Source organism: Amycolatopsis sp. NPDC049253 (genome assembly GCF_040678995.1).
Taxonomy (GTDB): Bacteria; Actinomycetota; Actinomycetes; order Mycobacteriales; family Pseudonocardiaceae; genus Amycolatopsis.
The window spans coordinates 1-55,294 of the sequence record NZ_JBFAQX010000029.1; the positions used below are offsets into that span (position 1 = coordinate 1).

General features: G+C 69.7%; 56 protein-coding genes and 6 pseudogenes (1 of these 62 cut by a window edge). 41 read left to right on the top strand and 21 right to left on the bottom strand.

The genetic code is table 11. The features are described from left to right. Positions 1-155 precede the first annotated feature (155 nt). Positions 156-263, top strand: a pseudogene (locus tag AB0K15_RS38805) (WS/DGAT domain-containing protein); the annotation flags it as partial. On the opposite strand, the gene AB0K15_RS38810 reads toward AB0K15_RS38805, so the two are convergent. The 3 genes and pseudogenes from AB0K15_RS38810 to AB0K15_RS38820 form a co-directional block, all read right to left on the bottom strand. Next, positions 251-1,693 carry a wax ester/triacylglycerol synthase family O-acyltransferase gene (locus AB0K15_RS38810; RefSeq protein WP_364062621.1) on the bottom strand — a complete coding sequence of 481 codons (1,443 nt, stop codon included), beginning with the start codon at positions 1,691-1,693 and terminating at the stop codon, positions 251-253. The pseudogene AB0K15_RS38805 and the gene AB0K15_RS38810 overlap by 13 nt on opposite strands. A gap of 34 nt (positions 1,694-1,727) precedes the next feature. Further along, positions 1,728-2,093: pseudogene (locus tag AB0K15_RS38815) on the bottom strand (NAD(P)H nitroreductase); the annotation flags it as partial. A 102-nt stretch (positions 2,094-2,195) separates the two neighbouring features. Then, the gene (locus tag AB0K15_RS38820) at positions 2,196-2,495 is read right to left on the bottom strand and encodes a hypothetical protein (RefSeq protein ID WP_364062624.1); all 300 of its coding nucleotides are present in this window, start codon (positions 2,493-2,495) and stop codon (positions 2,196-2,198) included. 764 nt (positions 2,496-3,259) lie between these two features. Here AB0K15_RS38820 and AB0K15_RS38825 point away from each other — a divergent pair. The 3 genes and pseudogenes from AB0K15_RS38825 to AB0K15_RS38835 form a co-directional block, all read left to right on the top strand. After that, positions 3,260-3,373, top strand: a pseudogene (locus tag AB0K15_RS38825) (universal stress protein); the annotation flags it as partial. 341 nt (positions 3,374-3,714) lie between these two features. Further along, positions 3,715-3,960 carry a hypothetical protein gene (locus AB0K15_RS38830; protein WP_364062880.1) on the top strand — a complete coding sequence of 82 codons (246 nt, stop codon included), beginning with the start codon at positions 3,715-3,717 and terminating at the stop codon, positions 3,958-3,960. 96 nt (positions 3,961-4,056) lie between these two features. Beyond that, complete coding sequence (locus AB0K15_RS38835) at positions 4,057-4,935, top strand: universal stress protein (protein WP_364062627.1); 879 nt, start codon at positions 4,057-4,059, stop codon at positions 4,933-4,935. A 402-nt stretch (positions 4,936-5,337) separates the two neighbouring features. Here the strand turns inward: AB0K15_RS38835 and AB0K15_RS38840 are convergent, their stop codons facing one another. Further along, on the bottom strand, positions 5,338-5,793 hold the full coding sequence (locus AB0K15_RS38840) for a DUF2267 domain-containing protein (protein WP_364062630.1): 456 nt from the start codon (positions 5,791-5,793) through the stop codon (positions 5,338-5,340). Between the two features lie 70 nt (positions 5,794-5,863). Beyond that, positions 5,864-6,454, bottom strand: a complete 591-nt coding sequence (locus tag AB0K15_RS38845; RefSeq protein ID WP_364062633.1) for a hypothetical protein — start codon at positions 6,452-6,454, stop codon at positions 5,864-5,866. A 359-nt stretch (positions 6,455-6,813) separates the two neighbouring features. Here AB0K15_RS38845 and AB0K15_RS38850 point away from each other — a divergent pair, with 359 nt between their 5' ends. The 12 genes and pseudogenes from AB0K15_RS38850 (at position 6,814) to AB0K15_RS38905 (ending at position 15,689) form a co-directional block, all read left to right on the top strand. Then, entirely contained in the window at positions 6,814-7,317 is a 504-nt protein-coding gene (locus AB0K15_RS38850; protein ID WP_364062636.1) for a universal stress protein, read from the top strand. Further along, positions 7,314-7,784, top strand: coding sequence for an ATP-binding cassette domain-containing protein (locus AB0K15_RS38855; RefSeq protein WP_364062639.1), 471 nt, complete (start codon positions 7,314-7,316; stop codon positions 7,782-7,784). The genes AB0K15_RS38850 and AB0K15_RS38855 overlap by 4 nt, the downstream gene beginning before the upstream one ends. A gap of 48 nt (positions 7,785-7,832) precedes the next feature. Continuing rightward, on the top strand, positions 7,833-8,663 hold the full coding sequence (locus AB0K15_RS38860; protein ID WP_364062642.1) for a slipin family protein: 831 nt from the start codon (positions 7,833-7,835) through the stop codon (positions 8,661-8,663). 28 nt (positions 8,664-8,691) lie between these two features. Further along, complete coding sequence (locus AB0K15_RS38865; RefSeq protein WP_364062644.1) at positions 8,692-9,585, top strand: fructose-bisphosphate aldolase; 894 nt, start codon at positions 8,692-8,694, stop codon at positions 9,583-9,585. A gap of 210 nt (positions 9,586-9,795) precedes the next feature. Beyond that, positions 9,796-10,161 carry a cation-transporting P-type ATPase gene (locus AB0K15_RS38870; protein ID WP_364062647.1) on the top strand — a complete coding sequence of 122 codons (366 nt, stop codon included), beginning with the start codon at positions 9,796-9,798 and terminating at the stop codon, positions 10,159-10,161. Between the two features lie 46 nt (positions 10,162-10,207). Then, positions 10,208-10,988, top strand: a pseudogene (locus AB0K15_RS38875) (transposase family protein). A gap of 78 nt (positions 10,989-11,066) precedes the next feature. After that, positions 11,067-12,233, top strand: coding sequence for an HAD-IC family P-type ATPase (locus tag AB0K15_RS38880; RefSeq protein WP_364062650.1), 1,167 nt, complete (start codon positions 11,067-11,069; stop codon positions 12,231-12,233). Beyond that, the gene (locus AB0K15_RS38885) at positions 12,164-13,120 is read left to right on the top strand and encodes an HAD-IC family P-type ATPase (protein WP_364062653.1); all 957 of its coding nucleotides are present in this window, start codon (positions 12,164-12,166) and stop codon (positions 13,118-13,120) included. The genes AB0K15_RS38880 and AB0K15_RS38885 overlap by 70 nt, the downstream gene beginning before the upstream one ends. Beyond that, a complete protein-coding gene (locus AB0K15_RS38890) occupies positions 13,099-13,236 on the top strand; it encodes a cation transporting ATPase C-terminal domain-containing protein (protein WP_364062656.1) in 138 nt (45 codons plus the stop codon). The genes AB0K15_RS38885 and AB0K15_RS38890 overlap by 22 nt, the downstream gene beginning before the upstream one ends. A gap of 114 nt (positions 13,237-13,350) precedes the next feature. After that, positions 13,351-13,782, top strand: a complete 432-nt coding sequence (locus AB0K15_RS38895) for a DUF2267 domain-containing protein (RefSeq protein WP_364062659.1) — start codon at positions 13,351-13,353, stop codon at positions 13,780-13,782. 453 nt (positions 13,783-14,235) lie between these two features. Continuing rightward, positions 14,236-14,697 carry a DUF6292 family protein gene (locus tag AB0K15_RS38900; RefSeq protein WP_364062662.1) on the top strand — a complete coding sequence of 154 codons (462 nt, stop codon included), beginning with the start codon at positions 14,236-14,238 and terminating at the stop codon, positions 14,695-14,697. Further along, positions 14,694-15,689, top strand: coding sequence for a nitroreductase (locus tag AB0K15_RS38905; protein ID WP_364062665.1), 996 nt, complete (start codon positions 14,694-14,696; stop codon positions 15,687-15,689). Before AB0K15_RS38900 ends, AB0K15_RS38905 begins: the two co-directional genes overlap by 4 nt. Positions 15,690-15,700: 11 nt before the next feature. Here the strand turns inward: AB0K15_RS38905 and AB0K15_RS38910 are convergent, their stop codons facing one another. The 6 genes from AB0K15_RS38910 to acsA all read right to left on the bottom strand — a co-directional run bounded on the left by AB0K15_RS38910 (position 15,701) and on the right by acsA (position 21,901). Beyond that, positions 15,701-16,276: a LiaF domain-containing protein gene (locus AB0K15_RS38910; protein ID WP_364062668.1), complete on the bottom strand. Its 576-nt coding sequence runs from the start codon at positions 16,274-16,276 to the stop codon at positions 15,701-15,703. 356 nt (positions 16,277-16,632) lie between these two features. Next, positions 16,633-16,890, bottom strand: coding sequence for an acyl carrier protein (locus AB0K15_RS38915; RefSeq protein ID WP_220241571.1), 258 nt, complete (start codon positions 16,888-16,890; stop codon positions 16,633-16,635). After that, positions 16,887-18,182, bottom strand: coding sequence for a dihydrolipoamide acetyltransferase family protein (locus AB0K15_RS38920; RefSeq protein ID WP_364062671.1), 1,296 nt, complete (start codon positions 18,180-18,182; stop codon positions 16,887-16,889). The genes AB0K15_RS38915 and AB0K15_RS38920 overlap by 4 nt, the downstream gene beginning before the upstream one ends. Position 18,183: 1 nt before the next feature. Further along, the gene (locus tag AB0K15_RS38925; protein ID WP_364062674.1) at positions 18,184-19,152 is read right to left on the bottom strand and encodes an alpha-ketoacid dehydrogenase subunit beta; all 969 of its coding nucleotides are present in this window, start codon (positions 19,150-19,152) and stop codon (positions 18,184-18,186) included. Then, complete coding sequence (pdhA, locus tag AB0K15_RS38930; protein ID WP_364062677.1) at positions 19,149-20,138, bottom strand: pyruvate dehydrogenase (acetyl-transferring) E1 component subunit alpha; 990 nt, start codon at positions 20,136-20,138, stop codon at positions 19,149-19,151. The genes AB0K15_RS38925 and pdhA overlap by 4 nt, the downstream gene beginning before the upstream one ends. Then, complete coding sequence (acsA, locus tag AB0K15_RS38935) at positions 20,135-21,901, bottom strand: acetate--CoA ligase (RefSeq protein WP_364062680.1); 1,767 nt, start codon at positions 21,899-21,901, stop codon at positions 20,135-20,137. The genes pdhA and acsA overlap by 4 nt, the downstream gene beginning before the upstream one ends. 541 nt (positions 21,902-22,442) lie before the next feature. On the opposite strand from acsA, the gene AB0K15_RS38940 reads away from it, so the two are divergent. The 8 genes from AB0K15_RS38940 (at position 22,443) to AB0K15_RS38975 (ending at position 29,355) form a co-directional block, all read left to right on the top strand. Beyond that, positions 22,443-23,282 (top strand): universal stress protein, encoded by an 840-nt coding sequence (locus AB0K15_RS38940; protein ID WP_364062683.1) that lies wholly within the window; start codon positions 22,443-22,445, stop codon positions 23,280-23,282. A gap of 17 nt (positions 23,283-23,299) precedes the next feature. After that, positions 23,300-23,902 (top strand): CBS domain-containing protein, encoded by a 603-nt coding sequence (locus AB0K15_RS38945; RefSeq protein ID WP_364062686.1) that lies wholly within the window; start codon positions 23,300-23,302, stop codon positions 23,900-23,902. A gap of 3 nt (positions 23,903-23,905) precedes the next feature. Next, entirely contained in the window at positions 23,906-24,184 is a 279-nt protein-coding gene (locus AB0K15_RS38950; RefSeq protein ID WP_364062689.1) for a DUF1918 domain-containing protein, read from the top strand. Beyond that, entirely contained in the window at positions 24,171-24,422 is a 252-nt protein-coding gene (locus AB0K15_RS38955) for a universal stress protein (protein WP_364062692.1), read from the top strand. The genes AB0K15_RS38950 and AB0K15_RS38955 overlap by 14 nt, the downstream gene beginning before the upstream one ends. Beyond that, positions 24,326-25,060 carry a universal stress protein gene (locus tag AB0K15_RS38960; protein ID WP_364062695.1) on the top strand — a complete coding sequence of 245 codons (735 nt, stop codon included), beginning with the start codon at positions 24,326-24,328 and terminating at the stop codon, positions 25,058-25,060. Before AB0K15_RS38955 ends, AB0K15_RS38960 begins: the two co-directional genes overlap by 97 nt. A 424-nt stretch (positions 25,061-25,484) precedes the next feature. Further along, positions 25,485-26,099, top strand: a complete 615-nt coding sequence (locus AB0K15_RS38965; protein WP_364062865.1) for a CBS domain-containing protein — start codon at positions 25,485-25,487, stop codon at positions 26,097-26,099. After that, the gene (locus AB0K15_RS38970) at positions 26,096-26,998 is read left to right on the top strand and encodes a universal stress protein (protein ID WP_364062698.1); all 903 of its coding nucleotides are present in this window, start codon (positions 26,096-26,098) and stop codon (positions 26,996-26,998) included. Before AB0K15_RS38965 ends, AB0K15_RS38970 begins: the two co-directional genes overlap by 4 nt. Continuing rightward, positions 26,995-29,355, top strand: a complete 2,361-nt coding sequence (locus AB0K15_RS38975; RefSeq protein ID WP_364062701.1) for a phosphoketolase family protein — start codon at positions 26,995-26,997, stop codon at positions 29,353-29,355. Before AB0K15_RS38970 ends, AB0K15_RS38975 begins: the two co-directional genes overlap by 4 nt. Before the next feature lie 84 nt (positions 29,356-29,439). On the opposite strand, the gene AB0K15_RS38980 is transcribed toward AB0K15_RS38975, so the two are convergent. Then, entirely contained in the window at positions 29,440-29,895 is a 456-nt protein-coding gene (locus AB0K15_RS38980) for a hypothetical protein (RefSeq protein WP_364062883.1), read from the bottom strand. On the opposite strand from AB0K15_RS38980, the gene AB0K15_RS38985 reads away from it, so the two are divergent. Further along, complete coding sequence (locus AB0K15_RS38985; RefSeq protein WP_364062868.1) at positions 29,791-31,272, top strand: GAF domain-containing protein; 1,482 nt, start codon at positions 29,791-29,793, stop codon at positions 31,270-31,272. The genes AB0K15_RS38980 and AB0K15_RS38985 overlap by 105 nt on opposite strands. A 118-nt stretch (positions 31,273-31,390) precedes the next feature. Then, positions 31,391-32,029, top strand: a complete 639-nt coding sequence (locus tag AB0K15_RS38990) for a response regulator transcription factor (RefSeq protein WP_364062704.1) — start codon at positions 31,391-31,393, stop codon at positions 32,027-32,029. 3 nt (positions 32,030-32,032) lie between these two features. Here the strand turns inward: AB0K15_RS38990 and AB0K15_RS38995 are convergent, their stop codons facing one another. Beyond that, positions 32,033-33,019, bottom strand: coding sequence for a hypothetical protein (locus AB0K15_RS38995; protein WP_364062707.1), 987 nt, complete (start codon positions 33,017-33,019; stop codon positions 32,033-32,035). Between the two features lie 133 nt (positions 33,020-33,152). On the opposite strand from AB0K15_RS38995, the gene AB0K15_RS39000 reads away from it, so the two are divergent. Continuing rightward, positions 33,153-34,874 carry a GAF domain-containing sensor histidine kinase gene (locus AB0K15_RS39000; RefSeq protein WP_364062709.1) on the top strand — a complete coding sequence of 574 codons (1,722 nt, stop codon included), beginning with the start codon at positions 33,153-33,155 and terminating at the stop codon, positions 34,872-34,874. Between the two features lies 1 nt (position 34,875). Here AB0K15_RS39000 and AB0K15_RS39005 read toward each other — a convergent pair whose 3' ends face one another. Then, on the bottom strand, positions 34,876-35,355 hold the full coding sequence (locus AB0K15_RS39005) for a universal stress protein (RefSeq protein ID WP_364062712.1): 480 nt from the start codon (positions 35,353-35,355) through the stop codon (positions 34,876-34,878). A 164-nt stretch (positions 35,356-35,519) separates the two neighbouring features. On the opposite strand from AB0K15_RS39005, the gene AB0K15_RS39010 reads away from it, so the two are divergent. Beyond that, the gene (locus AB0K15_RS39010) at positions 35,520-36,545 is read left to right on the top strand and encodes a nitroreductase family protein (protein ID WP_364062715.1); all 1,026 of its coding nucleotides are present in this window, start codon (positions 35,520-35,522) and stop codon (positions 36,543-36,545) included. Between the two features lie 134 nt (positions 36,546-36,679). Further along, positions 36,680-37,624, top strand: coding sequence for a hypothetical protein (locus AB0K15_RS39015; protein ID WP_364062718.1), 945 nt, complete (start codon positions 36,680-36,682; stop codon positions 37,622-37,624). Here the strand turns inward: AB0K15_RS39015 and AB0K15_RS39020 are convergent. Then, entirely contained in the window at positions 37,538-37,957 is a 420-nt protein-coding gene (locus AB0K15_RS39020; protein ID WP_364062721.1) for a CBS domain-containing protein, read from the bottom strand. The two genes, AB0K15_RS39015 and AB0K15_RS39020, sit on opposite strands and share 87 nt — an antisense overlap. 202 nt (positions 37,958-38,159) lie before the next feature. Between AB0K15_RS39020 and AB0K15_RS39025 the strand changes: the two genes are divergently transcribed. Next, positions 38,160-38,759, top strand: coding sequence for a hypothetical protein (locus AB0K15_RS39025; RefSeq protein WP_364062724.1), 600 nt, complete (start codon positions 38,160-38,162; stop codon positions 38,757-38,759). Between the two features lie 24 nt (positions 38,760-38,783). On the opposite strand, the gene AB0K15_RS39030 is transcribed toward AB0K15_RS39025, so the two are convergent. Beyond that, on the bottom strand, positions 38,784-39,710 hold the full coding sequence (locus AB0K15_RS39030) for a galactose-1-phosphate uridylyltransferase (RefSeq protein ID WP_364062727.1): 927 nt from the start codon (positions 39,708-39,710) through the stop codon (positions 38,784-38,786). Then, complete coding sequence (locus tag AB0K15_RS39035) at positions 39,707-41,158, bottom strand: glycosyltransferase (protein WP_364062871.1); 1,452 nt, start codon at positions 41,156-41,158, stop codon at positions 39,707-39,709. The genes AB0K15_RS39030 and AB0K15_RS39035 overlap by 4 nt, the downstream gene beginning before the upstream one ends. Positions 41,159-41,317: 159 nt before the next feature. Between AB0K15_RS39035 and AB0K15_RS39040 the strand changes: the two genes are divergently transcribed. Further along, the gene (locus tag AB0K15_RS39040; RefSeq protein ID WP_364062730.1) at positions 41,318-42,664 is read left to right on the top strand and encodes a nicotinate phosphoribosyltransferase; all 1,347 of its coding nucleotides are present in this window, start codon (positions 41,318-41,320) and stop codon (positions 42,662-42,664) included. Positions 42,665-43,058: 394 nt separating this feature from the next. Here AB0K15_RS39040 and AB0K15_RS39045 read toward each other — a convergent pair whose 3' ends face one another. Further along, positions 43,059-43,925, bottom strand: a complete 867-nt coding sequence (locus AB0K15_RS39045; RefSeq protein WP_364062733.1) for a universal stress protein — start codon at positions 43,923-43,925, stop codon at positions 43,059-43,061. A 70-nt stretch (positions 43,926-43,995) separates the two neighbouring features. Continuing rightward, the gene (locus AB0K15_RS39050) at positions 43,996-44,322 is read right to left on the bottom strand and encodes a hypothetical protein (protein WP_364062736.1); all 327 of its coding nucleotides are present in this window, start codon (positions 44,320-44,322) and stop codon (positions 43,996-43,998) included. 129 nt (positions 44,323-44,451) lie between these two features. On the opposite strand from AB0K15_RS39050, the gene AB0K15_RS39055 reads away from it, so the two are divergent. Together AB0K15_RS39055 and AB0K15_RS39060 are read left to right on the top strand one after the other, a co-directional pair. After that, positions 44,452-45,468: a zinc-binding alcohol dehydrogenase family protein gene (locus AB0K15_RS39055; RefSeq protein WP_364062739.1), complete on the top strand. Its 1,017-nt coding sequence runs from the start codon at positions 44,452-44,454 to the stop codon at positions 45,466-45,468. An 11-nt stretch (positions 45,469-45,479) separates the two neighbouring features. Beyond that, the gene (locus tag AB0K15_RS39060) at positions 45,480-47,774 is read left to right on the top strand and encodes a heavy metal translocating P-type ATPase (RefSeq protein WP_364062742.1); all 2,295 of its coding nucleotides are present in this window, start codon (positions 45,480-45,482) and stop codon (positions 47,772-47,774) included. A gap of 4 nt (positions 47,775-47,778) precedes the next feature. Here the strand turns inward: AB0K15_RS39060 and AB0K15_RS39065 are convergent, their stop codons facing one another. After that, positions 47,779-49,092: a site-2 protease family protein gene (locus AB0K15_RS39065; protein WP_364062745.1), complete on the bottom strand. Its 1,314-nt coding sequence runs from the start codon at positions 49,090-49,092 to the stop codon at positions 47,779-47,781. Between AB0K15_RS39065 and AB0K15_RS39070 the strand changes: the two genes are divergently transcribed. Further along, positions 49,091-49,261, top strand: coding sequence for a hypothetical protein (locus AB0K15_RS39070; RefSeq protein WP_364062748.1), 171 nt, complete (start codon positions 49,091-49,093; stop codon positions 49,259-49,261). The genes AB0K15_RS39065 and AB0K15_RS39070 overlap by 2 nt on opposite strands. 58 nt (positions 49,262-49,319) lie before the next feature. Here AB0K15_RS39070 and AB0K15_RS39075 read toward each other — a convergent pair whose 3' ends face one another. Further along, complete coding sequence (locus AB0K15_RS39075) at positions 49,320-49,946, bottom strand: hypothetical protein (protein WP_364062751.1); 627 nt, start codon at positions 49,944-49,946, stop codon at positions 49,320-49,322. Between the two features lie 176 nt (positions 49,947-50,122). Between AB0K15_RS39075 and AB0K15_RS39080 the strand changes: the two are divergent. The 7 genes and pseudogenes from AB0K15_RS39080 to AB0K15_RS39110 form a co-directional block, all read left to right on the top strand. Next, positions 50,123-50,317: pseudogene (locus AB0K15_RS39080) on the top strand (flavodoxin domain-containing protein); the annotation flags it as partial. 83 nt (positions 50,318-50,400) lie between these two features. Then, positions 50,401-50,655 (top strand): hypothetical protein, encoded by a 255-nt coding sequence (locus AB0K15_RS39085; protein WP_364062886.1) that lies wholly within the window; start codon positions 50,401-50,403, stop codon positions 50,653-50,655. Between the two features lie 38 nt (positions 50,656-50,693). Then, a pseudogene (locus AB0K15_RS39090) lies at positions 50,694-51,306 on the top strand (DUF4389 domain-containing protein); the annotation flags it as partial. A gap of 134 nt (positions 51,307-51,440) precedes the next feature. Beyond that, complete coding sequence (locus tag AB0K15_RS39095) at positions 51,441-51,848, top strand: Hsp20/alpha crystallin family protein (protein WP_364062754.1); 408 nt, start codon at positions 51,441-51,443, stop codon at positions 51,846-51,848. A 61-nt stretch (positions 51,849-51,909) separates the two neighbouring features. Then, entirely contained in the window at positions 51,910-53,079 is a 1,170-nt protein-coding gene (locus tag AB0K15_RS39100) for a GNAT family N-acetyltransferase (RefSeq protein WP_364062757.1), read from the top strand. Beyond that, positions 53,000-55,243, top strand: a complete 2,244-nt coding sequence (ppsA, locus tag AB0K15_RS39105; RefSeq protein ID WP_364062760.1) for a phosphoenolpyruvate synthase — start codon at positions 53,000-53,002, stop codon at positions 55,241-55,243. The genes AB0K15_RS39100 and ppsA overlap by 80 nt, the downstream gene beginning before the upstream one ends. Positions 55,244-55,278: 35 nt before the next feature. After that, positions 55,279-55,294: the beginning of a universal stress protein gene (locus AB0K15_RS39110; protein ID WP_364062763.1), read on the top strand. 491 nt of this gene lie beyond the right edge of the window; only the first 16 of its 507 coding nucleotides appear in the window; the start codon lies at positions 55,279-55,281; its stop codon lies beyond the right edge, outside the window.

Consider the following 55,294-nt stretch of genomic DNA (forward strand, 5'->3'; position numbering starts at 1 on the left):
CGCACCGAACGCCGAGCCGATGTCCACCAAGCCATCATGAGTCTGGCCTGCTCAGTCATCTGCCTACGCAAACTCATTCCGAACTGATCTCTAAGCGCGTTCCTGTCCGCCAAGGCGGTGGGCGTGCTCGCCAACGTGCCCGGCCCCGCGGGGCGATGGCGCTGGCAGGGGTACCGGTCGAGGGGATCGTGAGCTGGGCGCCGGGCGGCGACCGCCACGCGATCACGGTGTGCGAGTTCACCTACGCCGGTCAGGTCCGCTTCGGCTTCGGCATGGACCGGCGCGTGCTGCCGGATCCGCGGGATCTCGTGGCGGCCCTCGGTGCCGAGACCGCGGCGGTCTTGAGCGCATCCAGCTCTGCCACGACCGCGTCGGCGAGGAACCGCGGATCCGGCACGGTCGCGCGGTCGACCGTGACGCCGAAGAAGACGCAGCCCCGGTAGGTCAGCATCGCGACCCCGGTGCGCAGGCGCAGGGCGATCGGCACGTACGGGTAGAGCTCGAGCACTTCGCGGCTGGTGACGGTGAGTTCACCGGGCGGAGCGGGCACGTTCGTGGTCACCGTGACGATGTTGTGCTGGGGAAGCCGGGCGGCGCCGCGAATCGCCCACGCCGATGCGGCGAACGGGCCCAGCGCCGCCGATGTGGTCACGAACTCGCCCGCGGTGGCCTCGCGGCTGTCCTTCAGCGCGGCGACCCTGCGGTGCACCCGGATCAGCCGCTGGACGGGATCGGGCAGGTCGACGGGCAGCAGCGGCAGCAGCAGCGACACCCGGTTGTCCACCTCGGACTCGTGCCCGGCTCGTACCGCGACGGGCACGAGGCTGCGGACGCTGTCGGCGGCGGGTTCCTCACCGCTGCGGACGAGCAGCTCCCGCAAGGCGCCGCTGACCGCGGCGAGCAGGACGTCGTTGACGGTGACCTCGAACGCCTTCGCGGTGGTGACCACGTCGTCCAGCGCGGCGCGTGTGAACGCGTAACCGCGCCGCCGGCCGAGCGGCCCGCTCAGCGAAGTGGGGGCGACGGGCATCAGTGCCGTGCTGAGCGCGGCGAACCCCCGAGCGACGTCGGTAGCGCGGCGGGCGAGCGCGCGTGGGTGCAGCGCGCTGCGGGCCAGATGGCCCAGTCCGCTGAACGGGCTGGTCACAAGGTCGCCGAGCGCGGACGCGAGCAGCCGCAGCGAACCGGGGTCCGGCGCGGGTTCGGCGTCCTCGGCCGATGGGGGCGCCGAGCCGAATAGCACCCGCTGCAAGCCGACGGCGGCGACACCGTCGGCGAGGCTGTGGTGGACCTTGGACAGCACGGCCCACCGGCCACCGGTGAGCCCTTCGATCACCCAGAACCGCCACAGCGGACCGTCGCGGTCGAACCGTTCGTCCATGAGCAGCGCAACGAGCTCGCCCAGGGCGGCCTCGTCATGGGGTGCCGGCACGGACAACCGGCCGATGTGGTCCTCGGGGCGGAAGGCTTCGTCGTCGACCCACACCGGAGGCCCGAGGTCGAACGGCACCCGACGGATCTTCTGGTGGCACCGCGGGACGCCGGGCAGCCGGGAGATGATCGCCGCGGCGAACTCGTCCCGCGCCGGGGCGGGGCCGGCCAGGATCGCCAGCGACGCGATCGCGAGAGTCGCGTGCGGGTCCTCGTCCTCGATCTCCAGGAACGCCGCGTCGAGGGGACTGAGCCGCTCCATGGCGACCTCCTCGGTGATCTTCGGCCGTGTCGGGGGGCGTCAGGACGTCTTCCAGGTCACGGCGCGGAGTGGCAGGCAGCGAGTCTGCGTTGGCGGGTGCCCAGCCGAGGCGCAGGACCATCTGCGGGAAGGTGTCGGACGAGACTCTCGCCTTGACGGTGTCCCGGACGTTAGGCAGCTCGAGCGGTTCGGCCAGCGGGCACGCGGCGAGCCCGAAGCGGGTCGCAGTGAGCGGGGCCGCGCTGGTCGCTTGCCCTGCGCGCAGGCGGGACATCCGGTCGTCGGACGCGGTACTCAGCACGAGGAGCACGGTCTCATCGTCCTCGCTGGCGGCGCCGGGCGGTTCGGCCAGTTCGGGTTCGGCGAAGGACCGAGCCGGGAGCGTCCCCGGCGTGCTGTCCTCCTCGTCGATGAAGATGTCCACGCGCCAGTGCTTCTCGTACATCACAGGCCTCCTTCCGGATCAGGTGCTCGGATACTTGGCGAGGATCTCGCGCAGCGTTCAGGCAACCACCGAGACGGCGGCCTTGCCGTTCGGCTCCGCCCCTGCGGGGCCGGCGGAGTCGAGGCAGCCGCCTCGCGGGTCGGGAACGAACCGAGCTCGCCGATGGTGCAGCGGCGCCGGGAACGCGACGGTGCTGTTGTGGTCGACGGCGATCTCGACCAAGGTTCTGGAGGTTCCGCAGCTGGGGGGAAGCGGGTGCGCCATCATGCGGAACTGAACACCTTTCTCGAACTGCTTGACGGTCCTGATCGACATACCCAGCAGGAACAGAACTACACCAGCGATACCGACGATCACCCGGGATTATTGTCGATTCCTTCCTTGGAAGCGCGGTTCGCCCGTCCAGCAGACCGGTTCTGCCTGGCACCAGGGAACGGCCGCTCGGCCCTGGCCACGAGGACCAAAGGCACTCGCGGTGGCCGCCGGGGCGCCACTGGAGGGACGGATTCAGCTGGGCGAGTCAGGCCAACTGCCTGCAATTTCGTACACAGCCCTCCGCGGCGACCTCGGTCAACCACCCGCATCGCAAACGAAAACAAGCCGAATCGCCGTCGGCGCACGATCCATCCATCGCGCGATCGACCTGGGGTTCACTCGTCGCGCATCGAGAGGACTCAAGCGAGCAAGACGCCGCTGTCATCGACGATGTGGCAATCAGGCAGAAGACCAGCTCAAGAACAAGAAAGCGGGCCGTTCGACCGATGTGTTCGGGGTGGCCGATCCGCTGCATCGGGAAATTCCGGAGCAAACGTTTCAACCTGCGCACTCATGCCATCGACGGCTACCAGTCAACGGCGACACCACAAGTCGAGCCCAACGGCCCGCCAGTGACGATCGACGTCGGGTCACTACGGCTGATCAGCTGTAGTGAGGTCAGGGCCGTCGTCATCGCTCTCGTCGTCCAAGACCGTGCCGGAATCCTCGCTGCCACCGCAGCGAAGCACTGCCAAAGGGTCGTATTCTCCCGGAACCGATTCCTTCTGGTACGCGACCGGCTCACCGTCGAGAGCGCCGAAACACTGCGCGATAGCAACGGCGCAGAGGAGGCTCCGATGGACCGCATGATCGCCGGATACGACGGCTCACCACACTCGGCGACAGCGCGGGCGTGGGCAGCCGAACAAGCCCGCCTGCGCCACGCGGAAATCCACGCACTCACCGTCGTCGAAGAAGACGCATTCCTGAGCCCCTTTTACAGCTGCCCGGGATCGCGGCGGTGGGCAGACGGGACACCCGGTGCGGGTCGGCACCTGCGGCCAGGCCGCCCGGTGGGTGCCAGGATCCGACCACCCGTGCGTCTCGGCGTTCCGGCGGAGTTCACTTCCGTGCCAGGGTTTCGCGGTCACTGGTTCGCCCTTGCGGATTCGAGGTACGCGGTGCGGCAGGCCTGCGAGCAGACCTTCACCGCGCTGCTGCATGAAAGCGATCGACGGGACAGCGGCGGTGTATCGGCGTCGACGATGAGGACTTCCGCCGGCGTGCCCTCGTCGCGGCGTCGGACGAGGTGTCCGGGCCGGTGCGGTGGTTTGTGCTCAACACCGAGCCCAACGTCGAGCTCGACCTCACTGCGGCCGATGCCCTCGACCAGCTGCGTGAGGAACTCACCCGCTGCGGCGTGTCCGAGCTCGCGCACGTCAAGCAGGACCTGCGCGACGACCTCGAAGCCGCGGGCCTGGTCGGGAAGGTGGGGGAGAAGCGAATTTTCCCGACGTTGCCGACGGCCGTGAGCGGTGACCGGGACTGGGTCGCCGCGCGGAGCTGACGTTGGTCCCCGGCTGCCAGGACAAACGGCTGCAGCAGAGCAGGTCCGAGCGGGCCTACGTTCGTGCTTCGTCGTCGTGGAACGGGAGGACACATCATGACCGCACCCGGAAAGTCACCCGTCGTCGTGGCCGTGGACGACTCGGAGGCCGCGACCGCGGCGGCGGTGTGGGCAGTCGGGGAAGCGGCGCGGCGGCACGCTCCGCTGGTCGTGCTCACCGCTTACGGGTTCGACGACACCTGGTTCGGCAGCACAGCAGACATGCCATCGGATTGGATAGCCGTCAAGCGCGCGGAGGCAGAAGCATTGCTGCGCCGGACGCGCGAGACGGTCGAAGCCTTCGTGCCCGGGCTCGACGTCTCGACCGAAGCGACAGACCGAGGCCGTGTGCCCGCCCTCCTCATCGCGTCGGAACGCGCGAGGATCCTTGTGGTCGGCGAACCGATCGGGCCGCTGCTCGGCCTGTTCAGCGGCTCGCCGGGTGTCGATCTGGCCGCAAAGGCTCACTGCCCGGTGGTCGCTGTCCGCGGCCAGGAAACTGTTTACGGCCAGGTCGTTGTCGGCGTCGACGGCAGCCCGCTCAGCGAAGCGGCGATCGGCTGGGCCTTCGAGGAGGCCTCGTTGCGCAAAACTGATCTCATCGCCCTCCACACCTGGCACGACGGCGACCTTTCCCACACCGGCTTCGGCAGCGGCATGTTGCAGCGCGAGAGGCTCGAGGAGACCGGCCACCGCCTGCTTGCCCAACGCCTCGCCGGCTGGCAGGAGAAGTACCCCGACGTCTACGTCGAACGCCAAGTTGACCACGACAAGCCCCGCCACCGGTTGCTCGCGTTGAGCCACAACGCCCAGCTGCTCGTCGTCGGCAGCCGTGGCCGCGGCGGCTTCGCCGGGCTGGTGCTCGGGTCGACGAGCCAGGCCTTGCTGCACCACGCCGACTGCCCGGTCATGGTGGTGCGCTCGGAAAAGGGCTGAGATGTGGAGGCACCCCAGAGCGGGCCGGTGCGGGCGCTGCCGTAACGACGTTTCCCCACTGCCTGCATCGAAACGCCAGCGCCAAGCCAGGATGACGAGGCGACCGGATACCCAGCGCGAATACGGCGAGCTCGCCGACGATCAAGTTTCAGGGCAGGGTGGCCACCAGAGCCAGGTGTCCGACGAGACGGCGATGTGAAGCCAGCGGAGCCAGCTGGTGGTCGGAGGCGGCCGGGGCCGGGGCTGGGGCAGGGCAGCGGGTTCGGCACTCGGCTCGACGAGCCAGGGCCTGATCTCCTACGCGCTCTGCCCGGTCGTCGTCGCGCGTGGAACGCCTGTCCGCTGACAGCGACGTTCGCAGCCGGGGCGGCATTTCGGCCGGCGAGTCTCGGAAGCGCGCGTTCAGCGGCGGCGAACAGACGTCGGCCGGGCCGGGGTCCCGAACTCGAGCTCGCCGCGGAGGGCCGCCGGCAGAAGCGTGAACACGTGCTCGAGCTGGCCTGGGGAGCAGAGTGAGTCCAGCGCCGCCGAAACCGCGCTTGCGGCCGCCGGGACGTCGTTCGGACTGATAGTCGCTCCTTCGGCGAACAAGACAGTGAACGTGGCGGCGTCGTAGCGCACGGGGACTCTGCTTGGTTTCCAGCCGTCGAAGAAGACGCCGCGCAGCAGCTCGGGCAGTTGGGCCGCGAAATGCGCGGCGCTCTGGACGGTGAGCCGGTCGCGGACCAGGTGCAACCACGTTCGCAGCACCCGGTAGACGTAGTCGTGGTCTTCGGTACCCAGCTGCTCGGCGATGGCAGTCAGCCAGCGGCGGGCTGTTTGATAGGCGGGTGCGAGCGGATCGGAGTGCGTCGTCATCGGTTTTCCTTTCGAGTCGGGAGTTCTGCGCATTCGTCACTGGGCGGCGGGTGCAAGAAGCGCCCGCGGGTCATTCGCCGGGGCGCACGAACCGGCTCGGGTCACCGGCGGCCCGCGCTCCACTGTCCAGCCATTTCGCGAACCCTGGCGGGTCGCGCCGCTCCAGTTCGTCCAGGTAGGCCTGCCGGGAGGAGATGACGATGTGCCGTCCGCGCTCGTCACCTGCGTGTTGCAGCTGCACGAAGCTCCGTCGCCACGCCAGGCAGAGCTCGTCGAGCGAGAGGGCGCTGACCGGCATCGGGCGGGGCGCACCTGTTTGCGACGCTGATGTCGTCTGTCGGCTCCGGCTGCCTCGCTGCGGCGCTCCGGAGACAGTTCGCCATCCGGACCAGGCTCCCGCGAACAGCAGAACAGCGGTCATCGTGAAAGCCGGTCCCGGACCGGCGATCACTGCGATCGTGGCGGCGAAGACACCCACGACCATCAGGCCCAGCGCCAACGCCATCGCTGCTCGCCGGGACGCGTGGTGGGGGCCGAACGCACGTTCCACCCACCGCACCTCGTCCGCGCACAGCCAGACGAGCGAGGCCAGTGCCAGTGCCATCGAGGCTACGGCGATGACCGCCGCGGCCGGCACCACCACAACACCGAGCGCGCACACCAGACTCGTGAAGCAGATCGTCGACCGCCACGCGACGCAAGCCAACACGGCACACCTCGGAAGTCTGTTGGTTCTCCTGGGATCGGGAAGGTGAAGCCGGTTCCGCGCGCGCAGTCCTGGGCGTACGCGAACCGTGCGTCTCCTCGCTGGTATTCCGCATGTTCACGCCCAGCTTGAGGTGGCCGGGGAATCCGCGGATAGGGTCCTATGTCTTTTGGCCCGGGCCTTACGTCAGTGTCGCGAGCGTGCACCGCGCCGGGTCCTTGGTCCTCGGCACCGGTGTCCACCGGCCGTTTCCCCGATCGGAGGGAACCGCTGTCCTGGAGTCGGCAGCTGCGTCTCGACGGAGGGTCACGGTAATGGCAGAAGCCAGGGATCGGCTGGTGGTGGGTCTCGACGGATCGGATGCCGCCGACGCCGCTCTGGCGTGGTGCCTTGAGTTCGCCGATCGCACCGGCGCCGACGTTCAAGCCGTGACGGCGTGGGTGTACGACCCGATGCTCGACGACGAGTCGGTGAACCGGAACGCGGCTGAGGCGGGGGAAGAACACCTGCGGCAACTCGAGGACTACGTGGCCTCGGCTTGCGCGGGCCGGCCAGGCGTGGAGGTGCGGTGCGTGGCTGCCGAGGGCGATCCCGCTGATGTGCTCGTGGAGTGCTCGCGTGACGCGCTGATGCTGGTGGTCGCCAGCCACGGCTGGGGAAAATGGCGCGGCCTGCTGGCCGGCTCCGTGAGCGGTTCCTGTCTACGGCACGCGCACTGTCCGGTGGTGGTGATCCCTCCGCTGGCGTGGTTGCCGGGCAGCGCGGTGGGGCGGCCGCTGGCCGGAACCGCTCACCAGGCCTCTGAGGACGGACGATGAGCGCCACTGCCGAGCGCCTCCTGGTCACCCGACGAGGAGAGCCGTTGCTGCGCCTGCGGGGCATCAGCAAGCGGGCCGGCGCCGGCCAGGCACCGGCGGGCGTCGATCTCGAGGTTCCAGCCGGGCAAGTCACCGGGCTCGTCGGGGACAACGGGGCGGGGAAGTCCGTGCTGATCAAATTGATCGCGGGGATCCACTCGCTGGACAGTGGCGAGTTCCGCTGGCAGGGACGACCGGTGCGTCGGCCGCGAACTCGAACGCCACGGCGTGTTGGCCGAAGACACGATGGAGCTTTCGGCGCGCAAGACGCTTGCCGAGCTCGGCGTGTCGACGGTGCCTTCGGTGCGCCAGCCCGTCGGACTGCTGTCCGGCGGGCAGCGCCAGGTAGTCGATTCATGGACGAGCCCGCGGCGGCCCGGCGCACCCGGCCGGCGACGTCGACAAGGCAACACACATCGAGCTCATGATCACAGGCCGGTCCTCCCGGATCGGGCCACGACGAACGGAGTAATGCCATGAACCTTTGGATCATCATTGCGATCGCCGTGGCGGTCCTGCTTCTGCTGGTCCTGTCGATCAGGATCGTCAAGCAGTACGAGAAGGGAGTGCAGTTCCGGCTCGGGCGGGTGATCGGTGTACGGGAGCCAGGACTGCGGCTCATCATCCCCGCGGTCGACGTGCTGCGCCGGGTGTCACTGCGGATCGTCACCATGCCGATTCAGTCGCAGGGCATCATCACTCGGGACAACGTGAGCGTGGACGTGTCGGCGGTCGCATACTTCCGCGTGGTCGACGCGGTGAAGTCGGTCGTGGCGATCGAGAACGTGCACGCGGCGATCAATCAGATCGCGCAGACGACCCTGCGGAAGGTGATCGGGCAGCACACGCTCGACGAAACCCTGTCGGAAACGGACGCGATCAACTCCGACATCCGGCGGATCCTCGACGACACCACCACGGAGTGGGGTGTCGACGTGACGCTGGTGGAGCTGAGGGACATCCAGCTGCCGGAAGCGATGAAGCGCGCGATGGCCAAGGAGGCCGAAGCCGAACGGGAGAAGCGCGGGAAGATCATCAACGCCGAGGGTGAGGCGCTGGCGGCGACGAAGCTCGGCGAGGCGTCGGACACGATGATGGCGCACCCGCTTTCGCTGCAGCTGCGCAACTTGCAGAGTTTGGTCGAGATCGCGGTCGATCACAACAGCACTGTCGTGTTCCCGGCGCCGTTGATGAGCACCATCGGCGAGCTCGGGTCGTTCCTCGCGCACGAGGCGGCCGCGGCCAAGCCGCCCATGCCGCAGGCTGCCGAACCGAATGGAAAGCCCACCGTCTCCGTGGGTCCGTGAACCCACCAGTCCGGAAAGGACATCCGTCATGACACCTCGTCCACCGCTGGCCGAGCTGGGGCTGAACACAGGCAAGAAAACTCGGCTGCACCGGATCCTGCACGAACACGGCCTGCGCAACGGGACCGCCTTCTTCCTGCCCTACGACCAGGGCCTCGAGCACGGGCCGCGGGACTTCTTCGCCAATCCCCGGGCGGGTGACCCGAAGTACATCCTGAAGCTGGCCGTCGAGGGCGGCTTCAACGGGATCGCCATCCAGATCGGGCTCGCCGAGAAGTTCTATTGGGACTACGCGGGCGAGCTCCCGCTGGTGCTGAAGCTCAACGGGAAGACCGAGATCCCATCGGATGCCGAGGCGCTGTCGCCGCTGCACGGCAGCGTCGAGGAAGCCGTGCGGCTCGGCGCTGACGCCGTCGGCTACACCCTCTACGTCGGCACGCCCGCACAGGAGCACGATTTCGCGCAGCTATGCCAGGTCCGCGCGGACGCCCACCGGCTCGGCATGCCGTTGATCGTGTGGGCCTACCCGCGCGGCGCGGCGATCGAGGCCAAAGGCGGGCGGGATTCCTTCTACGCCGTGGACTACGCCGCGCGGACGGCCGCCGAGCTCGGTGCCGACGTCGTGAAGGTGAACTTCCCGCACCCGGACAAGAATTCGCACGTGCCACGGGCCTACGACGCGGAGTTCACGAGCCAGCAGGCCATTGACGCCGTCGTGCGCTCGGCCGGCCGGACACTGCTGCTTGTCTCCGGCGGGTCCAGAGCGGGCGACGACGCGATGCTCGAGAAAGCGGGCCAGGCCATGGAAGCCGGGGCGACCGGCCTGATCTTCGGTCGCAACGTCTGGCAGCGCGAACACGACGAATCGCTGCGGTTTGTCTCCGCGCTGCGCGAAATCCTCGCCAAGTACCCCAGCGTCTGATCCGAAGCAGGCGGTTGGGCGGGAGAAGCATTGCTGGTGGGCATCTTCATCGGCGAGGACGGCACGCCCGGACCCGTGCGGGCCGCTCGGCCGCAACCGGCTCGCCGGGAGACGGCGACTCGAAAGCCGAGGAGGCGTGATGCGGACCAGGGTCTTGCGTGAACGGAACCAGCTCGTCGGTGCGACGGCAATCCACCGCGGCGACGCCTGATGGCCGCGCCGAGCACCGGGGCGCTCGACGCACCGCACGCGATCCCGTTGGAGGTGCTGGTCGAGAAGCTTCGGACCGACCTGGCAGCCGGGCTGGACGCTGGTGAGGCTGCCGCCCGGCTGGTCAGTCACGGGCCGAACCAGCTCGAGACGGCCCAGGGACCGGGACTCCTGAGGCGGGTGCTGGCTCAGCTTCGTGACCCGCTGATCTACGTGCTGATGGCCGCTGGCCTCGTCACACTGGCGTTCGGCGGCTACGTCGACGCCGCCGTCATCGATGGGATGTTCTTGCTCAACGCATTGATCGGGTATGTGCAGGAGTCTGGCGCTGTGCACGCGCTCGACGCGCTAAGGGATGTCTCGTAACCCGGTGTCGGGCTGGGTGGTCCGATAGTTGATCATGTTTGTTGTGGTGCAGGTGATCACAGCGTCGCGGCCGGAGTGGATCGCCCCGTTCACCGGGTTGGAGCCGGGTCAGTTCCGCAAACTGGTGCGGCTGGTCGCGAAGCGCGGCGGAGACGAGATCGCGGACGGCCGCCCTGGTCGGCAGTGGGCGTTGCCGCTGGCAGACCGGGTGCTGCTGGTCGCGACGTACTGGCGGACGAACCTGACGATGCGCCAGATCGGACCGCTGTTCGGGGTGTCGCATTCCGCAGCCCACCGGGTGGTCGACACCATCGGACCGTTGCTGGCGCTGGCCCCGGTCCGCAGGCGGCGGATCGACTCGGTCGCGATCGTGGACGGCACCCTGGTGCCCACGCGGGATCACCGGCTGGCGGCGCCGTCGAAGAACTACCGGTACTCGGGCGTTCGTGCAGGTCGCGATCGACGCGGACACCCGGTTGGTGATCGCCACCGGGGACGCGCATCCGGGTAACCGCAATGACTGCACCGTCTACCGCGACTCCGGCATCGAGTAGGAGTTGGCGGGGCGCCCGGTGATGGCCGACGGCGGCTACCAAGGCAACCCGGCCGTGATCATGCCCTACCGCAAACCCCGCGATGGCCATGATCTGCCCGACTGGCAAGAAAACCTCAACGCCGGCCACCGCAAAATCCGCGCCCGCGTCGAACACGCGCTGGCCCGGATGAAGTGCTGGAAAATCCTGCGCGACTACCGCCGCGCCGACAACACGCTCAACGACACCGTGTCCGGAATCGCCCACCTGCACAACATCATCCTCACCGACTAATCCACAACACCAACCCCACCAACCACAACACCAGTTACGAGACATCCCTTAGGCCGGTTGGTGCCGGTGGTAGCGACGGTGGTTCGCGGCGGTCGCGGGCAGCGGGTTCCGGCCGAGGAACTCGTGCCCGGTGACCTTGTGGAGCTCGCCGGTGGTGACCGGACCCCGGCCGATGTCCGGCTCGCCGAACTGCACGCGCTGGAAGTCGACGAGTCGGCACTGACGGGCGAGTCGGTACCGGTGGCGAAGACCGCGGCGGTACTGCCCGATGACACCATCGCCGACCGGACGAATACCGCGTACTCCGGGACGGTCGTCACACATGGCTCGGCGCGCGCCTTGGTCGTGGCCAGCGGCGCGGCGACGCAGCTCGGCGGCATCCAGCGGATGGTGAGCGGTTCCGGCACGGTCGCCACCCCGCTGACCCGCAAGCTCACCGGGTTCTCCCGGCAACTGACCATCGGGATTGTGGCCGTGGCTGTGGCCGCGTTCACGGTCGGCCTGGTGCGGGGGATGTCGGTGGCCGAGATTTTCACCGCCGCCGTCGCACTTGCCGTGGGCGCGATCCCGGAGGGGCTGCCTGCGGCGGTGACCATCGTGCTGGCCATCGGCGTCATGCGGATGTCACGGCGCGGTGCGATCGTGCGCCATCTCCCCGCGGTGGAAACCCTCGGGTTGACCACAGTGATCTGCACCGACAAGACCGGAACTCTGACGCGCAACCGCATGACCGTCGTCGAGATCGCAGCGGGCGGACGGGTAGCTCCGCCGCAGGATGCCGGTCCGGATCCCGCACTGCGGGAGTGCCTGATCGCGGGCGTGCTGTGCAATGACGCCGAACCCGAGGAGGGTGACCCGACTGAACGTGCGTTGCTCGCCGCTGCGGCCGCCGCGGGTTTGGACGTGTCGACGCTGCGCGCGACCGCACCGCGGACCGATGTGGTGCCGTTCGAGCCGGAGCGGCGGCTGATGACCACAGTGCACGGCGATCGGGGGTACGTGAAGGGTGCGGTGGAGGAGGTGCTCGAACTGTGCCGCGAAGGACTGGGTACTGACGGAGCCGACCGGGTCGTGCGCACACACCACGAGTTGGCCGCGCGTGGGCTGCGAGTGCTGGCGTTCGCTCGGTTCAGCCCGGCGGCGACCCACGACCGGCTTTTCTCGGTCTGCAGGCGATGCAGGATCCCCCGCGCCCGGAGGCGGCGGAGGCCGTGGCGGCGTGTCACGAGGCGGGAATCGATGTAAAGATGATCACCGGCGACCACCCCGGAACGGCACTTGCGATCGCATCCTCCGTCGGGCTGGGTGCGGAGCCGGCGGTGATGACCGGCGCCGAGCTGGATCGGCTCGCCGGGGACCGCTTCGACTCCGAGGTGGCGCGCACGCAGGTGTTCGCCCGGGTGTCACCGGGTCAGACGTTGCGCCTGGGGCAGGCGTTGCAGCGTCGAGGCGAGATCGTGGCCATGACCGGCGACGGCGTGAATGACGCACCCGCGCTGCGCCGCGCGGACATCGGCGTCGCGATGGGCCGGACCGGCACGGACGCGGCTCGCCAGACTGCCGACATGGTGCTGACCGATGACGACTTCGCCTCGATCGCCGCCGCTGTGCGGGAAGGACGGGGCGTCTTCGACAACCTGCGCAAGTTCATCGCGTGGACGTTGCCCGCGAACATGGGCGAGGGTGTGGACGTCCTCACCGCGGTCCTGCTGGGTGTGGCCCTGCCGATCGTGCCGGTGCAGATCCTGTGGATCAACATGACCACGGCGGTGTTCCTCGGGCTCACCTTGGCGTTCGAACCGCAAGAGCCGAACTTGATGCGCCGCCCGCCGCTCCCGCCGCGGCAACCGTTGTTCACTGCTGCCCTGCTGCGGTGGGTCGTCCTGCTCTCGATCCCGTTGGTGGCAGCCGCGTTCTGGGCCTACCGCGGTGAACTCGCTGCGGGCGCGGCGATCGCGGAGGCGCGTACCAGCGCGATGAACGTGTTCGTCGGGGTGCAGATCGCCTACCTGATCAGCTGCCGTTCGCTGAACCGGCTCGTCGTGCTCGCGTGGCCCCGACAAGCGGAATACCGGCCCTCGGCATCGGAGCCACGGCGGTGCTCCAGCTGGTGCTCACCTACGTGCCGGTGACGAATACGCTGTTCCACACCGCGCCGGTCGGAGCTGGGACGTGGTTTCGGGTCCTGGTCGCTGTGGCGGTCACCTTCGTCGTGGTCGAGGCCGACAAGGTCGTCTGGCGCGGTTGAGCGAATCCACCCTCCGCAGCCAATGCGACGGTTGAGCGGGAGCGGTCCTTCGGGCCCGTTGCCGGGCCAAGGGGCCGATGCGAACCTTGAGGTCCTCGTCCGCAGGAGACCACGATGTCCGATCCCTTTGCACACGCGGAAAGCACCGCGCACGACTGGCTGGCCGTGGTCCGCGACCACCTCGGCGCGAAAGACGACCGGGACGCGTATCGGATGCTCCGTGCCTGGCTGCACACGGTGCGCGATCGGCTGACCGTCGAGGGCGCCGCGCAGTTCGCGGCCCAGCTGCCAGATCTGCTGCGCGGCTTGTTCTACGAGGGCTGGCATCCGGCCTTCGTACCGACCCGGTACGCCGTCCCCGGTTTCGTGGCCCGGTTTGCTGGGTCCGCCGACTCCACGCGCGCCGAAGTGCCGGCGGCGGCCGCGGCGGTGACGGCGGCGGTCGAGAGCCTGTGCCGCCTCGACGACGTTCTGGAACTGCTGCCCGTGTCGGTGGTCGAGCTGCTCGGCGGTGGGCCCGGGGCAAGAAGGCCCCTCGCGAGATGACCGACGCCTGCGGTGGCGGTGCGCGCTGCACGTTGTCCGGGCCGGCCAGCCGGTGCACCGCGTCCTCGGTGTGCAGGGCGTCGCGGGCACGGTCACCGTGTTCGGCGCATCCGCGGGCAGCTCAGCGCTGCGCCGCGGAACAAGCTCGACATTCTCACGGTCCGCGCTGCCGCGGCGCGGACCGTGAGAATGCACGGGTCAAGGTGGGCTGGTGCCTGTCGCGTCTCTCGTGCCGCCCGGACGGCGGTGCTCGCGCCGATGCTGGCCGCCGCAACGCTGCGCCGCAGGACGCGCTGAGGCCGTTCGTCACCCGGACACGGGCCGTACGGCCACATCGGCGCACCGGTCGGCCGAGGTGTGCTGGAGACGAGACGGGCAGGCGAAGGAGAAACGAATGGCTGCACTTGGCCGAGTGCATCGGAGTGAAGTGGGGACGGAAGGTGGAGGGGCACCGTGACCCACCCGCTCGGAGATGATTCGGATCGGGAATACGCGTTCCTGTGCGGTCTGTCCGGCTACGTCGCCGCCGTGAGTGCCGCGATGGGCGTGGGCGAGGAGTCGTGTACCACCGATGTGGACCCGCCCCTCTCGGCGTACATCGCGCTGGAGATGCGCCTGCCCCAACACTCCGATCGGGACGTCGCGCTGTTGTGGGACGAGCGGCACGGCTGGTCGGTGGCGATCGAGACAAACTCGGGTGAGGATCTCCTCGTCGTCGCCTATGCCGGCGCGGAGCTCGTACCGGAGCCGGCGCGCCTGTCGCGGTTCCTCGCGGAGCTCATTCGCGGCGATGCGCGGGCCCTCACCGCGGCACCCGAACTGGGAGGTCCGGAGGAACGCTTGCTCACCAGCCTGCAGCGTTATCGCCGCGACCTGTGGACCGCGGGTGCGGGTCGGCTCGACCGGAGGGGGTGAGGGCAATGGAGACTAATGTCTGGACGAGCGCCGAGACCGAGCACCTCGCTCGGGCCGTGCTCGGCGCACCGTCCGTGCACAACCTCCAGCCGTGGCTGCTGGACCTCGCACCGGGACGGGCGTGGCTGCGTGAACGGGGCGACCTCGTTCTACCGCACCACGACCCGGACGGTCGGGATCGCGCCGCGTCGTGCGGGGCGGCGGTCGTGAACCTCGAGCTGGCAGTCCGAACGCTGGGGCGGGTAGCTGAGGTCGTTCTGCTGCCGAACGAGCACCGGCCCGAGGTGGTGGCGCGGGTGGATGCCCACCGGTCGTCGGCGCCCACGCACGAAGAGGTCCGGCTGCACCGCGCGATCGCCCACCGAGCGAGCCATCGGAGGCCATTCGGCCTGCAACCGGTGCGTGACAGCGCCGCACGGAGGGTTGTCTCGGCAGCCAGGACGTCGGGTGTCGATGCCCGGCTCGTCACCCGTAAGCCCGACATCGCGGCCGTCGCGAAGTTGCTGCACGTCGCGGCGGGGAAGTTCCAGTCCGACAGCGGGTACCAGCGTGAGCTGTCGTTGTGGACGATCCGGGACGAGGCGACGCACCGTCACGGCGTCGGCATTCCCGCGGGTCGCATCCCGGCCGGTGCAGTGCCTTGGGCGGGACTGGTCCGCCGGGCGACCGAGGTCCCGCACTGGACCGAGATCGAAGAGCGGCTGGCGGCCGGCGTCCTGGTCGTTCTCGTGACGCCCGGCGATACCCGCCTGGATCACTTGCGGGCCGGATACGCCTTGGAACTCGCGTGGCTCACGGCAGTCGACCTCGGCCTGGTGGGCGCCGTGCTGACTCAGCCCCTGCACGTCGAAACGGTGCGCGCGAAACTCGGTGAAGAGCTCTCGTTGACAGGGGTACCGCACGTGCTCATGCGGATCGGACACAGCTCGGAACCGGAACCGCCGCGGGTGCGGCGGTCGACCGAAGAGCTCGTGCAGCACGGCGAGGACTGACGGCCTGGCTGTCAGCTCGGTTCGTGCGCGACCTTGACCCCGCCGAGCACAGCTGTGGCGTTGACCTTCAGGACGGGTGCGTTGTCCGGCAGAGCACCGTCGTCGGAAGTTTTGTCCTCGTAGCCGCCGAGGATCGGCAGCCCGCCGACCTGGACGCGCCAGTCTTCGGGCACAAGCACGTCGACGCCGCCGAAGAGCGCGAACGCGTCGACCGTCGCCTGGTTGTCGATGTGGGCGTGACGCAGGTCGAGGGTGGACCCGCCCAGGACCGCCGCGACGTCGGCATGGGTGAAGTGCTCGGACCGGTCGACGGTCTTCGCCCCGCCCAGCAGGGCCAGCGATTCGGTGCGCGGCTGGGAGCGGGACCGGCTTGGCCGCAGCCCGGCGAGGACCACGACTCCCGCGAGGAGCAGCAGCGCCGGCCAGAACAACGTCTTTTGTGTCCACTGCAGCTGCCCCGCGAGCAGCACCAGCCCGACGACGGTCAGCAGGCCCGGACCGAACGAGACCCGTCGCTGCGACCACATCGCCGTGAGACCCAATCCGATGATCGCCAGGGCCACCACCGCCCGGCGGTGACGTTCCATTCCACGACGCCGGCGGTGTCCAGGATTCCCAGCACGCCAAGGGCCACCAAGACGAGCCCGAACCAGATGCGGACCAGTTTCATCACGACCTCCTTGTGCAGGTGGGGTTACCGGTTTTCGCCGGATGCAGGGGCGCGGCGAGGGGTGGGCCGCCTCCGTCGGCGGGGCGAATCGCCGCGCGTGATCTTCTCGACGCGCACCGCACCGCGGTGGCGTCACGACCGAGACTCGAAGCACCGAAGTCCCCGGCCGACGAAGGCGGCAACTGTGTGGCCAAGTCGTCGACCACGCACACCACCGCGGGCAGCTCGCGCCGACGACGAGTGAGCACGGCTGTCCCAGGGGCTTGATCGCCGTCAGCGATGTGCTTCGCCGAGGAAGTCCGCGGCTGAGTCCAGGGTGGCCAGGTGGTCGTAGTCGTCCTCCTCGATGCGACGTCCGAGCTGTTCCGACAGCCGTTCCACGAAGGTCAGGAAGTCCATCGAATCGAGTTCGAGGGCTTCGCGGAGGTTTTCCGACGGCGACAGTTGCTCGAGTTCGGCTTCGCTGGCGAAGCCGGCCAGCGCGGCGTGGAGCGCGCTTTTCGCTTCGGCACGGGTGAGCGGCGGGGTCATAGTTCCTCCGGTTGCTGCAGCAGGGCGGCAATGCGACTCAAGAAACGCGCACCGGTCGCGCCGTCGCTGGCGCGGTGGTCGGCCGACAGCGTCGCGGTGACAAGAGGGCGGACGCCGAGCAGGCCGTCGACTGCCCATGGGCGCGAGGTGATCGCGCCGAACCCCACGAGGGCGACCTGCGGCGGGTAGATGACGCCGTGAACCGACTCGACGCCGTTGTCGCCGAGATTGGTCACGGTGATGGTGCCTGCCGTGAGGTCCGTGGAGCGCAAGGCCCCCGTCCTCGCCCGGGTCACAGCGGCACGCAGTTCGGCCATCAGCTCCGATGCGGAGCGGTCCGCCGCGTCGAGAATCACGGGCGTGAGGAGTCCACCTCCGCGCAGGGCGACTGCCGTCCCGAGGTGGACGGAGTCCGCCGGGCGGAAGCTGTCGTCGACCCAGTGTCCATTGAGCTGAGGTGCACGCCGGGCGGCCAGCGCGGTCGCCTTGAGCAGGAGCGCCGCGGGCAGGAGCCGCTCGGGTATCGGAACGTGCAAGTTGTGCTCGCGCAGCCACTCCACCGCGGTGTGCAGGTCGATCGTGGTGGACAGGTAGTAATGCGGGATCTCGCGCTTGGCCCGCGCCATCAGGGCGCCGATCGCCCGGCGCATGGCTTCCGCGTCCTGGCTGTGGCGCACCGGCGCTCGTTCCGCCCGGCGCTGGGCCGCTGCTCGTACATCGCGAGCGTGGATCGCCCGGCGCGCCTGCGTCGGGGAGAGGGAGGACACGGCCACCCCCAGTTCGGTCGCCAGCTTCCGGGCGTAGGGCGAAATGCGGACGCGGCCTGCCGGCAGCGAGGTCCGTGCGGCGATGGCCCGTGCGACGTCGGCGTGAGTCACCCGTCCGTCGCGGCCCGAGCCGTGCACGGTCGTGAGGTCGACTCCGGACTCCGCGGCGAACTTGCGGGTCGGCGGTGTCGCGAGCCTCACTTCGGCTGGAGGACCTGGCTCTACATGTGGAACGGTCTCAGGTGCAGGTCCACGCTCGTCTTGCGTCGGTCCGACTTCAGTCATGCCGGGACCCGCGGCGAGGACAGCCAGCGGTGTCCCCACCGGAACACGCGAGCCCACCGGCACGAGAACCGCGCTCACGGTGCCGCTGGTGAAGCACTCGACCTCGATCGCGGCTTTGTCGGTGTCCACTACAGCAACGATGTCACCCTTGCGCACGGTGTCCCCGGCTTTCACCAGCCATTCGAGGACCGTGCCCTCGGTCATGTCCGCGCCGAGCGCGGGCATCAGGAACTCCGCCATCTCAGCCCACCGCCCGCCGAGCTGCTGCCACGACGTCCGCCTGCTGCGGCAGGGCGGCGTGCTCGAGTTGCTGCGCATAGGGGATCGGCACCTCGGCGGTGCACACGCGTTCGATCGGGGCGTCGAGCTCGTACAGCGCCTTTTCCGCGACCCGCGCCGCGATCTCGGCGGACAGGCTGCCGCTGCGCCAGCCTTCGTCGACGACGACCAGCCGGTGCGTGCGGGCGATCGAGTCGAGGATCGCGGGCTCGTCGAGAGGCCGCAGCGTACGCAGGTCGAGGACTTCGGCGTCGACGCCCGAATCGGCGAGTTCACCGGCGGCGTCGAGTGCGGTGCGCAGTGTGCCGCCGTAGGCGATCAAGGTGACGTCGGTGCCGGGTCGTCGGATCACCGCGTGGTCGATGTCCACCGCGCCTGCGTCCGGCGCCAGCTCACCGGACACGTTGTACAGCGTGCCGTGTTCGAACAGCAGGACCGGGTCCGGATCCTGCACCGCGGTCCACAGCATTCCGCGGGCGTCCTCCATCGTCGCGGGGGCGACGATCCGCAGGCCTGGGATGTGGGCGTACCAGCCTTCGAGGCTGTGGGAATGCTGCGCGGCGAGTTGCCGCCCGGCACCGGTTGTCATCCGGATCACCAGCGGCACGTTGAGCTGACCGCCGGACATGTGCAGCAGCGTCGCGGCGTTGTTGAGAATCTGGTCCAGCGCCAGCAGGCTGAAGTTGACCGTCATGATCTCGACGATCGGCCGCATCCCGCCGAGTGCGGCGCCGATCCCGGCGCCGACGAACGCGGACTCCGACAGCGGGGTGTCGCGGACGCGATCGGGCCCGAACTCTTCCAGCAGGCCGAGGCTGACCGCGAAGCATCCGCCGTAACGGCCGACGTCCTCGCCCATGAGGAACGTGCGCTCGTCGTGTTCGAGGGCGTCGCGCAGGCCGGCCCGCAACGCTTCGCGATAGGTGGTCATGGCCGCTCCGAGTAGACGAACCGCGTGAGGTCTTCGACCGGCTCGAGCGGGCCGGCCTCGGCCGCTTCGATCGCGGCGTTGATCTCCCGGTCCACGTCGGCCTCGATCGCCGCCGCCCGGCGCCCGGTCAATTCCCCGTCCTCGGTCATCCGGTGCTTGAGGCGGGGGATCGGGTCGGCTTCCTTCCAGCGCTCGATTTCCGATTTGTCGCGGTACCGGTCCGGGTCGTACATCGAGTGCGCGCGGAAGCGGTAGGTGCGCAGCTCGAGGAATTGCGGGCGGGGCTCGGTGCGGATCTTCTCGACGGCCTGATCAGCGGCTTCGGCGACGGCGAGCACGTCCATTCCGTCAACCGCGCGAGCCTGCATACCATAGGAGGCGGCGCGGACGGCGAGATCGACCTCCGCCTGGGCCCGGTCCAGCCGCGTGCCCATCGCGTACAGGTTGTTCTCGCAGCAGAACAGCACTGGTAACCGCCAGAGCGCGGCGAGGTTGAGGCATTCGTGGAACTCGCCTTCTGCGACGGCGCCGTCACCGAACAGGCAGACCGTGACCTGTGGCCGGCCGCGCATCGCATCGGCGAGTGCCAGGCCCACGGCGACCGGCAATCCACCGCCGACGATCGCGTTCCCGCCGTAGAATCGTCGGGACGCGTCGAACAGGTGCATCGAGCCGCCTCGGCCGCGGCTACACCCGGTAGTGCGCCCGTACATCTCGGCGAGCACCGCGTCCATGGGCAGTCCACGTGCGAGTGCGTGCCCGTGTTCGCGGTAGGTGGACACCACGGCGTCGCCGGCACCGACGGCCTGCAGAATTCCGGCCGCCACCGCTTCCTCGCCGATGTAGAGGTGCATGAAGCCGCGGATCCGCGCCGCGCTGTACAGCTCGACGCAACGTTCTTCGAACCGCCGGATCCGGATCATCTGGCGCAGCAGTTCCGTACGGTGCTTCGCGCGGGCGTTCTGCGCGGCCTGTCGTCTGCTCATCCCGGGACCTCCAAGGTGGACACGTCGCCCTCGGGGAGCCCCAGCTCTCTGGCTTTGAGCAACCGACGCATCACTTTGCCGCTGCGGGTGTGCGGTAGCCACTGGTCGAACACGAGCTCTTTGGGTGCGACCGCGCCGAGCGCGTGCCTTCCGAAAGCCAGCAGTTCCCATCGGAGGGTTTCGGTGGGTTCGTAGCCGGGGCGCAGAGTCACGAACGCCTTGACGAGTTCGCCGGCGACCGGGTCGGGCTTGCCGATCACCCCCGCCTCGGCGACAGCGGGGTGCGCCAGCAGCGCGTTCTCGACTTCGAACGGGCCCACGAGGTGACCTGCTGATTTGATCACGTCGTCCGCGCGACCGACGAACCAGAAGTGGCCGTCTTCGTCCCGTCGGGCGACGTCGCCGGTGAGGTACCAGCCGTCGGCGAACGCGCGCGCGTAGCGCTCGGAGTCGTGCCAGTAGGCACGGAACATCGACGGCCAGCCGGGTCGCAGGGCGAGCTCGCCTTCCACCCCTGGCGCGGTGATCTCGCGAACCCGGCCATCGGTGACGAGGGCGCGTCCGTCCGGTCCTCGTTCGAGCAGACCGGCCTTGACGCCGGGAAGGGGCCGCCCCATGGAGCCTGGCCGGATCTCCGCCGCGGCGAGGTTCGCGATCATGATGGCGCCCGTCTCGGTCTGCCACCAGTTGTCGTGTACCGGCAGGCCCAGCGCCTCCTGGCCCCACACCACGACCTCCGGGTTGAGGGGCTCCCCGACACTGGCGACGAACCGTAGCGCAGCCAGATCGAAATCTCCGGGTTTTCGCGCATCGCGCATCAGCATCCGCAGTGCGGTCGGAGCGGTGTACCAAACGGTGACGTGCTGTGCTGACAGGACCCGGTACCAGCGGAGGGCATCGAATTCGCCTTCGTCGCTGATCAGCGTGGCACCGTGCGTCAGCGGAGCGATCACACCGTAGGACATCCCGGTCACCCAGCCAGGATCGGCTGTGCACCAGAACATGTCGTCCGGCCGCAGGTCAAGGGCGTAGCGGGCAGTGACGTGGTGTGCGAGCACGGCTTGATGGACGTGGAGCGCGCCCTTCGGCGTGCCGGTCGTCCCGCTCGTGAAGTGCAGCAGCGCGGCGTCCTCCGGTTTCGTCGGCACGGCGTCGAACTCGGGATCCGCAGCGGCCAGAGCAGGCCCGAGGGCGGTCGTCCGTGGTTCGGCGTCCCCGCCTACGAGGAGCACATGGCTGAGCGACGGTAAGAAGTCCCGGATTCCGCGTACCTTCCGTCGGTAGAGCGCGGGAGTGGTGACCAGGACGGAACCTTCGCCGAGGCGCAGCCTCTCGCGGATCGGTTCGGGACCGAACGCGGAGAACAGCGGCGACACCACGCAACCAGCCTTCATCGTCCCCAGGGCCGCTACGTACAGATCGGGTACGCGACCGAGAAGCGTGAACACCCGGTCGCCGCGGCGCACCCCGAGTTCTTGCAGCAAGTTCGCGAACCGGTTGGTCCACTCGCGGAGCTCGCTGTAGCTGAAGTCGTGCGCTCGGTCATGGCGATCGATCCAGCGGATCGCCGTCCGCCCGCATCTTGGCCCGGCCGCGTGGCGGTCGACCGCCACGCAGGCGATGTTGAGGCTGTTCCCGCTTGGGAGACCGGACAGCTCCCGACGCGCTTCGTCCCAGCTGAACTCGCGGCACGCCCGCGCGTAGTCGCGCAGGTTGGCCGCAGCGCGGACCTGTTCGGGCTTACCGATGCGTGGCCAGGTCACAGCCGGCCTCGGTCACGTCGCGGCAGTGTTCCGGCGGTGCATGCGGACTCCGCGGTGCTGCAGCGGCCCATCGTTGCCTCCTCGTGTCGGGTGTCAGGTTCTCCCCGCTCGTCCCGTCGCCGTGAGAGGCGTTGGTCCCCGCACCGGGGACTTTCGGACGCCGTGTGGCAGGTGCCGGGACGCCCTGGACTTCCCTCCTCAGCAGTGCCTAATTGGGACGACTGCTCGCGGGCGAAGGACGACACACTCGTGCACACCGGAGTCATCGAGGCTCTGTGGGTACGTCGTCGACAGCGGTCAGCACCTGCTCGCGAGCGTGCTCTACCCCGCTGGCCCGAGGGAGGCCGTGACGCCGCCGCTCAGGACACCTCGTGCTGACCGTCGCCTGCAGCGTGCGGTGCCCGACTACGGGGCAAGGTCGCTGAGGAGTCCCGCGCTTTCGTCCCACAGGGAAGGGACTTCGGCCCCTGACCGGTCGGGTCGTCGCTGAGCGACCGTGGGATCACCGCCGGAACCAGAGGCGGGAAACGGAGGCAAGGACGTGCTCGGAGGGGCAACCCGCCCACCTGTGGTGGCGGGAGTCGACGAATCGGAGGCGGCGCTGGCCGCCGTCAGGTGGGCGGCGGAGGAAGCGACGCGTCGCGGTTGCGCGCTGCAACTGTTTCACGCCGGGCTGTTCGAGGCGGTGGACCTCACCACACGGCAACGGTCGCCGGAAGTTCCCCTGCTGCTCGAGCGGGCCCACCGCTGGATGCAGCGGGCCGCGCACGTCGGGGAAGAGACGGCGCCGGGTGTCAGGACGGACTACTTGGTGCGCCTCGGCCCCGCCGCCGACTTGCTGATCGAGCACTCGGCGGAAGCCTCGCTCGTCGTCGTCGGCTCCCACAGCATCGGCGGGTTGCGCGGTGTCGCTATCGGTTCGGTCGCGCTCCGGGTGGCCGCGGGTGCTCACTGCCCGGTGGTCGTCGTGCGCGGGCGGGTGAATCCGGACGGCCCGGTGGTCGCCGGCGTCGACGAGGACGCCTACGCGCTCCAGTTCGCTTTCGAGACCGCTCTGAGCCGGTGCGTGCCGGTGATCGCCGCGCACGCGTGGCACGAGGGACTTCTGGACGAACAGGAGATCGTCGAAGCGGAGTCGCAGAGCGAAGAAGAGGAGCTTCGCCGGCTGGTCGGCACCTTGGCGAGAAAGTACCCCGAGGTGCAGGTCCGAAGCCGGCTGGTCCGCGACCGCTCCGCCGCGCGGGCACTCATGGGGTTCGACGATGCACAGCTGATCGTCATCGGCACCCGTGGCCGGGGCCCCGTTTCCGGCGGGCTCTTCGGCTCGACCGGCAACCGGCTGCTCGCGCAAGCGGCGTGTCCGGTCGCGGTCGTCCACTGAGTCGAAGGAGGGACCTCGTGCGCGCACGGGACATCATGAGCCGCCCAGTAGTGCGGGTCGGGCCCGCTACTCCGGTGCGGGAAGCGATCGCGTTGCTGACCCGGCACGGCATCGCCGCGCTGCCCGTGGTCGATGACAATAATCGCGTCCTCGGTCTTTTCACCGAGTCGGACGCCCTGAGCGGGGTGTTGACGGGCGAGCCGGTCGGGCCGGGTCTGCTCGTGGAGTCGGTGATGACCAAGCCGGTCGAGGTCGTGGGCCTCGACACCGAGGTCAGCGACATCGCCGTCGAGATGCTCGTCGACCGGCTCCGCAGCGTCCCGGTAGTCGACGACGGGGGGCTCGCGGGCATTGTGAGCCGGCGCGACCTGCTCCGCCCGCTCGTGCGCCACGACGACGCCATCGCATCGCAGGTACGCAGTCTGTTCAGCGACTACACCGGACACCGAGACCTGTGGTCGGTGTCCGTCACGGGCGGGCTGGTGACCGTCTCCGGGACTTTCGCCGACGAAGCCGAACGGCGACTCGTCACCGCGCTCGCGAAGACAGTCGACGGAGTGACAGGGGTGGAACTGTCTGTACCGGCGGCGGTCGCCGGCGCAGATCTCGAGGAGGAGTGAGTGATGCACGCACAACCGGGGGACTGGCTCATCGTGAAGGGGGTTCGGGTAGACCTACCCGAACAGCGGGGCCGGATCCTCGCTGTCGGCGGGCCGGACGGGACACCGCCGTTCACCGTCCGCTGGCTCGCCGACGACCACGTGTCGACGGTATTCCCCGGACCGGACGGCATTGTCCTGACCGAAACCGAGATCACCGAGCGCGACGAACAGGACCGGCTCCGGTTCGAGCGCCTGCGCGCCCTGCGGCGGGCGGGAGGTGCACGCAATGTCCGGGCGTGACGAACGCGTGGTGCTGGCCGGGATCGATGGCTCCAATTCGGCGCTGCACGCCGCAGAGTGGGCCGCGGCGGTGGCCGCGCGCCGGGGCGCCGTGCTGCGCCTGGTGCAGGCCTACATCGTTCCTCCACCAGGGTATCGGGGATGGCAGTTCGCGCCGTCCGGGCCGGGTTCCGGGCCCAGGCCGAGTCCTGGCTCGCAGAGGCCGAAGGTGCCGCGCTTGCACGCTGGCCTTCGCTGAAGATTCAGCAGGCCGCCGTCGAGGGCAGCGCGGTGGGCGTCTTGCTGCGGGAGTGCGCGAGTGCCGAACTGGTGGCGTTGGGTTCCCGCGGCCTAGGCGGGTTCACCGGGCTGCTCCTCGGCTCCACCGCGGTCTCGCTCGCCGCCCACGCGCCTTGCCCGGTCGTCGTGGTGCGTGGCCGGAAGCCGGACGACGCGCCGCCGGCGGGCGGTCCCGTCCTGGTGGGGCTCGACGGCTCTCCCGACAGCACCGATGCGCTCGGCTATGCCTGCGAAGAAGCCGCCGCACGGGGAACCACGCTCGTGGCGATCCACACCTGGAGCGAGATCACCTCGGACGGGTCGCTGCGGAAACGGGACTTCCACCCGGAGGCCGTTGCCGCCGCCGAGCGCCGGCTGGTGGATGAGCAGTTGGCTCCCTGGCGCGAGAAGTTCCCTAACCTGCCGGTCGACGTGGTGGTCGTGCGTGGCCGGCCGGTCCGGACGCTGCTGGAACGCGGCGCCGAGGCCCAGCTGATCGTCGTCGGAAGCCGCGGTCTCGGCGGATTCACCGGGATGCTGCTCGGCTCCGCGAGTAAGGCATTGCTGGTGCACTCCGTGTGCCCGGTCGCGGTCGTGCGACCGGGAAGCAGGACGTGATCGCGAATCTTCCGTCCGTCGCGAGTGGCGGCACGCTCGCTCGTAGCCTTCGACGGCATCTACTGCAATATCCCGCATTGCGGTTGCGGCGGCACGACCTGGTGCTGAGGCCGGTCGGAACGCGGTGGCGGCTCGGCCGCGGTGACGGCACCGGGCGCCGGGGCGAGGCGCTGCCGGCGGGCGAGAACTCGGAGAAACTGCGGTGGATTGTCGATTGTCCGCGCAGCAGCCGCGACTAGGAGTTCGCTCGTTGGCCGTCCGGGTGCTGCCCGGGCGTTCCAGGAGCGTCGGCGAAACGGCCTGGGGCGGGTGCTCGGCTACCGAGCTGAGGACGTTGGTCCTTCGCACCGGTGACTCCGGACCGGAGTGCCGGATGCCGCTTGTTGCCTATTTTCGGGTGCAGCGCAACGAGAGGGAGAATCCGATGCGTGCACGAGACCTGATGTCTGCGCCGGTGGTGACGGTTCACCCCTGGGCACCGGCCAAAGAGGCCGCCGAAGTGCTGTCCGAGCACGGATTCACCGCGCTGCCGGTGGTCGACGATGATGAACGTCTCATCGGCATCGTCACCGAAGCCGACCTGATCCGCGGCCGGATCCCGGCTGACACGCGGTCGGCGTACCTGCGTCCCGAACCTCCCGCACCGGTCGACACGACCGTGGAGCAGGTGATGACATCGCCGGTCACGGCGATGTCTTCGGGCACCGACGTCGCCGAGCTCTGCCAGGCTCTGGTCGACGCGAGGATCCGGGCGATGCCGATCGTCGACGGCAGCCGCGTGGTGGGCATCGTGACCCGGGGAGACGTGGTCCGGGTGCTGGCGCGCGAGGACACCGCGCTCGCGGCGGACGTGCGTCACCGGCTTGAGATCTACGGCGGGACGGGCCGCTGGAAGGTCGAGGCCCACGACGGGCTCGTGCGGATCGTCGACCGCTACGACGACAAAACTGACCGTCACGTCGCCACTCTGCTCGCGCTCGCGGTGCCCGGCGTTGTCGGCGCCGAAACCGTTTCGTCCGGAGAGGACCCTTGGTCATGACAACGCGCAACAGCACCACCGTGGTGGTGGGCGTCGACGGTTCGCCCGGTGCCGACGAGGCGGTCCACTGGGCCGCGCGGCTCGTGTCAGGTCGGGCCCTCGAGCTGGAAATCGTGCACTGCCTGCAGGTGGCGGCTCTCTACTACGGCGGTGCGCCGGCCGGCAGCGACGTGTTGTTCGACCAGCTCCGGCAAGAAGGTGACCGGATCGTCACGAAGGCCCGGGAACAGGCGCTCTCCGTCGACGCGGCTCTCATCGTGCGCACAGAGGTGCTCACCGACGCCGCGCCCGCCAGTTTGATCGAGCGGTCGCGGCGCGTCCGGATGGTCGTGGTCGGCCGGAGCGGGACCGGCGGGTTCACCGGCATGCTCGTCGGTGCCACGGCCGCCACCGTCGCGAGCCACGCGGCCTGCCCGGTGGCGGTGGTCCGCGGGCGGCACGGTGACGGCGCGGTGCCGCTCGACGGCCCCGTCGTGGTCGGGGTTGACTGCACCCCGAACAGCGAAGCCGCCATAGGGGTCGCGTTCGAGGAAGCCGGCTTCCGCGGCGTTCCGCTCGTGGCGTTGCACGCGTGGAACGACGTCACGTACGACTCGGCGGACAGCACGGCGCGGTTGATGCCGCAGCCGGAGTCGATCGAGCCGGCGGAGGAGCGGTTGCTGGCCCAGCGGCTTGCCGGCTGGCAGGAGAAGCACCCCGAGGTCGAGGTCCGCCGGACGCTGGTGCGGGACCGGCCGCGGCACGCGCTGCTCGCCGAGTCCGACCGGGCACAGCTGGTGGTCGTCGGCAGCCGCGGCCGCGGCGGGTTCGCCGGGATGCTCCTCGGTTCGACGAGCCAGGCGCTGCTGCACCATGCGTCGTGTCCGGTGCTCGTGGTGCGGCCGGAGCCGAAGCGGTGACGGCTCTCGACACCACCGCCGCGACGCTGTCCCCAGACGAGCTGGCCCAGGTCGACGCCCAATGGCGGGCAGCGAACTACCTGACTGTGGGGCAGATCTACCTCATGGCCAACCCGTTGCTGAGGGAACCGCTCGTGGCCGGGCAGGTCAAACCGCGCCTGCTCGGCCACTGGGGGACCTCGCCCGGGCTGAATTTCGTCTACGCCCACCTCAATCGCGCGATCCTGACGCACGACCTGGACGTGATGTTCGTAACCGGTCCCGGCCACGGCGGGCCTGCTTTGCGGGCGCACACGTGGCTCGAGGGCACGTACTCCGAATTGTGGCCCGAGGTTTCCCGCGACGAGGAAGGATTGCATCGGCTCTTTCGGCAGTTCTCCTTCCCCGGCGGCGTGCCGAGCCACGTCTCCCCGCACGTCCCGGGCTCGATCCACGAAGGCGGGGAGCTGGGGTATTCACTCGCTCACGCGGTCGGCGCCGCGTTCGACAACCCGGGCCTACTCGTCGCCTGCGTCGTCGGGGACGGTGAAGCCGAGACGGGACCGCTTGCCACCAGCTGGCAGGCGAGCCGGTTCCTTGACCCGCGCCGTGATGGCGCCGTGCTGCCGATCCTGCACCTCAACGGCTACAAAATAGCCAACCCCGCAGTGCTTTCGCGGATCCCGCCGTCCGAATTGGATGCCTTGCTGCGCGGGGCCGGTTGGGCACCGGTATACGTGGAGGGCGACGAGCCGGCGGTGATGCACCAGGCGATGGCGGCCGCGCTCGACGCCGTGGTCGCCGATCTGGCAGTGCAGCGGCGGGCTCGGAGCAGGCGGCCGTGGCCGATGATCGTGTTGCGGTCTCCCAAGGGTTGGACTGGTCCGGCCACTGTGGACGGTAAGCAAGTGGAGGGAACCTGGCGCGCGCACCAGGTTCCGCTCGCGCGGGTGCGAGAGGACCCTGAGCACCTGCACGCGCTGGAAGTGTGGTTGCGGTCCTACCGGCCCGACGAGTTGTTCGACGCACGCGGCCGGCCCGCCGCTGCGGTTACCGCGTTGGTTCCCCCCGGGGACCGGCGAATGGGCGCGAACCCGCATGCCAATGGCGGCGTCGTGCTGCAACCGCTGGCTCTTCCCGAGGTCGCTGGGCACGCGATGTCCGTGAGCGAACCGGGAGCGACGTCCGCGGAGCCGACGCGGGTGCTGGGCCGGTTCCTGCGGGAGGTGTTCCGGCGCAACGCAGAACAGGCGAACTTCCGGCTGTTCGGGCCGGACGAGACGGCGTCCAACCGGCTCGACGCCGTGTACGACGTCACCGCCAAGGCCTGGCAGCTGCCCGTCGTCGGGACCGACGAGCATCTCGCGCCGGAGGGCCGCGTGCTGGAGGTGCTTTCAGAGCACTTGTGCCAGGGCTGGCTGGAGGGCTACCTGCTCAGCGGCCGCCACGGCCTGTTCTCCTGTTACGAGGCGTTCGCGCACATCGTGGACTCTATGGTCAACCAGCATGTCAAGTGGCTGCGCACGCACCGCGATATCCCGTGGCGGCGGCCGGTGGCATCGCTGAACTACCTGCTCACCTCCCACGTGTGGCGGCAGGACCACAACGGCTTCTCCCATCAGGATCCCGGATTCGTCGACCACGTGGCGAACAAGAGCCCGGAGGTCGTGCGCGCGTACTTCCCGCCGGACACCAACACATTGCTCGAGGTCGCCGCGCACTGCCTGCGCAGCCGGGACTACGTGAACGTGATCGTGGCGGGCAAGAACGAGACGCCCGACTGGCTCGACGCGCAGGAGGCCGCGCTGCACTGCGCCCGAGGAGTCGGCATCTGGGAGTGGGCGAGCACCCACCTCGACCGTGAGCCCGACGTCGTCCTCGCCTGCGCCGGTGATGCCCCCACATTGGAGGTTCTCGCCGCCGCCTCGAACCTGCGCGCAGAGCTACCGGACCTGGCGGTGCGCGTAGTGAACGTCGTCGACCTCATGCGGCTGCAACCGGCCGCCGAACACCCCCACGGCCTGGACGACCGCGAGTTCGACGCACTGTTCACCCCCGACCGTCCAGTGATCTTCGCTTACCACGGCTACCCGTGGCTCATTCACCGGCTCGCCTACCGCCGGACCAACCACGCCGAATTCCACGTCCGCGGCTACACCGAACACGGCACCACGACTACACCGTTCGACATGTTGGTGCTCAACCACATGGACCGCTTCCAGCTGGTGATCGACGTGATCGACCGCGTGCCGGGTCTCGTCGCGACGGCCGGCGTGCTGCGGCAGAGGATGACCCAGGCGCAGGACCGACACCGGCGGTGGATCAACGAGCACGGCGAGGATTTGCCTGAGGTGCTGGAATGGAAGTGGGTGGCCTGATCGGGCGCAGTCTCGCATTGTGTCGGCGGTCCTGTGTCCTGCGCCCGCCGTGACGGACCTTCCCGACCATGAACGTCTGGCACTTTACTTGTTGATCGCGCAGTTTTGAGATCTACGGTCGGGATGCGCTGGGTTGACGTCGTCGCCTGAAGGTGCCGACACTTGGGCGCTGCGCGGTTTCATCCAACGCGGGCTTTCGAGACAGCGGGAGCCGGGGTGAGCGAACACGACGAAGCCGACCCTGGCCGGTTGACGTTCCCCGACCAGCCTCGGCTTGAGCTGGACCAGCTGCTGGCCCAGCTGATCGAACGCGCCCAAGAAGTCATCGGCACTCAGGGCCGCCTGAGAGGCCTTCTGCGGGCGACCCGGATGATCACCAGTGACCTCGCTCTCCCGGCGTTGCTGCGGCGGATCGTCGACGCCGCGCACGAGCTGATCGGCGCGCGATACGCGGCACTCGGGGTGATCGGTGCGGACGGGCGGCTCGAGGAGTTCGTGCACGTCGGCATGGATGCGGACGCCCTCACCCGGATCGGGCACCTGCCCGAGGGCAAGGGCCTGCTCGGCGCACTCATCGACGACCCGCGGCCGATCCGGTGGACTCGGCTCCAGGACGACCCACGTTCGATCGGGTTCCCCCCAGGGCACCCGCCGATGGAGAGCTTCCTCGGGGTGCCGATCCGCGTGCGGGAAAGCGTTTTCGGGAACCTGTATTTTGCTGACGGGGAGCGGGGCCGGTTCAGCCCGCAGGACGAGCAGCTCGCGCTCGCACTGGCTGCCGCGGCGGGCAGTGCCATCGACAATGCGCGGTTGTACGAGACCGCGCGGAGCCAGCAGGCCTGGCTTCGCGCATCGGGCGCCATCGCGCGTGAGCTCCTGTCGTTCGATCCGGGAAGTCCTCTGGATCTGGTCGCGAACCACACACGGGAACTGGCCGTCGCGGATGTGGTCACGATCGTCCGTCCGAGCGGCGACCCCCGCTGGCTGCGGGTTGATCGCGCGGTGGGGCTCCAGTCGGAGGCGTTGCTCGGCATGCTCGTCCCCGCTGAGGCCACGATGTCCGGGACGGTGATGACGACCGGAAAACCGAGGGCGGGCTCATGGCCGCAGGAACGAGCACGATTGAGCCGCGCGCCGGTGATCGAGCTGGACATCGGCGCCGTGTTCGCTGTGCCGCTGACCAGCAATGGCCGGGTGACGGGGGTCCTGACTGCCGCGCGCCGCGCCGGTCGGCCGGCGTTCACCGAGGAGGATCTGGAGATGGCCGCGGGGTTCGCGGACCAGGCCGCGGTGGCGATCGAACTGGCGGAGGCGCGGGCCGAGCAGCAGCGCAACGCGTTGCATGACGAGCGCGACCGGATTGCCACCGAGTTGCACGAAGAGATCGTGCAACGGCTGTACGCGGCGAGCCTGTCCTTGCAGACCACGCGGGCTTTGGCGAAGGCGCCTGTCGTTGCCGAGCGCCTGCGCGACACGATCGCCGACCTGGACGACGTCATCAACCACGTCCAGGCGACCGTCTTCCGGCTCGACGACGTGTCGCCTGTCCGGCAGGTGCTGCTGCGCAACGAAGTGCTGCGTGTGGTGGCGGAAGCTGAATCGTCACTGGGGCTCGTTCCGGCCACCCGGTTCGCCGGAAAGCTGGACACCTATCCCGTCGACGCTGTGGTCCCGTTCCTCGGGGAGGCGTTGCGGCTGGTCGCCGCTCACGCCGCGGCCACGGCGGTGAGCGTGGAGATCACCGCGGATGCGCGCCGGCTCACCGTCGTGGTGGGGTGTGACGGGCCGGGCGACATCACGCAGGTGGCGGCGCCGGAGCTGGCTGCTCTGGACCAGCGAGCGCGGGAACGTGGCGGCATGCTGAACCTCGAACGCGGAACGGGGCAGACCCGGCTGAGCTGGTCGGTACCGCGCTGAAAGGGACCAAAGGTGGGCCGGCGGGGACTTCGGTCGTCGCCGTCGTGCGGCAATCCGGCCATAGGCTTTCCGAATACCGCACGGCTCATACCGCTGTGCCCGAGTACGAGGAGTTCCGATGCTGCGGGTGTTCCTGGTCGACGACCACGAAGTGGTTCGGCGAGGGGTTGCCGAACTGCTCGAGGACGACGACGAGCTGACCGTTGTCGGACAGGCCAGCAGTGTGTCGCAGGCGTTGGCTCGCATCCCGGCGCTGCGGCCGGACGTCGCGGTGCTGGACGTGCGGTTGCCGGACGGCAACGGCATCGAGCTGGCGCGCGAGCTGCTGTCGAAACTGGTCGGGCTGAAGTGTCTGATGCTCACGTCCTACACCGACGAGCAGGCGATGCTCGACGCCGTGCTCGCCGGTGCCAGCGGCTACGTCATCAAGGACATCAAGGGCCTCGACCTGGTGTCCGCGGTGCGTGAGGTGGGGGCCGGCAAGTCCTTGCTCGACGCCCACGCGGCGGCGGCGCTGATGGCGAAGCTGCGCGACACCGCGGAAAAGAAAGGCCCGCTGGCGCAGCTTTCCGAGCAGGAAGGGAGCTTGCTGGAACTAATCGGCGAGGGGCTGACCAACCGGCAGATCGCCGAGCGTATGTTCCTGGCGGAGAAGACTGTGAAGAACTACGTCTCGCGGCTGCTGACGAAACTCGGGATGGAGCGGCGTACCCAGGCCGCGGTGCTCGCGACGGAGTTGCGGGGTAAGAGAGGGTAGTCATCAGGCCGACAGCGACGGCCGTTCAAGGAGCATGTCCGCGAGGGCCCGTCGCGGCGTCCACGCCACCGGCTCGCCGTAGCCGAGCCGCAGCACGATCTGCGGCCATAGCCCGTCACCAAGCAAGTGCCGCAGCCGGATCCGGGTGGCGCGGACCTCGACCGGCTGGGAGATGAACGAGGCGTCGAGCCCGTGCATGGTCGCCGTCAGCAGCACCCGCTGCATCGCCTGGCCCGCGCGCACGCGGTCGGCGGGCGAATCACCGAAGGACCCGAGCACCACCACGAGCGGGGGAAAGGGTGTAGCGGCCGATGCGGCGCGATCCCCGAAGTCGCGCAGTACCCAGGTGTCGTCGGCCGCCGCGGTGCCGCCGGCGGTGAAGGGCACGCCGTCGCGGCTGGAGGGCGCTCGACCAGTCCACCGTCGCCACTCGGCGAGGAATGCCGGGTCGGCCGACTGCACGTGGTGGCTTTCGCGGACGAGGTCGTTGAGGCCGGCGAGCTGGTCTTCGTCGAGGCGCGGGAGCCACGCCGATTCCGTTTCGGCGGCGTGCCGGAGGAGCCCGACCAGGTCCGAAGGAACCGGTTTCGCCGCGAACGGCGCACGGTTGGTGTGCCGTCGAGGGATCGCCCGGGCCAGCGCAGCAGACCGGGAGTCGATCGACGCCGCGCTTCGCGGCCGGATTACGGCGAGCAGATCGGGGTCGCCGCGTCGGGGGAACAGCGTCGTGTCCGGGTGGACGCCGCGCGCACGGATCGCGATGCGCAAGTTGAACAACGCCGCGCCGCACGAGAGCAGGAGTTCACGCCGGTCTCCGTCGGCGACCGGGAGTACGCGGTCGGGATCCGCGTAAAGCTCGATTGCGTCGCGGTCGCTGGTGAACAACCAGGGCTGGGTGTTGTGCGTTGACGGCGCCAGCGTGGCGGCGCGCAGCACCGAGGTCACCTGCTCGGCGCTGAGCTGCCCGGCCGGAGCCACGTGAAGAGTCATCGGTCTCCAGAGCCGCGGGAAGCGGCACACTGTGTGGTGTGTTTGTCGAGGTCCAGCCTGTGCGCGACGCAGGCGGGGCCACAGAGGAAAAAGTCATTTCCTCCGCATTGTCGTCGATGGCGAGGAGGGCGCGATGTCGGCCAAGACGTCCGCAAGCGGCGACCGGAGGTTGTCCGAGACCCTGTCGCAGCTGAAGTTGCGGGAAACCCTGCGCGACCTACAGGACCGCATCGAGGTGCTGATCGGTACGCGGGACAAGATGGACGGCCTGCTCGACGCGGTCCTCGCGGTCGCATCGGGACTTGAGCTCGACACCACTTTGCGCCGGATCGTGCAGGCCGCAGTCGATCTGGGTGAGGCGCGCTACGGCGCGCTGGGCGTGGTTGGAGACGGCACCGGCCTCGCGGAGTTCGTCTACCTCGGCATCGACGCGGAGACGCGCGAGCGAATTGGGCACCTGCCTGAGGGACACGGCTTGTTGGGCCTGGTGATCGACGATGCGAAGCCGCTGCGGCTGGAGGAGATTTCGGGGCACCCCGCGTCGGTCGGTTTCCCCGTGAACCATCCGCCGATGCACTCGTTCCTGGGGGTTCCCGTCCGCGTGCGCGACGAGGTGTTCGGCAACCTGTACCTCACTGAGAAGCAGGGGGCGGAGGCGTTCACAGACGACGACGAGGCGATCGTCCAGGCCTTGGCCGCGGCGGCTGGAATCGCGATCGAGAACGCGCACCTTTACGAGCAGACGCGGATCCGCCAGCGGTGGCTCGGCGCGACCAGCGAGGTCACCACGGAGCTGCTGGGGGGAACCGATCCCGTCGACGCGCTGGACCTGATCGCGAGCAGGGCCCTTGAATTGACGTCGTCCGACGTGACGATGCTCGTGTTGCCCGGGGGCGGCCGACTCGACACCGATGATGACGCAGAGCCCGATGACCTCACGGTCACGGTGTGTGTAGGTGACCCCGCGGATCCGCTGACCGGCCTGCGTATCGACGTCGCCGGCACCGTGCCCGGTGCGGTGTTTCGGGACCGCACTCCCCGGCGCTTCTCCGAACTCCGGCTCGCGCCCAATCGCCAGTACGGTCCTGCGCTCGTGGTTCCGCTGCGCGCGGCGGACCGGACCTCCGGAGTGCTGATCGCGATGCGGGAACCCGGTGCGCCGGAGTTCGAAACGGCGCAGCTGCAGGTGGTGGCGTCGTTCGCCGACCAAGCCGCGCTGGCGCTGCAGCTGGCGGCGCAGCAGCGGGCGGCCCGGGAGCTTGATGTCCTGTCCGACCGCGACCGCATCGCGCGGGACCTGCACGATCACGTAATTCAGCGATTGTTCGCTGTCGGGCTGACGATGCAGAGCACGCGGCGGCGGGCGAAGGACCCGGACCTTCAGCGCCGGCTCCAGGAGAGCATCGACCAGATGCACGAGATCGTGCACGAGATCCGGACCGCGATCTTCGACCTGCACGGCGGGGAGGCGGGGGAGATCCGGCTGCGCCATCGGCTGCACGACGCCATCGCCGAACTCACCGACGACGCACCCCTGCACCCGACGGTGAGCATGTCGGGCACGCTCGACACCGTGCCGCCACAGCTGGCCGACCACGTCGAGGCGGTGGTGCGCGAGGCCGTGAGCAACGCCGTGCGCCATTCCGCCGCCACGACGCTCACCGTCGCAGTGGTGGTAAGGGAGGGAAAGGTCACGATTTCGGTGGTGGACGACGGAACCGGGCTGCCGGCGGAAGTCTCCGCCAGCGGCTTGGGCAATCTCCGGGAGCGCGCCGAGTCACTGGGCGGTACGTTCGCCCTCGACTCCCGGCCCGGGTGCGGGGTGCGGCTCGACTGGGCCGCTCCATTGCGTTGAGTCAGGCAGTCGTGGTGGGGACGAGCCGGCGTGCCGCTTCGGGGGTGACGACTACGACGGGGCAGCGGGAGTAGCGCACGCACTCACGCGAGACGCTGCCCAGCAGGAGCTGTTGCGTCCGTCCCGCACCGCGGGCACCGACGACAAGGAGGTTGGCATCAGTGGACGCGGTGATCAGCTCGGTGGCCGGATCGCCCTGTGGGGTCGAGATCATGACTTCGGCTTGTCCCGGGAACTCCGAGCGGATGCTCGCGATGTGTTCACGCGGTGAGTACTGGCCGGGCGGACGCCGGCCGTGCGGCTGGAGCGCCCACGCCGTACCGGGGAGGCGGACCTCAGCGGGCCGCACCGCCACCGCGTGCACGGAGTCGCCGGGCTGGGCGGCAACGCCGAGCACCCAGCGCAGTGCCGCGTCGCTTGAGGGAGAGCCGTCGAAGCCGACGACGATGAAGCGGCCGGTGGCCGGGGTCGCGGAACTCATCGGATTCGCCTTTCCTCGGGTACGGGTCGAGCGTCGGTGAACGGGGCGACCGGTGGCTAGGGACGTCCGCCGCCGGGGCGGGGACTTTGGGCCCCTGCGGGGGTAATCGGCCGCGGTGAGCATGGGATGCGCCGGAGTACCCGTCTCCGGGAGCAGGAGTGAAGATGACGACGACGCCGTCGACGGCGGCCTTGGCCGCTTCCGAAATCACGGTGCTCGCCCGTGCGGTGAGCCGGGCCCCGTCGGTCCACAACACGCAGCCGTGGCAGCTGCGTGTCCGCAAATCCGACGTCGACCTGGTCGAGCGCACTGCCCTCAGGCTGCCCGCACACGACCCGGAGGATCGCGACCGGTTTCTGTCCTGCGGCGCGGCGCTCGCGCACCTGCAGCTGGCGGCCCGCGTGCTCCGGCGGCGTGACACGACGTCGTTTCCGCCTGAGGGCGCGGTCGTGGCCACCGTTCACGCCGTCCCCGGGGCGAGCCCGGACTCCGCGGACCTCGCGCGCTACCACGCCATCGGGCGCCGCAGGAGCCACCGCCGGCGGTTCAGCGCCGCGGAAGTGTCCGAAATGGACTCAATGGCCGTGGCGGCGGCGGGTGCCGAGGCGGACGTCCAGGTGATCGAGCCCGGGCACCTCGACGCGCTGGGCGAGATGCTGGGCTTTGCCACGCGCGTGTTCCGCGCCGACCCGGCGTACCAACGCGAGCTGCACTCGTGGACCGCGCGCACGTTCGGCCTCCACGCACTGGGCGCCGAAGACGGTGTGCCCGAAGCGGCGCTGAGCGATGATGCCTTGCCGGCCGCGGGCCTCGTGCGGTGGGACACGCCGGTGCCCGACGACGCGCGGCTGACCGAATACCTCGAGGCGGAGCGGCTTCTGGTGTTCTGCACCGACGGGGACACCAGGCATCAGCACCTGGCCGCAGGCGCTGCTGTAGAACGGGCCTGGCTGGAAGCCGCCGCACGCGGTCTGGCGGGATCGGTACTCACCCAGCCGCTGCACCTGCGCGGCTTCCGCGAGCTGCTCGCCGAACGGCTCGACCTGCCCGGTGTGCCGCAGGCGATCTTCCGGTTCGGCCACCCGGCCGTGCCGGTGCCTCCGTCACCTCGACGTCCCCTCGCCGACCTGCTGCCGGACGACTTTCCCGGCCCGCGGACCGGACCCGACAACCCGACCCGGAGCACCTGATGAGCACCGCCTTCCCCTCCGCGGTCGAACAAGCGCTGGCGGCGGCAGTGCGTGCCCCGTCGCCGCACAACACCCAGCCGTGGCGATTCGTCGTGGACGGGCCGCGGATCGAGGTGTGGCTCGACCGGAGCCGGGTGCTGACCGTCGCCGATCCGGCCGGGCGTGAGGCTCGGCTGTCATGCGGTGCGGCCGTCTACAACCTCGTCCTCATGTTGCGGAGCAACGGGTACGGCACTGCGCTGCGGATCCTGCCTGATCCAGCCGTACATGATCTCCTGGCGGTGGTGCGGTTCGATGGGAACGTGCATCCGGCTCCCGCGGACCGGCGCCTGGCGGAGGCCATCTTCCGCCGGCACACCAACCGCCGCCCCTTTTCCACGCAGCCGGTCTCGACAGCGGCACGCGTCCGGCTCAGGTCAGCGGCGCTGGCCGAGGGTGGCCTGCTGGAATTCCTCGACAGCTCGAGCCGCTACTCGAAGGTGACCGCCCTCGTCCGGCGCGCGGAGGCCGATCAAGCCGTCGACACGGCGTTCCAAGCCGAGTCGGCCCAGTGGACCGGCCGGGAGCCGGAGAGCCCCGACGGCGTGCCGACGGTCGCGTTCGGACCACTGCCGGACTTGCCGGGTGCGCTGCCCCTGCGGGCCTCGCACCAGAATCCCGCCATCCCGTCGCGGTCGTTCGAACAAGACGCCTTGCTGGCCGTCGTCTTGACGCGTGATCACGGCTCGGCCGCGGACGTGCGTGCCGGTCTCGTTCTGCAGCGGGTCCTGCTGACCGCGACAGCCGATGGCCTGGCCATGTCCTTCGTCTCCCAGCCCTTCGAAACGAAGGCAGCCCGCGGGCCGCTGCTGGAACTCTTCCGCGCGATCGGGCAGCCGCACACCCTGTTGCGCGTCGGCCACGGCCTCCCAACCCGGATGACGGCGCGCAGGCCGGCAGCCGATGTGACGACGGTGCGCGCGACGCCGGACGCGCCAATAGGCGGGACGGCCTCAGGAGTTTCCGGTGGCGGGCACGGCACGGAGCACGTCTCGGAACGTCACCATGCCGACCAGGATTCCGTTGTCCACCACGGGTAATGCGCGCACGCCCGCCTCGGTCATGCGATGGGCGAGTTCGGTCGGATCAAGACCTCCTGGCACAGCCAAGCCGGGGGAGCGCATGACGGTCGCGACCGTGCGGTGGCGGCCCAGCATCGCGCCCGTGTCGGGATCACCGGTGGCCGTGGAGCCGCTGGGAAAGCCGGACTGCACGAGATCGACCTCGCTGACGAGCCCGACCAGTTTGGCGGCCTGGTCGACGACCGGGAGCGTGGTGAAGCCGTGTTCGGTCATCACACTTGCGGCCTCCGCGAGTGAGGCGGACGGGGTCACCGCGATCACCGGGGTGGTCATGATGTCGTGCGTCTGCATGGCGTCTCCGTTCTTCCTGATCCGACCCTGCCGGTCGCGTCGACGAGAGGCCAAGCGTCTTTGGCCCTCATCTGACGGGCAATGCGGTGGGGTGGCAGGGACCAGCGGCCCGCAGCCGCGGGTACAAGGCCTCTTCGACCTGGCCGGTGTGCGGCCCATGCTGGGGGCGAAACCCATTGCGCGGCAAGGAGAGGTGAGGGACATGAACACGTCGGCGAACCGCTTGCTGCGGTGGTGGCATCTACTCGTCCCCGGGCACGGCTCGGTGGCGCGGACCTCGGACCGGGTGCAAGCCGCCCTGGTGCTTGTGACGATCCTGGTGGCGCTGGCCGCGATCCCGTTCTCCGCGGCGGTCGGCTCGGCGGTCTATGCCGCGCAGAAGGAGCAGTCCGCCCGGGAGCTCGCCGAAAACCGGCCGGCGACCGCGACGCTCCTCGCAGATGGGCCGCCGGTCTCCGTCGGGGGCCGCAGCGGAGAAGTCGGCAGTCCGATGCCGACCGACGCCATGTGGTTTGGTCGCGATGGAGTGCGCCACCTCGGACAGGTGAACGCGAACGCAGGCACACACCGCGGCGACGTGATACCGATCTGGGTGAACAGCTCCGGGACCGTCGTCGCTCCGCCGACGTCTTCTGCGGGCGCGGTGGTCAACTCGGCAGCCGCCGCAGTCGGGCTGTATTTCGTCACGTGCTTGGCGCTGGCGGCGGCCTACGGGATCTCTGTGATTGTGCTGAACCGTCATCGCGCCAGGAAGTGGCAGCAGGAGTGGTACGCGGAATTGGCGAAGAAGGCGCATTCCTGAGCCGCTTTGCCTTGGTGCTGTGACTCACGCCGGGGCGGCGGCAACCCGGTTGCGTAGCCGGGCAGCGGCTCGTTCCGGAGAAACAGTGACCACCGGGATCCCCGTCACGAGCTCCAGCCCGGCGGCAATGCCGAGCCGCAGGAGCAGCTGAAGGGACCACGCGAGGAACGGTGCGTCCTCGAAGCCGCTCGGTGCGGTGCGGACGACCAGGTTGTAGGCAGGATCGCCGAACTCGGCCCGTGCGGCGGAGAGGACCGCGCGCAAGCAGCGAGCGAGCGCGTCGATGCTCGCACGGGGCGCCACTGCGAAGTCGGCGTGCGGCTCGTGGAGGGTGAACCGCACTTCACAGTCGGCGGCCGGCGCGAAAGGGCTGAACGCGACGACCTGCTCGTCGGCGTAGACGATTCTGGTGCCGGTGGTGAGTTCGGCCGTCAGTTCGTCGTTCGCGATACACCGGCCGGTCGAATCGTGGTGCTCGCGGGCGATCTCGAGCTCGCGGCGGGTGGCCGACGACAGCACGGGGAGGCCCGCTACCTGCGAGTGCGGGTGGGAAAGGGAGGTGCCTGCGGCCGGGCCGTAGTTGCGGAAGACGGCGACCTGGGCCGTGTCCGCCCGCAGCGCACGGTGCCGTGCCTGCCACGCGGACAGCACGTCGGCGACCTCGGGAACCGTAGCAGTTGCCGGATCCCAGTCGTGGCGCGGTGATTCGATCACGACTTCGTGCCGGTCGGAGAGCGCGAACCGGTTGCGTACCGCGCGCACACGCCAGCCGTCGCCGTCGGCGAGCCGCCAGGTCTCGGCGGGGGTGTCCTCGCTCGGCCCGGGGCAGAACGGGCAGCACGCGCGGGTCGGCAAGTGCGGCCGGGCGGCCCGGTCGGGCGCCAGGATCGACCACCCGTGGGTCTCTGCGTTACGGCGCAGTTCGCCTCCGTGCCAGGGCTTCGCAGTCATCGGTTCTTCCTCCCGGATGCGAGATACGCGGTGCGGCACGCCTGCGAGCAGAATCGGTGGAGCACCCCGTCTCGCAGTGCGGTGAAAGATTCGTCACCGGGCGTCGTCGACAGTCCGCAGATCGGGTCCCGGTGCCCGCTGCGTGTCATCAAGGCGCCGGGCTGGTCTCCGTGGGCTAGGCCGTCGAGCAGGGTCAGCTCATCGAGTACGAGGCGGGGCACGAGGAAGTGGCGGTGGACCCGTTCGTGGCCGGCAGCGGCCAGCGCGGCGGACCGCACGTGGTCAGTCAACAGCTCGGCCAGCGCTTTTGCGCAGCCTTCCGTCGAGTCGACCAGTACTCCGCCCGAATCGTCGGCGACTTGCAGTGGGATTCCGCCGGCCCGGCCCGCCACGACCGGTGTGTTCTTCCACAAAGCTTCGGAGACGACCAGGCCGAACCCCTCGCGGATGGACTTCTGCACCATCACCGCGGACGTGCGCTGGAAGGCGTTGACCTCGATGTTGCCGACGCCAGTGAGGTTCGTGAACACGTGGACGCCGCTGTCGGTCCGGGTCGCGTCGCTGATCGTGCGGTAGACCTCCCAGGCTTCCGGGTCGTCGAGCGCCATTGAACCGACCAGGGCGAGCTGTAAGTCCGGCACCTCGTCACGGACCAGCCGATACGCCTCGATCACGCCGAGCGGGTCCTTCCACGGGTCGAAACGAGAAACCTGCGTAATGAGCGGTTGCGCGGGCTCGATCCCGATCCAGTTCAGGACCGCGTGCGCGGTGCGTTCGTCGAGCGACATGTTCTTCGGGCTCAGCGGGTCGATCGCCGGAGGAATGACGTCGACGCGGTCACTGGACAGCGACGGAGGGACGAACTCTGCGAGCGTGAAGACCGTCGCGTCGTAGGGGGCGATGAACTTCTCCAGGTATCGCCACGCTTCGGGGTGCGGTTGCGAGGTGTCGATGTGGCAGCGCCAGATCCAGCGGGCCCGCGAATCGCTCGCGAAAGGACGCAGGGCAGCCGGTTGCGGATCGTGGACGAAGACGAAGTCCCACGACACGAAGTCAGGGTCCTCGCCGAGGTCGGCGGCGTTGCGACGGGTGGTCTCCTCGTAGACGGCTCGGTCGGTGGCGGTCAGCGGATCCGGTGCGCCTTGCAGGGCGTTGTGGAGTTTCTTGGTGGCGGCGAAGAAGGCCGGTTCGCCGTTGATGATCTGCCATTCCGTGTGCAGGCCGAGGTCGTTGTAGAGCGGGACGACTGACCGGAGGAGTTCCGACACGCCGCCGCCGTAGGGCGTGGCGCTCAGGTGCAGCACGCGTGCGCCACGCAGGCGTTCCGCCACGGAGACCAGCGAATCGAGGATCCATTCCGGTGCGACGGCGTGGTAGGCGTCGAGCGCTAAGTCACCGGTGTCAACGGTCTGCATCGGACGCACCTCTCGTCGCGGTTTCCACGGCACAGCCAACCGGTGGACGCGGTGACGCGGAAAGAGGCGAAAGCCCTCTGATGTCGCGCAGCGGTGATCATCGTCGTCGCGACGAGGGCCGTGTGACTCTCCGGACCCGGGCGAGACCGCTCGTAGCTTGGGGGTGCGGACGACTTCGCGGAGGTGGACAGGATGAACGCGCTGCGCACTGACCTCTACGAGATCCGGATGGCCGCGAGCTACCTGCTCCGCGGCATGACTGCGCCGGCCACGTTCAGCCTGTTCGTCCGCGACCTGCCCCGCGACCGGGGTTTCCTGATCGCGGCCGGGCTCGCGGATTGCCTCGCCCTTCTGCGCGACTTCCGGTTCGAGCCCGAGGAACTGGCGTATGTGGGACAGGAGCTCGGTTTCCCGGCGACCGACGTCGAGGCGCTGTCCCGGCTCCGGTTCACCGGCGACGTCCGCGCGGTCCCCGAAGGCCGGGCGGTCTTCGCTGGGGAGCCGCTGCTGGAGGTCACCGCACCGCTGCCGGAGGCGCAGCTGGTGGAGACGATGCTGCTGAACTCCGTGACGTTCGCGACTGCCGTGGCCACGAAGGCCGCCCGGTGCCGTCTTGCAGCTCCGCGCGCCGAACTGGTCGACTTCTCGGCGCGGCGCGCGCACGGGGGTGACGCGGCGCTGGCCGCGGCCCGGCTGACGGCGCTCGCCGGGTTCAGCCGCACCAGCAACGTCGAAGGGGCCGCTCGCGACGGCCTGCGCGCCGCCGGGACCGTTGCACACTCGTACATCCAGGCGTTCCGGTCCGAATCCGACGCTTTTCGCGCCTTCGTCGAAGACTTTCCGGCCGCACCGGTGCTCCTCGTCGACACCTATGACCCGGTCACGGGGATCGCCCGTGCAATCGAGGTGTTCCGCGAGTTCGGAGTTCAGCCCGCGGCCGCGGGAGTGCGGCTCGATTCCGGCGACCTCCTCGCGCTGCCGGAGATCGCACGCAGGATGCTGGATGAGGCCGGGTTCCGCGCGGCCCGCATCACGGCGAGTGGCGGACTGGACGAGTACGAGCTCGAACGGCTCACCAGTGCGGGGGCTCCGATTGACGTATACGGGCTGGGCACAGCGGTGGGCGTCTCGGCGGACGCGCCGACGCTGGACACCGTGTACAAGCTCGTCGGCTACGACGGCAGGCCGGTGATGAAGCTGTCGACCGGGAAGCGGACGCTCCCCGGCGCCAAGCAGGTCTACCGTGGTGCCGCGGGAGAACCGGACGTGCTCGCGACGACGGGCGAGCCGCCGTGCTCCGGCCGCGACGTGTTGCTGCTTCCGGTGATGCTGGGCGGCCGCAGCCTCGGACAGCCCAGCGTTTCCGGCTCGCGCCGCCGGTGCGAGCACGACCTCGCCTGGCTTCCGCCGCCGGCGCGGCGGCTGCGTCGCCCCGAGCCGGTCGGCGTGGTGCACTCGACCGCGCTGGCGAGCCTTGCCGCCGACGTGGCCGGACGCGTGGGCGAAGATCACGAGCACGCAGCCGCGGTGGCTCGATAGCGCCGATCACGGCAAGACGAGGTGACAGTGATGGACAGCAAGTCCGCCGGCCTGGTGGAACCGGGTGTTCCGGAAGCGTTGCCGTCGTCGATGACCTTGGTAAGCAGAAGCGAGGTATCCGGTGTCAGCACGGCTTCGGCGATCCCGAGCGCGGCGCTCGCGCCGGAGCCGGGCTTTCCTTGCGAGTCGCGGCGATTTCGGCACTCGATGGGTAGGGCCTGATCGAGCCCACGGCGGGCGTGACGCTGAACCTTCCGAGTGCTGAGCGCGGAAGTTCCTCGTGGGTGACGAGCTGACTTCGACGATGAAGGTCAAGCGGTCCCGGGTGCTCGAGAAGTACGCGGCCAAGGCAGCGGCGCTCGGCGCCTCGACGATCACGTGGTGACGATGCAGCTCACGGCTGCGAGGACGTTCGCTCCCGCATGCCGGCGTGGGTGATCAGTACCGGACAGGAAGCGTGGTGCACCAGTGCCTGAGCGGTGGAGCCGAGCAGCAAACCGGGGAACCCGCCGCGGCCGCGGCGACCCAGGACCACGAGCTGTGCGTGTGCGCTGCGTTCGAGCAGTTCGTGGCGGGGTCTGCCGGCCACCACAGTGTGCTCGACGTGAACGTCGGGATGGCGGCGACCCGGCTCCTCCAGGACCTCGTCCAGCGCGGTGGCCGTTTCGCCGACATCGGGGTCGCTCTTCGCGTGCAGCACCAGCAATGTCGCGCCGAGAGAGGCGGCTTCGGCGAACGCCGCCGCGACGACCGCGGCGGTGTCCGGGCCTCCGTCGATCCCGGCGACCACCGGGCCGCTTGCCGTGGGGGCGTCCCAGAGGTCTCCGCGGGCCACCACGACCGGACCAGGTGCGTGCGCGGCCAGCGCGGTCGCGACCGAGCCGGCGAGCAGCGCGCCGAACCGGCCGCGACCGTGGCCGACGACCACTGTCGTGGCCTCTCCGGCGAGGTCCAGCAACACCTGTGCCGGCCGGTCGGGGTCCAGGCGCTCCCGCACATCCGACGCTCCAGCGCCGCACGCCACTTCGTGCGCCGCGCGCAGGAGATGGCGGCCGTGCCGGCGAAGTAGGTCCTTGGTCTCGTCGGCGGGCGGGACATCGCTGCCGACCAGCAGGTCGGTGAACGCTGTGGCGTGGACCAGCTCGAGCGGCAGGTGGTGGCGGAGTGCGGCACGCGCGCCCCAGCGGACGGCATCGAGCGCCTCCGCCGAACCGTCGACTCCGGCGATGATCGGGACAGGACCGCCAAGTGGAAGATTCACAACTTGAGGGTAGGAAGCGGTGCCGGTACCACGCTGTGGCCGGAAGTCCCCGGTGGTGGGACTTCCGGCGTCAGTCCTCTTTCCGGCTACGCCGCTGCGCGTAGGCGGGGCCCCGTGCGATCGTCGCGCCGAGGACGATGCCGAAGACGAACCCGAAGTCATAAAGGTGGCCGTTGTTGTTCACCTCGTAGATCCCCACGTCGTCGTTGAACAGCGAGATCAGGAAGGTGATCGGGCAGATCAACCCGTGCCAGACCCCCAGCCAGAAGCCCGGGGCCGAGGCGGTCCCGGCGTCGGGGTTCGCACTGGCCGCACAGGACGTCAGCACCAGCGCACCGCCCAGCACGAGGATGGCCCCCGCAACCCACCTCTGGTGTTTCCGGATTCGAGTGCTCACCCCGCCACCGTGTCCGGCCAGGGTTTTACGCAGAAGAGCCGAACGTCCCCGGACGACGGGACCTGCGGACGTCGCGTGACCGCCGGGCGCCCGCCGATGCTGGGCCCGGTGTCCTTGATGGGAGGGGCGATGACCCAAAAAGCGTGGTCATGGCGAGTCCGTTCGCCGGGGTCTGTGGCGACCGGTCCCCTGAGCTGGGAACTCGGCGCTGTACCGGAACCCGCTCCGGGCGAACTGCTGGTGCGGATGCGCGTGTGCGGGGTGTGCCGGACGGACCTGCACGTGGCCGAGGGAGACTTGCCGGTGCATCGGGCCAAGGTGACACCGGGCCACGAAGTCGTCGGCGAAGTCGTGGCGCCGGGAGCCGGCGAAACGGGCGGGTTCGGGCCCGGTGATCGCGTCGGGATCGCCTGGCTGCGATCCACCTGCGGCCGCTGCCGGTTCTGCCTCACGGGCCGGGAGAACCTGTGCCCCGAATCGGCCTACACCGGCTGGGACGCAGACGGTGGGTACGCGCAGTACGCGCTGGTGCCGGCCGCCTTCGCACACCACCTGCCCGCCGGGTACCCCGACGCGGAACTGGCGCCGCTGCTGTGCGCCGGCGTGATCGGGTACCGCGCCCTCCGGAGGGCGGAGGTTCCGACCGGTGGTCGGCTGGGTCTCTACGGGTTCGGCGGCAGTGCGCACCTTGCCGCGCAGGTCGCGCTGGCCCGCGGCGCGACAGTCCATGTGCTGACGCGAAGCGCGGGCGCCCGGCGGCTGGCGCTCGAGCTCGGCGCGTCGTCGGCCGGGGGACCCACCGACCGCCCGCCGGAGCCACTGGACTCGGCGATCCTGTTCGCCCCCGCGGGCGAGATCGTCCCCGTTGCGCTGGAGGCGCTCGACCGCGGCGGCACGCTCGCGGTCGCCGGGATCCACCTGTCGGCCATCCCCGGACTGAACTACCAGCGCCACCTGTTCCAGGAACGCCAGGTCCGCAGCGTCACGGCAAACACCAGGGCTGACGCGCGCGAGTTCCTCCGCTTCGCCGGCGAGCACCACCTCCACGTCCGCACGGTGTCCTACGCGTTGGCTGACGCACCGCAGGCCCTGGCGGACCTGGCCGCGGACCGGGTCACCGGTGCCGCGGTGCTGCACGCGGACTGAGCCGGTCGACCATGGAACACACCTCCGCTCCACCGGATGGGCGGTCCCGGCCGTGGTGGCTGCGCGAGTCGGCACTACTTGTCGCCGTGGTCGCGTTGCTGCTCGCCGGTGGCATTCTCTGGTTTTCCGGGGTCGCCGGCGCCGGCGCATGCTGGGCTGCGGCGACCATCGTTGCGTTGGCACCCACGGCCTGGTGGGTCGCCCGAGACCTGCGGGCGCGGCGCTGGGGAGCCGACTCGCTGGCCGTGCTGGCGCTGGCGTCGACGCTCGCGGTGGGCGAGTTCCTCGCCGGCGCGGTGATCGCGGTGATGGTCGCGACCGGGCGGATGCTCGAGTCAGGGGCCCGGCGGCGAGCCGGGCGCGACCTCACGGCGCTGCTCGACCGCGCCCCGCGGGTCGCTCACGTGCGCGCCGGTTCGGAGCTCCGGTCCGTTCCGGTGGGCGACGTGCGGGAGGGCGACCAGGTCGTGGTGCTGCCCGGCGAGGTCGTCCCCGTCGACGGTCAACTTCCGGCGGGCGGGCTGTTCGACGAGTCCGCCCTCACCGGAGAACCTTTACCCGTCTCCCGCCCGGCAGACGACACCGTCCACAGCGGAGTGGTCAACGCCGGAGCCGCGGTAGAGGTCCGTGCGACGGCGAGCGCTCGTGACAGCACTTACGCCGGGGTCGTGCGGCTGGCCGAGACGGCCGCGGCGCACACGGCACCAGTCGCCCGCCTCGCCGACCGGGCCGCTGTGTGGTTCCTGCCCGCAGCCCTGACGCTCGCCGGCCTCGCCTGGCTGCTCACCGGCGTCGTCGACCGGGCGGTGGCGGTGCTGGTGACCGCAACTCCGTGTCCGCTGCTGCTGGCGGTGCCGATCGCCGTGACCGCGGGGATGTCGCGCGCGAGCCGGGCGGGCGTCGTGGTGAAGGATGGTGCCGCGCTGGAGTCGCTCGGGCGGGCGCGGGTACTGCTGCTGGACAAGACCGGCACGATCACCGTCGGACGCCCGGACGTCGTCGACGTGATCTGCGCGCCGGGCGTGGTGGCGGAGGAGGCGCTCCGGCTGGCCGCGAGTGTCGAGTTCTATTCCCCGCACGTCCTAGCGGCCGCGGTGGTCCGGGCCGCCGAAACCGCCGGCGTCGAGCGCCAGCCCGGTGGGGATGTCCGGGAAGAGCCGGGCACCGGCGTGTCCGGCCGGGTCGGGGGCCACGCTGTGCGTGTCGGCCGGTGGCCGGCAGCGCGGGCGGTGCCGGCCTGGGCGGAGAGTGCTGCGCGCCGCGGCCGGCTCGACCTCGCGACGGTGCTGTGGGTGGACCGTGACGGTGAACCGATTGCGGCGCTGCTGGCGAAGGACAGGGTCCGGCCCGACGCCGCTCGCACCATGCGTCGGCTGCGAGCCGCGGGCATCACGTCGATTCGTCTCCTCACCGGGGACCGGGTTGACAACGCGCGGGAGGTTGCCGCGCTCCTGGAACTCGACGACGTGCGGGCCGAGGCCACCCCGGGGGACAAGCTCGAAGTGGTCGCCGCGGCCCGTGCGACGGGGCTGACCGTGATGACCGGCGACGGGATCAACGACGCCCCCGCGCTCGCGGCCGCCGACGTGGGGGTGGCACTCGGGTCGCGGGGAGCAACCGCGGCGGCGCAGGCGGCCGACGCCGTGATCCTCGACGACCGGCTGGCTCGGCTCGCCGACGCTGCCGAGATCGCGCGCCGCTCGCGGCGCCTGGCCGTGCAGAGCGCACTCGCCGGAATCGGGTTGTCGTTCGTAGCGATGGTGGCCGCGGCTTTCGGTTTGCTTCCGCCAGTCTGGGGCGCGCTCGTGCAAGAGGCCATCGACGTCGCCGTCATCGTGAACGCCTTGCGAGCACTGAGGGTGCCCGGTGCTGCGGATCCAGCACCCGCCCGTCTGGTGCGGCGGTTCGAGACGGAGCACGAGCGGCTGCGTCCAGCGCTGGTGGCGATCCGGCAGGCCGCTGATGCGCTCGGCGGCCCAACCGCCGAGGCCGACCACGTCGTACGGCGGGCGCGTGACGTGCTGTTCCGGCAGATCCTGCCGCACGAAGCTGCCGAAGAGCACGAGCTGTATCCGGCGTTGGCGGGACCGCTCGGTGGCGTGGAGGGCACAGTGACGATGAGCCGCACTCACACCGAGATCGCCCGCCTCGCCCGCCGGCTCGACCGGCACCTGCAGGAGTCGCCGGAGATGATCCAGCCCGACCAGGTCGACGACCTCCGCGCGACGCTCTACGGCCTCGACGCGGTGCTGACCCTGCATTTTACGCAGGAGGAGGAAGCGTTCTTCACACTGCCCGTTTCGTGAGCGGTCAGGACTCGGCGGGCCGGCGTACGCGGGCCCCGAGCGCGGCGAGTTCGACCGCGCGTGCGAGGTCACCCGGCGCGACGACCCCGGCGAGTGCGCCGTGGTCGACGACGAGTACGAGGTTCTGTCCCGGCCGCAACGCAGTCCTGCCGAGCACTTCCGTCAGAGGCGTTTCCGGTGGTCCGGTGAAGCATGCCGGGGGCTTCGTGCACACCGCCTCGAGCCGGGTGGACGTGCGGGTGGTTTCCGGCACGCGGGCTAGCTGCCCGAGGCTGACGACCCCGACCGGCTGTCCGTCGAAGGACACCACGGGAAAGGTGCGGAAGGGTAGCTCCGCCGCGAGATCGAGGAAACCCTGCACCGTGTACCAGCCGGGAGCGGTCACGGGGGAAGTTGTCATGACGTCGGCCAGCCGGATCCGGGAGAGCGCTTCCCGTAGCGGCGCCGCGACGAGTTCGTTGCGTGCCGCGAACATCAGGAACCAGCCGATGACCACGAGCCACAGTCCTTCGAACGAACCCGTCACCAGGAACACCCACATCCCGCCGCCGACGAGAACGGCCGCCAGGAGCTGCCCGCCCCGGCCGGCGATTTGTCGTGCCCGGCCACGATCGCCGGTGACCTTCCAAGCGACGGCTTCGGTGATACGGCCGCCGTCAAGCGGCGTACCCGGTAGCAAATTGAAAACCGCGAGGACTGCGTTAGTCCAGCCGAGCCAGGTGAGAGCGACTTCGACCACCGGCGGCAAGGCTCCCGCCGCGAGTACGGCCATACCCAGGAAAACACCGGCGAGGGCCACGCTCGCGGCCGGGCCGGCTGCGGCCACGAGCAGCGCGGCCCGGGGCGTCCGCGGTTCCTCGGGAAGCTCGGCTGCGCCGCCCAGCAGCCAGAGCGTGATGCGCTCGGCTTTCAGGCCGCACCGCCTCGCGGTGAAGGCGTGACAGAGCTCGTGCACGAGCAGGGACGCGAGGAACACGACCGCGCACACGGCCGCGGCCGACCAGCACAGCGGTGGCGGCGTGCCCGGCGCACCGGCTGGGAACACGTTCGTCGCAAGCAGATACGCCAGCAGCCCCGCGATGATCAGCACGGACCAGTGGGCACCGATCCGGATGCCGGCGATGCGGCCGAGTGGGAACGTCGCGGGTGTCATCACCCGATCCTGCGGCGAACGCCGCCACACGGGCAGGGTCGCACCACCTCGTCGTGAAGGACCAAAGACACCGAGCCTGCGGACATCCGGATGCAGTGCCGGGGCAGGCGACCTCCTACCGTCGGCGCAACGCCACACGCAGCCCAAGGCCAGGAGGCACCCCATGGACGAGAAGGAAAAGGCGCGGATCGAGGGAGAAGCGCGCCGTGACGTCGCCGAGCGCGGCCGGCGCAGCACGGCGATCCGCCGCTACCTGCAGACTGCCGAGCGGCGCGCAATCGACGAGTACGAGAAGGACGTGGTGCCGGAGCCGGCGCCCGAGCCCGGAGCATGACGGGGCGAACTCGAGCAGGTTCCCGACGTCGGGGCGGGAACCTGCTCGACCGGTGAGTTCAGTCTGTGCGGCTGTAAGCGGCGAGGCTGCGTTCGCGCGCATCTTGGGAGATCGTGCGCAGGAGCGTCGCATGAGCGGCCTGAGTGAACGGGTAGGCGACCCGCCAGTACCGGCGGAACTTCAGCCAGCTCTCCGGGTCGGTCAGCTGCACGCGGGTGTCGATCGTCAGCAGACTGCGGTGGGCACCATACGGTCGGACCCCGAAGGTGATCACGAGCTTCCCGTACCCCGGTTCGGCGAAGTCCGCGAAGTCCTCGGGCTCGACGCGCCGCCAGGCGATGACGGGACGCCAGAACTTGCCTGCCACGCCGACGGCGAACTCGGTGCCGGGGTGCTCGCCGAGCAAGGCCCAATCCGATCCGCTGTCGAGATCGTCGACGGTCAGGCGGGTCGGCTGTCGTGGCGGACCGTGCCGGCGGTCGCGCCAGCGCGCGGGCAGCTCGCGTAGCCGTTCGGCCGTCGTGAAAAGGCCACTGTGGATGTCAGTCAGGTCGAGGTTGCGAGCCGCGGCATAGGTTTCCTTGATCGGTGCGTCGACGATGGTGTGGCGCACGAGCGTGAACTGCGGGTGCGGGGCGAAGCCGTCACCGAGCAGTTCGGGTACTTGCGGCTGGTCCTGGGTCATGGTGCCTCCTGCGGACTGGCTTGGGGTTCCAGACTGGAGCGGTGTTTCCCGTGTCCGCTAGGAGCGGAAGGTGGGGCCGGAGCCGATTTCGTCACCACCCGAGGGGACTTCCTGCTCTCCCGTGCCGAGGGCACGAGCGGGCACCGGGGGTGTTCTCGACCGAAAGGCGTTCCGCCATGAGGATTCTCGTCGCGGTGGCGACCCGGCACGGGGCCACCAGGGAGATCGCCGAGCAGATTGCCGCCCCGGCCACGATGACGCTCGAGCAAACAGGTGTCGCGGCGCAGGCCGAGGTGCTTGACGCCGAGCACATTACGTCATTCACGGGGTATGACGCGGCACTGCTCGGCAGTGCCGTCTACCTCGGGCATTGGCTCGACAGCGCCCGGGGGCTCGTGCGCGAGCACCAGGACGAGTTGCGACGGACCCCGGGTGGCTCTTCTCGAGCGGGCCGGTGGGACAGCAGGCGCGCGCTGGTGAAGACCCCGTCGACGTTTCCGACGTCCTGGTCGCCACCGCGGCCCGCGAGCACCGGCTGTTCGGCGGCCGAATCGAACGGGCGCGGCTGCGCTTCCCCGAGCGGGCGGTGGTCACCGCCCTGCGGGTGAAGGACGGGGACAACCGCGATTGGCCGGTGATCCGCGCCTGGGCCCGGGCCATCGCCAGTGAACTGGCCGCGGTGCCCGCGGGTGAGCAGCGCGAGCGGTGATTGCGCCGTATCCGGTCCGGGTCGAGGCGGAGCTGGAAATGCCGCTGTCCCGCTGGCTGCGGCTCGTGAAGTGGATGTTGCTCATCCCGCACGTCATCGTGCTGGCGTTCCTGTGGCCGGCCTACCTCGTAGTGGCAATCATCGCGTTCTTCGCCGTCCTGATCACCGCGCGGTACCCGCGGTCGCCTTTCGAGTTCACGGTGGGCGTTCTGCGCTGGGGCTGGCGAGTGCACTACTACGGCTACGCTGCACTCGGTACGGACCGGTATCCGCCGTTCACCCTCGGCGACGTGCCGGAGTACCCAACTCGCCTGCGCGTCGAACCCCGAACGGCTTTCGCGCGGGCTCGTGCTCGTCAAGTGGTGGCCGCTCGTCATCCCGCACGCGATCGTCGTGAGCCTGTTCATCGGTGGCGGCAATTGGTTCGCGGGGCGTACCGGCGCGAACGATGACGACTGGGCCGCCGTCGGCCTGCTCGGAATCCTGGTGTTCGTAGCCGCCGGCGTCCTCCTGTTCACCGGCTCGCATCCCCGGCAGATCTTCGACTTTGTGCTCGGGATGGATCGGTGGGCGCTACGCGTCGCCGCGTACGTCGCTCTTCTGACCGACGAGTACCCGCCGTTCCGGTTGGACCCCGGCGGTGCCGAGCCGGCGCGGGTGCCCGCCGCTGCCGGTTAGCTCGTCGGGGACCTTCGTCCTTCGCCTTCGGGCAGTCCGGCCGCGTCGCCGATGCGGTGCACAAGAGTTCCCTGGCCGTGAAACCGAAAACGAGGAGAGGAGTGAGCATGACTGGACTGCTGCCGGGTTCCCGGATGGCGCTGCCGAGCATTGCCGCCTGGCTGGACCACCCTTGGCCGTTCGCCGAGCACAACCCGGTACGGATCGAGGAGTCCACCGAGGAGGGAAAGTACACCATTCGCGCGGAACTGCCGGGGTTCGAGCCGGACAAACACATCTCGGTGACGACGCACGACGGAATGCTGACCATCGAGGCGGAGCGCGAGGCGAAGGAGACCCACGGGGGGCACAGCGAGTTCTACTACGGGAAGTTCAGCCGGACCGTGCCGCTCCCGGCGGGGGCGGAGACTACGAAGGTGAACGCCACGTACGCCCACGGCATCCTCGAGATCACCATGCCGCTGGCCGCGCAGCCGCACGAGAAGCAGATCAAGATCCACGTCGACAAGGCTTGAGGGCCGCGCGTGGTGGGCGTGGTCACGGCCGCGCCCACCACCGCTGCGCACGAGGAGAGCCATGACCACAGACCTACCCGTCAGGGCGCTGCTCGCGGACGGGGAGGTTGGTCTCGTCCGGACGCTGCGTCCGGCGGATGCGGATGCCGTGCTGGCGCTGCACACGCGCCTCGATGAACGCGACCGCCATTTCCGGTTCCTCGGCCCCATGCCGTCCACAATGGACCGTTTGGCCAACCGGATCGCGGGGGAGCCCGGCGACACTCATGCGGGACTTGGGTGTTTCCTTGAGGGAGACCTCGCGGGGGTGGCCCACTACGAACGGCATGCCGGCTCGGTGGAGGCCGAGATCGCCCTGGTCGTCGACGGCACCCACCGGGCACACGGGATCGCGACCTTGCTGCTGGAGCACTTCGCCGCGACGGCGCGCGCGCGGGGATCGAGCGGTTCATCGCGGAGGTGCTCGCCGAAAACGCAGGTCATCAAGGTCTTCTCCGAACTGGGGCTGCCCTACCGAGTGGCCCGTGACGGCGCGGAGTGGTCGGTCACGCTGTGGCTCGACGTCGACCACTACCCGGAGGCGATCGCCCACCTCGACGAGGTCGCCGAAGCCGCGAGCCTCGCGCACATGCTGAACCCGGAATCGGTCGCGGTGATCGGGGCGGGTCGAACAACCCGGATCGGTCGGCCACGCCGTGCTCGTCAACCTGCTTCACAGCGGGTACCCAGGCCACGTCGACGTCGTCATCCCCATGCCGCATGGATTCTCGGAGTCCGGTGTTCACCGTCGATCACGGAACTGAGCGTCGCGCCGGCCGAGTCCGTCGCGAAGCGCAGTCGAGGAGTGCGGCGCCTGCGGCATCCGTCTGCTGCTCGGCGGCATCGTGTTCGAGGTGCGGATCGCTGCTTGCTGATCTACACCCCCCGGGGGCTCCAAAGCGTGTTCGACTTGGTGCCGCCTCCGGCGTGGGTGTTCGCGATGCCGGTGTGCTCGTGTGGGGCGCCGATGAAATCTTCCGCCGGGCGACGCACCGCGGACGGGGACGTCTGCCCCACGCCGGGTGACTTTGTGCTCCGGTACGGCCGCCGCGTTGAGGCGAGCATGGGGAATGTCGGGGCGTTTGCCTCGCCCGCGGTCCGGGAGGACACTCATGACCCACGTACGGAACCTGGCCGACCTCCGGCTCGCCGACGCCGAGGTTGCCGGTGGCAAGGGCGCGAACCTCGGTGAACTGATCGCGGCCGGCTTCCCGGTGCCGCCCGGGTTCGTGATCACCCGCGACGGCTACCGATCGGCACTGGAGACGGCCGGTGTGCGGGCCGAAATCGCGGACGTGCACGCCAAAGCGCTGACCAACGTCGACGATGCCGCGGCGCTGGCCGAAACCTGTGAACGGCTGCAAGCCCTGGTTCGCTCGGCAGGTCTGACCACGGAGCTGGCCGAAGAAGTAACCACCGCCTACCGGGAACTAGGCGACTCCGTCTCCGTCGCCGTGCGGTCCTCAGCGACCGGTGAGGACGGCGCTGAGGCGTCGTTCGCCGGGATGAACGCCAGCTTCACCAACGTGGTCGACGAGAGCACCCTGGCCCAGCGCGTCGTCGACTGCTGGGCGTCGCTGTTCTCACCGCGGGTCGTGAGTTATCGCGCGAGCCGCGGATACGCGGCTGAACCCGCAATCGCGGTGGTCGTGCAACAGATGATCTCGGCCGACCGAGCGGGCGTGATCTTCACAGCGGATCCGCGGACCGCCGAGCGGGACCAGGTCGTGATCGAGGCCGTCTTCGGCCAGGGCGAGGCGATCGTCAGCGGGGCCGTCGAGCCCGACACCTACGTGGTCGCCAAGCAGGACCTGCGAGTGCTCAGCGCTCGCATCGGCACGCAGTCGCTCAAGATCATCCCCGAGGTCGGCGGCGGCGACGTGACAATCCCCCTGAGCGCACAGGCCGGCGGTCGCCGGGTACTCGACGACGCAACCGCGCTCGAGCTCGCCCGCCTGGCTTCGCGGGTCGAGGACCACTACGGCATGCCGCAGGACGTGGAATTCGCGATCGAGGACCACCGGACGTGGCTCGTGCAGTCGCGGCCGATCACGACGCTGCCACCCGACCGCGAACCCGAGCCGGGCGCGCTGGTGACTGGACTGGCCGCCTCGCCCGGTGAGTCGAGCGGGGCGGTCCGCGTGCTGCGGGATCCGGCCGAAGCCGAGCAACTGCGAGATGGCGAGGTACTGGTCGCGCCGATGACGAACCCGGACTGGGTTCCGGCGATCCGCCGCGCGGCGGCGCTGGTGACCGACGGCGGCGGGATGACTTGCCACGCGGCCGTGGTCGCTCGGGAGCTGGGTGTGCCGTGCGTGGTCGGGACCGGCGACGCGACCCGGGTACTGGCGGACCGGACGCTGGTGACGGTCGACGGGAGCCAGGGCGAGGTACGAGCCGGTGCAGTGGTGCACGAGCCGGCACGCATGACGCCGACGGCGGCTCCCGCGGCCCCTGAGACGATCGGGACCCGGCTCTACGTGAACCTCGCGATGCCCGAGCACGCCGTGGAAGTCGCGGCACAGGCCGTGGACGGGGTCGGGCTGCTCCGGGCGGAGTTCCTCCTCACCGAGGCGCTTGGGGGCCGCCATCCTCGCGATCTGCTCGCGCGGGGCGAGCAGGAGTCCTTCGTGACCGCGATGGCGGATTCTCTTGCCGCGATCACGACGGCGTTCGCCCCGCGCCCGGTGATCTATCGCACCACCGACCTGCGCACGAACGAGTTCCGCGGCTTGGCCGGCGGGGAGGCGTTCGAGACCGAAGAACGCAACCCGATGATCGGCTACCGCGGCTGCTACCGCTACATTCGCGAGCCCGACTTGTTCGCGCTCGAGCTGAAGACGCTCGCACAGGTGCGGGAGCGCACACCGAACCTGCACCTCATGATCCCGTTCGTGCGCACGAAGTGGGAGTTGGAGGCGTGCCTCGAGCTGGTGGACACCAGCCCGCTGGGCCGGCAGCGCGGGCTCCTGAAGTGGATCATGGCGGAGGTTCCCTCGGTGGTCCACTGGCTGCCCGAATACGTCGGTCTCGGCATCGACGGCGTGTCGATCGGCAGCAACGACCTGACCCAGCTGGTGTTGGGCGTCGACCGCGATTCGGCGGAGTGCGCGGAACTGTTCGACGAAGGCGACCCCGCGGTGCTGGGCGCGATCACGAACATCGTCCGCACCGCGAACACCTACGGCATCACCTCGTCCCTGTGCGGTCAGGCGCCCTCGACCAACCCGGCTTTCACCGAACATCTGGTGCGGGCCGGCATCACGTCGATCTCGGTTAACCCCGACGCGATCGGTGCCGCCCGGCACGCGATCGCCGCCGCCGAGCGTCGCGTCCTGCTGGACGCCGCACGGTGACCCATCCGAATCTTGAGTCAGCGAAGGAGAACACCGTGACCACAGTGGACG

Coding starts and splice junctions, on each gene's coding strand:
- AB0K15_RS38840 (WP_364062630.1), bottom strand. CDS start 5,793: ATGACGACGCACTCCGATCCGCTCGCACCCGCCTATCAAACAGCCCGC.
- AB0K15_RS39025 (WP_364062724.1), top strand. CDS start 38,160: ATGAACACGTCGGCGAACCGCTTGCTGCGGTGGTGGCATCTACTCGTC.
- AB0K15_RS39055 (WP_364062739.1), top strand. CDS start 44,452: ATGACCCAAAAAGCGTGGTCATGGCGAGTCCGTTCGCCGGGGTCTGTG.
- AB0K15_RS38965 (WP_364062865.1), top strand. CDS start 25,485: ATGCGTGCACGAGACCTGATGTCTGCGCCGGTGGTGACGGTTCACCCC.
- AB0K15_RS38850 (WP_364062636.1), top strand. CDS start 6,814: ATGGCAGAAGCCAGGGATCGGCTGGTGGTGGGTCTCGACGGATCGGAT.
- AB0K15_RS39075 (WP_364062751.1), bottom strand. CDS start 49,946: ATGACCCAGGACCAGCCGCAAGTACCCGAACTGCTCGGTGACGGCTTC.
- AB0K15_RS38835 (WP_364062627.1), top strand. CDS start 4,057: ATGACCGCACCCGGAAAGTCACCCGTCGTCGTGGCCGTGGACGACTCG.
- AB0K15_RS38885 (WP_364062653.1), top strand. CDS start 12,164: ATGCAGGATCCCCCGCGCCCGGAGGCGGCGGAGGCCGTGGCGGCGTGT.
- AB0K15_RS38870 (WP_364062647.1), top strand. CDS start 9,796: ATGGCCGCGCCGAGCACCGGGGCGCTCGACGCACCGCACGCGATCCCG.
- AB0K15_RS38925 (WP_364062674.1), bottom strand. CDS start 19,152: ATGACCACCTATCGCGAAGCGTTGCGGGCCGGCCTGCGCGACGCCCTC.
- AB0K15_RS38895 (WP_364062659.1), top strand. CDS start 13,351: ATGTCCGATCCCTTTGCACACGCGGAAAGCACCGCGCACGACTGGCTG.
- AB0K15_RS38970 (WP_364062698.1), top strand. CDS start 26,096: ATGACAACGCGCAACAGCACCACCGTGGTGGTGGGCGTCGACGGTTCG.
- AB0K15_RS39010 (WP_364062715.1), top strand. CDS start 35,520: ATGACGACGACGCCGTCGACGGCGGCCTTGGCCGCTTCCGAAATCACG.
- ppsA (WP_364062760.1), top strand. CDS start 53,000: ATGACCCACGTACGGAACCTGGCCGACCTCCGGCTCGCCGACGCCGAG.
- AB0K15_RS38810 (WP_364062621.1), bottom strand. CDS start 1,693: ATGGAGCGGCTCAGTCCCCTCGACGCGGCGTTCCTGGAGATCGAGGAC.
- AB0K15_RS38920 (WP_364062671.1), bottom strand. CDS start 18,182: ATGGCGGAGTTCCTGATGCCCGCGCTCGGCGCGGACATGACCGAGGGC.
- AB0K15_RS39030 (WP_364062727.1), bottom strand. CDS start 39,710: ATGACTGCGAAGCCCTGGCACGGAGGCGAACTGCGCCGTAACGCAGAG.
- AB0K15_RS38995 (WP_364062707.1), bottom strand. CDS start 33,019: ATGACTCTTCACGTGGCTCCGGCCGGGCAGCTCAGCGCCGAGCAGGTG.
- AB0K15_RS38950 (WP_364062689.1), top strand. CDS start 23,906: ATGCACGCACAACCGGGGGACTGGCTCATCGTGAAGGGGGTTCGGGTA.
- AB0K15_RS38865 (WP_364062644.1), top strand. CDS start 8,692: ATGACACCTCGTCCACCGCTGGCCGAGCTGGGGCTGAACACAGGCAAG.
- AB0K15_RS39020 (WP_364062721.1), bottom strand. CDS start 37,957: ATGCAGACGCACGACATCATGACCACCCCGGTGATCGCGGTGACCCCG.
- AB0K15_RS38955 (WP_364062692.1), top strand. CDS start 24,171: ATGTCCGGGCGTGACGAACGCGTGGTGCTGGCCGGGATCGATGGCTCC.
- AB0K15_RS39000 (WP_364062709.1), top strand. CDS start 33,153: ATGTCGGCCAAGACGTCCGCAAGCGGCGACCGGAGGTTGTCCGAGACC.
- AB0K15_RS38915 (WP_220241571.1), bottom strand. CDS start 16,890: ATGACCCCGCCGCTCACCCGTGCCGAAGCGAAAAGCGCGCTCCACGCC.
- AB0K15_RS39005 (WP_364062712.1), bottom strand. CDS start 35,355: ATGAGTTCCGCGACCCCGGCCACCGGCCGCTTCATCGTCGTCGGCTTC.
- AB0K15_RS38855 (WP_364062639.1), top strand. CDS start 7,314: ATGAGCGCCACTGCCGAGCGCCTCCTGGTCACCCGACGAGGAGAGCCG.
- AB0K15_RS39100 (WP_364062757.1), top strand. CDS start 51,910: ATGACCACAGACCTACCCGTCAGGGCGCTGCTCGCGGACGGGGAGGTT.
- AB0K15_RS39060 (WP_364062742.1), top strand. CDS start 45,480: ATGGAACACACCTCCGCTCCACCGGATGGGCGGTCCCGGCCGTGGTGG.
- AB0K15_RS39095 (WP_364062754.1), top strand. CDS start 51,441: ATGACTGGACTGCTGCCGGGTTCCCGGATGGCGCTGCCGAGCATTGCC.
- AB0K15_RS39040 (WP_364062730.1), top strand. CDS start 41,318: ATGAACGCGCTGCGCACTGACCTCTACGAGATCCGGATGGCCGCGAGC.
- AB0K15_RS38910 (WP_364062668.1), bottom strand. CDS start 16,276: ATGGAACGTCACCGCCGGGCGGTGGTGGCCCTGGCGATCATCGGATTG.
- pdhA (WP_364062677.1), bottom strand. CDS start 20,138: ATGAGCAGACGACAGGCCGCGCAGAACGCCCGCGCGAAGCACCGTACG.
- AB0K15_RS38860 (WP_364062642.1), top strand. CDS start 7,833: ATGAACCTTTGGATCATCATTGCGATCGCCGTGGCGGTCCTGCTTCTG.
- AB0K15_RS38960 (WP_364062695.1), top strand. CDS start 24,326: ATGGCAGTTCGCGCCGTCCGGGCCGGGTTCCGGGCCCAGGCCGAGTCC.
- AB0K15_RS39070 (WP_364062748.1), top strand. CDS start 49,091: ATGGACGAGAAGGAAAAGGCGCGGATCGAGGGAGAAGCGCGCCGTGAC.
- AB0K15_RS39065 (WP_364062745.1), bottom strand. CDS start 49,092: ATGGGGTGCCTCCTGGCCTTGGGCTGCGTGTGGCGTTGCGCCGACGGT.
- AB0K15_RS38990 (WP_364062704.1), top strand. CDS start 31,391: ATGCTGCGGGTGTTCCTGGTCGACGACCACGAAGTGGTTCGGCGAGGG.